The sequence below is a fragment of the Bartonella vinsonii subsp. berkhoffii ATCC 51672 genome (assembly GCF_902825225.1).
Taxonomy (GTDB): Bacteria; Pseudomonadota; Alphaproteobacteria; order Rhizobiales; family Rhizobiaceae; genus Bartonella; species Bartonella berkhoffii.
Map to the genome: position 1 here is coordinate 57,672 of NZ_CADEAK010000006.1, position 53,300 is coordinate 110,971.

The 53,300-nt window shown below is 37.1% G+C and carries 47 protein-coding genes, 1 tRNA gene and 1 pseudogene (1 of these 49 only partly in view); 30 read left to right on the forward strand and 19 right to left on the reverse strand.

The annotated features are described in order from the left end of the window. The 6 genes from J7R10_RS04395 to J7R10_RS04420 form a co-directional block, all read left to right on the forward strand. Window positions 1-32, forward strand: partial view of a S49 family peptidase gene (locus tag J7R10_RS04395; protein WP_010704840.1) — the end only. 820 nt of this gene lie to the left of the window's left edge; 32 of the gene's 852 nt are visible here — the last part of the coding sequence; the start codon falls outside the window, past its left edge; it ends in the stop codon at window positions 30-32. A gap of 254 nt (window positions 33-286) precedes the next feature. After that, window positions 287-1,195: a 4-(cytidine 5'-diphospho)-2-C-methyl-D-erythritol kinase gene (locus J7R10_RS04400; RefSeq protein WP_010704842.1), complete on the forward strand. Its 909-nt coding sequence runs from the start codon at window positions 287-289 to the stop codon at window positions 1,193-1,195. A gap of 298 nt (window positions 1,196-1,493) precedes the next feature. Next, window positions 1,494-2,135, forward strand: coding sequence for a ribonuclease HII (locus J7R10_RS04405; RefSeq protein ID WP_026501316.1), 642 nt, complete (start codon window positions 1,494-1,496; stop codon window positions 2,133-2,135). Further along, on the forward strand, window positions 2,132-3,094 hold the full coding sequence (locus J7R10_RS04410; protein ID WP_010704844.1) for an L-threonylcarbamoyladenylate synthase: 963 nt from the start codon (window positions 2,132-2,134) through the stop codon (window positions 3,092-3,094). Before J7R10_RS04405 ends, J7R10_RS04410 begins: the two co-directional genes overlap by 4 nt. A 2-nt stretch (window positions 3,095-3,096) precedes the next feature. Beyond that, a complete protein-coding gene (locus J7R10_RS04415; protein ID WP_010704845.1) occupies window positions 3,097-4,506 on the forward strand; it encodes an FAD-binding oxidoreductase in 1,410 nt (469 codons plus the stop codon). Between the two features lie 148 nt (window positions 4,507-4,654). Beyond that, window positions 4,655-5,182 carry a DUF6101 family protein gene (locus J7R10_RS04420; protein WP_010704846.1) on the forward strand — a complete coding sequence of 176 codons (528 nt, stop codon included), beginning with the start codon at window positions 4,655-4,657 and terminating at the stop codon, window positions 5,180-5,182. A gap of 615 nt (window positions 5,183-5,797) precedes the next feature. Here the strand turns inward: J7R10_RS04420 and purD are convergent. Then, window positions 5,798-7,072, reverse strand: coding sequence for a phosphoribosylamine--glycine ligase (gene purD / locus J7R10_RS04425; RefSeq protein WP_010704847.1), 1,275 nt, complete (start codon window positions 7,070-7,072; stop codon window positions 5,798-5,800). Between the two features lie 91 nt (window positions 7,073-7,163). Here purD and ubiA point away from each other — a divergent pair, with 91 nt between their 5' ends. Further along, window positions 7,164-8,168, forward strand: coding sequence for a 4-hydroxybenzoate octaprenyltransferase (gene ubiA, locus J7R10_RS04430; RefSeq protein WP_010704848.1), 1,005 nt, complete (start codon window positions 7,164-7,166; stop codon window positions 8,166-8,168). 284 nt (window positions 8,169-8,452) lie between these two features. Here ubiA and pdxH read toward each other — a convergent pair whose 3' ends face one another. Next, window positions 8,453-9,076 carry a pyridoxamine 5'-phosphate oxidase gene (pdxH, locus tag J7R10_RS04435; RefSeq protein ID WP_010704849.1) on the reverse strand — a complete coding sequence of 208 codons (624 nt, stop codon included), beginning with the start codon at window positions 9,074-9,076 and terminating at the stop codon, window positions 8,453-8,455. Between the two features lie 318 nt (window positions 9,077-9,394). Here pdxH and J7R10_RS04440 point away from each other — a divergent pair, with 318 nt between their 5' ends. From J7R10_RS04440 to J7R10_RS04475, 8 genes are all read left to right on the forward strand, one after another. Continuing rightward, window positions 9,395-10,297: a DnaJ C-terminal domain-containing protein gene (locus J7R10_RS04440; protein ID WP_010704850.1), complete on the forward strand. Its 903-nt coding sequence runs from the start codon at window positions 9,395-9,397 to the stop codon at window positions 10,295-10,297. A 128-nt stretch (window positions 10,298-10,425) separates the two neighbouring features. Further along, window positions 10,426-11,244 carry an enoyl-ACP reductase FabI gene (fabI, locus tag J7R10_RS04445; RefSeq protein WP_010704851.1) on the forward strand — a complete coding sequence of 273 codons (819 nt, stop codon included), beginning with the start codon at window positions 10,426-10,428 and terminating at the stop codon, window positions 11,242-11,244. Between the two features lie 144 nt (window positions 11,245-11,388). Further along, window positions 11,389-12,489, forward strand: a complete 1,101-nt coding sequence (gene aroC, locus J7R10_RS04450) for a chorismate synthase (protein ID WP_010704852.1) — start codon at window positions 11,389-11,391, stop codon at window positions 12,487-12,489. 3 nt (window positions 12,490-12,492) lie between these two features. Further along, window positions 12,493-13,599, forward strand: coding sequence for a 3,4-dihydroxy-2-butanone-4-phosphate synthase (gene ribB / locus J7R10_RS04455; RefSeq protein WP_010704853.1), 1,107 nt, complete (start codon window positions 12,493-12,495; stop codon window positions 13,597-13,599). Between the two features lie 7 nt (window positions 13,600-13,606). Next, window positions 13,607-13,861 (forward strand): exodeoxyribonuclease VII small subunit, encoded by a 255-nt coding sequence (locus J7R10_RS04460; protein ID WP_010704854.1) that lies wholly within the window; start codon window positions 13,607-13,609, stop codon window positions 13,859-13,861. 237 nt (window positions 13,862-14,098) lie between these two features. Further along, entirely contained in the window at window positions 14,099-16,015 is a 1,917-nt protein-coding gene (gene dxs, locus J7R10_RS04465; protein WP_010704855.1) for a 1-deoxy-D-xylulose-5-phosphate synthase, read from the forward strand. A gap of 7 nt (window positions 16,016-16,022) precedes the next feature. After that, on the forward strand, window positions 16,023-16,769 hold the full coding sequence (locus tag J7R10_RS04470; RefSeq protein ID WP_010704856.1) for a TlyA family RNA methyltransferase: 747 nt from the start codon (window positions 16,023-16,025) through the stop codon (window positions 16,767-16,769). Beyond that, window positions 16,766-18,019, forward strand: a complete 1,254-nt coding sequence (locus J7R10_RS04475; RefSeq protein ID WP_010704857.1) for a class I SAM-dependent RNA methyltransferase — start codon at window positions 16,766-16,768, stop codon at window positions 18,017-18,019. The genes J7R10_RS04470 and J7R10_RS04475 overlap by 4 nt, the downstream gene beginning before the upstream one ends. Before the next feature lie 62 nt (window positions 18,020-18,081). On the opposite strand, the gene tldD is transcribed toward J7R10_RS04475, so the two are convergent. Continuing rightward, window positions 18,082-19,500: a metalloprotease TldD gene (gene tldD / locus J7R10_RS04480; protein WP_010704858.1), complete on the reverse strand. Its 1,419-nt coding sequence runs from the start codon at window positions 19,498-19,500 to the stop codon at window positions 18,082-18,084. A 105-nt stretch (window positions 19,501-19,605) separates the two neighbouring features. Next, a complete protein-coding gene (locus J7R10_RS04485) occupies window positions 19,606-20,145 on the reverse strand; it encodes an invasion associated locus B family protein (RefSeq protein ID WP_010704859.1) in 540 nt (179 codons plus the stop codon). A gap of 347 nt (window positions 20,146-20,492) precedes the next feature. Here J7R10_RS04485 and cyoE point away from each other — a divergent pair, with 347 nt between their 5' ends. The 4 genes from cyoE (at window position 20,493) to rnhA (ending at window position 24,091) form a co-directional block, all read left to right on the forward strand. Next, window positions 20,493-21,428, forward strand: coding sequence for a heme o synthase (cyoE, locus tag J7R10_RS04490; RefSeq protein WP_010704860.1), 936 nt, complete (start codon window positions 20,493-20,495; stop codon window positions 21,426-21,428). 187 nt (window positions 21,429-21,615) lie between these two features. Next, window positions 21,616-22,665 (forward strand): 4-hydroxy-3-methylbut-2-enyl diphosphate reductase, encoded by a 1,050-nt coding sequence (gene ispH / locus J7R10_RS04495; protein ID WP_010704861.1) that lies wholly within the window; start codon window positions 21,616-21,618, stop codon window positions 22,663-22,665. Continuing rightward, on the forward strand, window positions 22,665-23,624 hold the full coding sequence (locus tag J7R10_RS04500; RefSeq protein WP_010704862.1) for a homoserine kinase: 960 nt from the start codon (window positions 22,665-22,667) through the stop codon (window positions 23,622-23,624). Before ispH ends, J7R10_RS04500 begins: the two co-directional genes overlap by 1 nt. A 5-nt stretch (window positions 23,625-23,629) precedes the next feature. After that, window positions 23,630-24,091, forward strand: a complete 462-nt coding sequence (gene rnhA, locus J7R10_RS04505; protein ID WP_010704863.1) for a ribonuclease HI — start codon at window positions 23,630-23,632, stop codon at window positions 24,089-24,091. A 33-nt stretch (window positions 24,092-24,124) separates the two neighbouring features. On the opposite strand, the gene J7R10_RS04510 is transcribed toward rnhA, so the two are convergent. After that, window positions 24,125-25,003 (reverse strand): protein-disulfide reductase DsbD domain-containing protein, encoded by an 879-nt coding sequence (locus J7R10_RS04510; RefSeq protein ID WP_010704864.1) that lies wholly within the window; start codon window positions 25,001-25,003, stop codon window positions 24,125-24,127. Between the two features lie 71 nt (window positions 25,004-25,074). On the opposite strand from J7R10_RS04510, the gene J7R10_RS04515 reads away from it, so the two are divergent. Next, window positions 25,075-25,659: a YqgE/AlgH family protein gene (locus tag J7R10_RS04515; RefSeq protein ID WP_010704865.1), complete on the forward strand. Its 585-nt coding sequence runs from the start codon at window positions 25,075-25,077 to the stop codon at window positions 25,657-25,659. Window positions 25,660-25,688: 29 nt separating this feature from the next. Here the strand turns inward: J7R10_RS04515 and J7R10_RS04520 are convergent, their stop codons facing one another. The 7 genes from J7R10_RS04520 to J7R10_RS04550 form a co-directional block, all read right to left on the reverse strand. Beyond that, window positions 25,689-28,580 carry an EAL domain-containing protein gene (locus J7R10_RS04520; RefSeq protein WP_010704866.1) on the reverse strand — a complete coding sequence of 964 codons (2,892 nt, stop codon included), beginning with the start codon at window positions 28,578-28,580 and terminating at the stop codon, window positions 25,689-25,691. Window positions 28,581-29,025: 445 nt separating this feature from the next. After that, window positions 29,026-30,300 carry a M16 family metallopeptidase gene (locus J7R10_RS04525; RefSeq protein ID WP_010704867.1) on the reverse strand — a complete coding sequence of 425 codons (1,275 nt, stop codon included), beginning with the start codon at window positions 30,298-30,300 and terminating at the stop codon, window positions 29,026-29,028. Window positions 30,301-30,380: 80 nt separating this feature from the next. After that, window positions 30,381-31,778 carry a threonine synthase gene (thrC, locus tag J7R10_RS04530; RefSeq protein ID WP_010704868.1) on the reverse strand — a complete coding sequence of 466 codons (1,398 nt, stop codon included), beginning with the start codon at window positions 31,776-31,778 and terminating at the stop codon, window positions 30,381-30,383. A gap of 607 nt (window positions 31,779-32,385) precedes the next feature. Beyond that, window positions 32,386-32,763, reverse strand: a complete 378-nt coding sequence (locus tag J7R10_RS04535) for a hypothetical protein (protein WP_010704869.1) — start codon at window positions 32,761-32,763, stop codon at window positions 32,386-32,388. A 240-nt stretch (window positions 32,764-33,003) separates the two neighbouring features. Beyond that, window positions 33,004-33,351, reverse strand: coding sequence for a hypothetical protein (locus tag J7R10_RS04540; RefSeq protein ID WP_010704870.1), 348 nt, complete (start codon window positions 33,349-33,351; stop codon window positions 33,004-33,006). A 173-nt stretch (window positions 33,352-33,524) separates the two neighbouring features. Further along, window positions 33,525-33,881 (reverse strand): hypothetical protein, encoded by a 357-nt coding sequence (locus J7R10_RS04545; protein ID WP_010704871.1) that lies wholly within the window; start codon window positions 33,879-33,881, stop codon window positions 33,525-33,527. 965 nt (window positions 33,882-34,846) lie between these two features. After that, window positions 34,847-35,548: an HAD family hydrolase gene (locus J7R10_RS04550; protein WP_010704872.1), complete on the reverse strand. Its 702-nt coding sequence runs from the start codon at window positions 35,546-35,548 to the stop codon at window positions 34,847-34,849. Window positions 35,549-35,880: 332 nt separating this feature from the next. On the opposite strand from J7R10_RS04550, the gene J7R10_RS04555 reads away from it, so the two are divergent. Beyond that, the gene (locus J7R10_RS04555) at window positions 35,881-37,017 is read left to right on the forward strand and encodes a site-specific DNA-methyltransferase (RefSeq protein ID WP_010704873.1); all 1,137 of its coding nucleotides are present in this window, start codon (window positions 35,881-35,883) and stop codon (window positions 37,015-37,017) included. Window positions 37,018-37,267: 250 nt separating this feature from the next. Here J7R10_RS04555 and mutY read toward each other — a convergent pair whose 3' ends face one another. Beyond that, complete coding sequence (mutY, locus tag J7R10_RS04560; RefSeq protein ID WP_026501318.1) at window positions 37,268-38,326, reverse strand: A/G-specific adenine glycosylase; 1,059 nt, start codon at window positions 38,324-38,326, stop codon at window positions 37,268-37,270. 210 nt (window positions 38,327-38,536) lie between these two features. Between mutY and J7R10_RS04565 the strand changes: the two genes are divergently transcribed. From J7R10_RS04565 to ppdK, 3 genes are all read left to right on the forward strand, one after another. After that, complete coding sequence (locus J7R10_RS04565; RefSeq protein WP_010704875.1) at window positions 38,537-39,037, forward strand: DUF721 domain-containing protein; 501 nt, start codon at window positions 38,537-38,539, stop codon at window positions 39,035-39,037. 83 nt (window positions 39,038-39,120) lie between these two features. Then, window positions 39,121-39,777 carry a DsbA family protein gene (locus tag J7R10_RS04570; RefSeq protein WP_010704876.1) on the forward strand — a complete coding sequence of 219 codons (657 nt, stop codon included), beginning with the start codon at window positions 39,121-39,123 and terminating at the stop codon, window positions 39,775-39,777. Between the two features lie 169 nt (window positions 39,778-39,946). Further along, window positions 39,947-42,613, forward strand: coding sequence for a pyruvate, phosphate dikinase (ppdK, locus tag J7R10_RS04575; RefSeq protein WP_010704877.1), 2,667 nt, complete (start codon window positions 39,947-39,949; stop codon window positions 42,611-42,613). 415 nt (window positions 42,614-43,028) lie between these two features. Here the strand turns inward: ppdK and J7R10_RS04580 are convergent, their stop codons facing one another. Beyond that, on the reverse strand, window positions 43,029-43,871 hold the full coding sequence (locus J7R10_RS04580; RefSeq protein WP_010704878.1) for a peptidoglycan-binding domain-containing protein: 843 nt from the start codon (window positions 43,869-43,871) through the stop codon (window positions 43,029-43,031). Window positions 43,872-44,837: 966 nt separating this feature from the next. Between J7R10_RS04580 and J7R10_RS04585 the strand changes: the two genes are divergently transcribed. Both J7R10_RS04585 and J7R10_RS04590 read left to right on the forward strand, forming a co-directional pair. Then, window positions 44,838-45,215, forward strand: a complete 378-nt coding sequence (locus J7R10_RS04585; RefSeq protein WP_010704879.1) for a DUF5330 domain-containing protein — start codon at window positions 44,838-44,840, stop codon at window positions 45,213-45,215. A gap of 110 nt (window positions 45,216-45,325) precedes the next feature. After that, entirely contained in the window at window positions 45,326-45,739 is a 414-nt protein-coding gene (locus tag J7R10_RS04590; protein WP_010704880.1) for a SufE family protein, read from the forward strand. Between the two features lie 88 nt (window positions 45,740-45,827). Here J7R10_RS04590 and J7R10_RS04595 read toward each other — a convergent pair whose 3' ends face one another. After that, window positions 45,828-46,265, reverse strand: coding sequence for a Ros/MucR family transcriptional regulator (locus J7R10_RS04595; RefSeq protein WP_010704881.1), 438 nt, complete (start codon window positions 46,263-46,265; stop codon window positions 45,828-45,830). A gap of 858 nt (window positions 46,266-47,123) precedes the next feature. Between J7R10_RS04595 and J7R10_RS04600 the strand changes: the two genes are divergently transcribed. Next, window positions 47,124-49,217, forward strand: coding sequence for a S9 family peptidase (locus J7R10_RS04600; RefSeq protein WP_010704882.1), 2,094 nt, complete (start codon window positions 47,124-47,126; stop codon window positions 49,215-49,217). A gap of 80 nt (window positions 49,218-49,297) precedes the next feature. Here J7R10_RS04600 and J7R10_RS04605 read toward each other — a convergent pair whose 3' ends face one another. Further along, on the reverse strand, window positions 49,298-49,900 hold the full coding sequence (locus tag J7R10_RS04605) for a superoxide dismutase (protein ID WP_010704883.1): 603 nt from the start codon (window positions 49,898-49,900) through the stop codon (window positions 49,298-49,300). Window positions 49,901-50,802: 902 nt separating this feature from the next. On the opposite strand from J7R10_RS04605, the gene J7R10_RS04610 reads away from it, so the two are divergent. The 3 genes from J7R10_RS04610 to J7R10_RS04620 all read left to right on the forward strand — a co-directional run bounded on the left by J7R10_RS04610 (window position 50,803) and on the right by J7R10_RS04620 (window position 51,675). Beyond that, window positions 50,803-50,877, forward strand: a tRNA-Gln gene (locus tag J7R10_RS04610). Window positions 50,878-51,075: 198 nt separating this feature from the next. Beyond that, entirely contained in the window at window positions 51,076-51,357 is a 282-nt protein-coding gene (locus J7R10_RS04615) for a type II toxin-antitoxin system RelE/ParE family toxin (protein WP_010704884.1), read from the forward strand. Window positions 51,358-51,375: 18 nt separating this feature from the next. Continuing rightward, on the forward strand, window positions 51,376-51,675 hold the full coding sequence (locus tag J7R10_RS04620) for a HigA family addiction module antitoxin (protein WP_010704885.1): 300 nt from the start codon (window positions 51,376-51,378) through the stop codon (window positions 51,673-51,675). Between the two features lie 56 nt (window positions 51,676-51,731). Here J7R10_RS04620 and J7R10_RS04625 read toward each other — a convergent pair whose 3' ends face one another. From J7R10_RS04625 to J7R10_RS09900, 3 genes and pseudogenes are all read right to left on the reverse strand, one after another. Beyond that, a complete protein-coding gene (locus J7R10_RS04625) occupies window positions 51,732-52,772 on the reverse strand; it encodes a tyrosine-type recombinase/integrase (protein ID WP_010704886.1) in 1,041 nt (346 codons plus the stop codon). A 2-nt stretch (window positions 52,773-52,774) separates the two neighbouring features. Next, window positions 52,775-53,023 (reverse strand): hypothetical protein, encoded by a 249-nt coding sequence (locus tag J7R10_RS04630; RefSeq protein ID WP_010704887.1) that lies wholly within the window; start codon window positions 53,021-53,023, stop codon window positions 52,775-52,777. A gap of 151 nt (window positions 53,024-53,174) precedes the next feature. Further along, a pseudogene (locus J7R10_RS09900) lies at window positions 53,175-53,300 on the reverse strand (phage regulatory protein/antirepressor Ant); the annotation flags it as partial.

Sequence of the window (53,300 nt, forward strand, 5' to 3'; positions counted from 1 at the left end):
AGCGAGCACTTTGGCAACGTTATGGTTTGTGATGAGAAGTATCATTCGATAATGCTCAAAAAGTTAATCATTTTGCTTCAAAAGTGATTATGAGAAAGAGAAAGTATCAAATGATGCGAATGATTGCATTCAGTTTATTATGTATAACAGCTTTTTACATTTATCGTTTGTTAAAAAAACGAGTACAGAAGATGTTACAGGGTGGTTATTGTGGAGAATCTAAGCCAAATAGAAGGGAAAGGGGTACATTGGTAAAAGATCCCTGTACAGGTGAATATTACGTAAGATGATATCGGATGTGCAAGCTTCATTTAAAAGGCATTCTTCTATATTCACGCCTATTAAGTTGAATTTAGCTTTGCACGTTGTTGGGCAGCGCGCGGATGATTATCATTTAATAGAAAGTTTGGTTTATTTTAGTCTCAGTGGGGATCGTCTAGACTATGCGTCTTATGAAAGGGATCACTTTGTTTTAAAAGGTCCATTTGCCAATAAGCTTGTTTCTCTTTCAGATAATTTGGTTATTCGCGCACGTGATTTTATGTGCAAGACATTTCCCAAAAGTGCTCAACCGGCTTTTTTTCAACTTGTTAAGACGTTGCCTGTTGCTTCCGGTATTGGTGGTGGCTCAGGTAATGCTGCCGGTGTTATAAGCATATTGCGTCAACAGTGGAATCTTGATTGTTCTTGTGAAGACTTAGCAGAAATGAGCTTAGTTCTTGGTGCTGATGTACCAATGTGTCTTTTTGCATTGGAATATCAGCAGCCACTTTTTGTGCAAGGAATTGGCCAAGATATTATACGATTAAAAGAGACTTGCCCTCTTGCAATGGTGTTAGTGAATCATGGTCAACAGATTGAAACAAAAGCTGTTTTTAAGGCTTTGGAGGAGCATGATTATCCTTCCTTAAAGATTAATCCAGAATCTCTTAAAACAGTTTATTCATTGGTTGAGGCTTTACAAGAAACGCGTAATGATCTTTTTGTTCCTGCATTAAAAATTGCACCTCAATTAACACAAGTGTTATCTCTCTTAGATGAGAGTGGCTCTCTTTTTTCTCGTATGTCAGGGACGGGAGCAACTTGCTTTGGTATTTTTAAAGATCAGAAAGCAGCTCAAAAGGCAGCTCTCTTTATCAAATCGACACACCCAAGTTGGTTTGTAAAACCTATCGTGACTTTAGGAAAAATGTGAGAAATAAATTAAAGGTAAAAGATTTTTTTTGGGGGTAAAGATTCATCATGTGCAATAGAGAGATTACGAAAGGGCATAATTTTTTATTTTCCAGATCAAATTGTTACATGCTAAGATGATGTTTTAGGAGAAGTATCAGATAGCAGTGCGCAAGACTACGTAATTGAATTCTTTTTTTCTGATGCTTGTACAAGAGTTTATGAAGATGTTTGCTGATCTATTTTTATTGTAGAGCTTTTAGAAAAGAGGCTGTACGCAAAAATGGATATCTGCTCCATTATATTTGTGTTTATCAAAAATGTTTAATTTACCACTTCAGCCAAATTTTTCCTATGAACTGGATTTGCAGAGACAGGGTTTTTTTTATATAGCGGGTGTTGATGAAGTAGGACGTGGACCTCTCGCGGGGCCTGTTGTAACAGCAGCGGTCGTTTTGGATAAAGATCATATTCCTGAAGGGCTGAATGATTCAAAAAAGCTTTCTATTTTACAACGTGAAAAATTGTATGATGAAATTTTGCGAAATGCATTAGCGGTTTCATTTGCGAGTCTTTGTGCTCATACAATTGATCAGTCTAATATTAGAAAAGCGACTTTGGAAGCGATGCGTCGCTGTATTATAGGGCTAGCAATTCCAGTTCACTATGCACTGGTTGATGGACGTGATATTCCCTCTGAATTACCATGTCCAGCAGCTGCTTTGATTAAAGGTGATCAACGTTCGGTTTCAATTGCAGCGGCATCTATTATTGCCAAAGTAACACGGGATAGGATGATGGAATGTGCAGGACAGGTTTATAAAGATTATGGTCTAGAGAAGCACGTAGGTTATGCGACGTTAGCACATCGCGTAGCTCTTCATAAATATGGACCAGTTTTAGGATTACACCGATATAGTTTTTCACCAATCAAAGAAAACTATAGGAATGATGTGTCATGACAATTTTGCCTTTCAATAGTGTTTCAATAAAGGAAGCAGTTGCACTTCTTGAACAGGGAAGGCTAGTAGCGCTGCCGACAGAAACTGTCTACGGATTGGCGGGTGATGCAACCAATGGGAGGGCAGTCTCTTCTATTTTTTCTACAAAGAAGCGGCCACAATTTAATCCTCTGATTGCTCATGTAAGCGGCATCGAAATGGCGGAACACTACGTTGATATTGATGTTCTTTCACGTCGATTGATGGAGGTATTTTGGCCAGGCCCTTTGACATTTGTTTTACCTTTAAAAGTACATCATGATATTCATCCTTTAACCACTTCTGGTTTGAATACATTGGCTGTTCGTTTTCCAGATGGTTGTTTTGCGGAAATTGTACAAATTTTTGGTCGTCCTCTCGCTGCTCCGAGTGCGAATCAGTCTGGACGTCTTAGCCCGACTTCTGCTGAAGCTGTTTTAGAATCTTTAGGAAGATCTGTTCCTTTGATACTTGACGGAGGACCTTCTAAAATAGGACTTGAATCGACGATTATTAAGGTATGTGGTGAAAGACTTTATCTTTTACGTCCTGGAGGACTTGCGGCTGAAGAGATTGAAAAAATTGCGGGAAAATCGCTAAAACGAATAGATCAACGGGCTGCAATTGAGGCACCAGGGATGTTGAAATCGCATTATGCACCCAATGCCGCAATTCGTTTGAATGCACAAAAGGTGGAAAGCGGTGAAGCCCTTTTAGCATTTGGTCCCAAACGTATTATGGGTGTTGAAAATGCTGTTTCTATTTTAAATCTGAGTGAAAGTGGACAGTTGGAAGAAGCAGCCTCTCATTTATTTCAATATATAAAGCAATTGGATTCATGCAAAGTGAAATCTATTGCGGTAGAGTCTATTCCATCATATGGGTTGGGTGAGGCTATTAATGATCGTCTCATGCGTGCTGCGGCTCCAAGGGAGAAATGAAAATGGAGCAGGAAGTAATTGAAAGATTTAGAAGTATTGTTGGTGCGGCGCACGCGATAACAGATCAGGCGTTAATTGCACCTTATTTGCTTGAAGAACGCGGACTTTTTCACGGAAAAACGCCATTGCTTTTACGTCCGTCTTCTAATGCAGAGATATCGTCAATTATGCAGTTAGCCAGTCAAACACGCACACCAATTGTGCCGCAGGGAGGAAATACAGGTCTTGTGGGTGGTCAACAACCAGATGAGAGTGGGAAGGGCGTTCTTTTATCCATGGAAAGATTGAACAAGATAAGATGTATAAATCTTGAAGGTCATTTTGCTGTGGTAGAGGCTGGTGTTATTTTACAGGATTTACAGAAAAAAGCAGATGAATTAGGTCGTTTTTTTCCCCTCTCTTTGGCTTCAGAAGGTTCTTGCCAGATAGGGGGAAACCTTTCATCGAATGCTGGAGGGACAGCTGTTTTAGCTTATGGCAATATGCGTGAACTTTGTCTTGGCTTGGAAGTCGTTTTACCTGATGGCCGTATTTTGGATGATTTGCGTTTTGTAAAAAAAGACAATAGCGGTTATGATTTGAAAAATCTTTTTATTGGTGCAGAAGGTACTTTAGGCGTTATAACAGCGGCAGTTTTAAAGCTTTTTCCAAGACCAAAAGGAAAAGCAGTTGCTTTGGTGGGATTAAGTAATCCAGCGAAAGCTCTCGAGTTTTTATCTCTTGCTCAATGTTATGGAGGGGAGATGTTGACAGGCTTTGAGCTTATGGGACAACTGAGTTTGCAAATGGCTTTAAACTATAAGATGTGTGAGAGGTCTCCTCTTGAACATGAACATGAATGGTATGTATTGGTCAATATTTCATCATTACAAGGTGAGGGTGAGGCGCTATCAGTACTCAATATCATTTTAGAAGAATCTTTTAAAAATGGTGTGATAGAGGATGCAGTGATTGCGCAATCATTAAAGCAGCAAGATTTTTTGTGGCAATTGCGTGAAAGTATATCCTCTGCACAAAAGTTAGCAGGAGGGTCTATTAAGCACGATATTGCGGTGCCTCTTGCTGCTATTCCTGATTTTATCACTGAGGCAGCACGTATTGTTGAAGAGATTGCGCCGGGTGCGCGGGTGGTTTGTTTTGGGCACATGGGTGATGGAAATTTGCATTATAATGTGACCCAACCTGTGGGAGCTGATACTACAGTGTTTTTGCAGTTATGGTCACGAATGAATCATCATATTCATAATTTAGTGATGCACTATCAGGGTACTTTTTCTGCTGAGCATGGAATTGGTCAATTAAAGCGTGAAGAGCTTCGCACTTTCAAATCACCTGTTGCTTTAGATATTATGCAAGGGATTAAGAAAATGCTTGACCCTTTAGGGATTATGAATCCCAGAAAAATATTATAATTCAAAGAGAGATGAATTTTATCACGTGTTTTTGTTTAGATTTTAATAACCAAAAAAGAAACCAGTTGTTTTTTATTCAATCTTTTAATAATCCAATGGGAAAAAGCTGTTAAAGGGGGTATAGATTAAATAAATTGGGACACTATCTATGGCTAATCAATGCTTTAATCAGGCAAAAGCGGTGCTTGAATTTCGGTTAGATCCGTGCCATTTGCCACAAACAACGACATATTTCTCTTCAAAAACGGGCAATCAAATCGTTTGTTCGTTAAGTGAGCGCGGTGTTTTCTTTAAAACAGATATTCCCTCAAGCTTGTCACATTTAATACCATCTTATCACTTCAAAGGCATTGCAGCACGTACTGTAAAAACGCGTTCAGGAGAGAAAGCCGTTGCATTAGAGTTGTTTCATAAAGATAAGGAATCTTGCATTCCGCTTCTCGTTTCTAGAGATTTAAATAATGTTCTTCTGGATTGGCGATTATGGGCGGATATTTATGATCTTCCTATGCTGATGATTAATGAAGATCATCGCATTATGGTTGTTAAAGATCGTTCTGATTTACGTCGTTTTTTAGGGACAACACTGCATTCTAAACAAAAGCGCTTTTTACTTCGTTATAGCAATCCATTGGGTTTACGTTTGGTGATTGGGAATCGCGTTGCTCTACAGTAGTATTGATGTGCATTCAGTTTTTACTATTGTGCTGTCCTATGCGTTTATTTATGCTACATTCTGCATTTTATTGACTATAAATTAAAATTTTTGACAACTTAGGTTTGCAATAGGTGTTGATTGTATGAGACTTCTTCCCTGTGTGGTTAATAATACAAAACGCCTTTTTTAAAGCATTTAAGTCATGGTTTTAAGTAAAGCGGGAACATGCTTCTTGACAGTGAATGCTTCGTTTTTGCGTTTATCATGAAAGTATTAATAAGTGAGAACAGAAAATCTATGTTTTTTTCTATCCAAGGAAAATGACAGTATATAATACTTGTTTTCAAACTTTTGCAAGCAAAAGATGCGTTGTAAAAACTGGTAAGCAACTGAATTTTAAATCAATATAACAACAAGATAACTATGTGATTGGACTCATAACTTTATAAGCAGTTTTTTTGTTTTTCCTACTTTGTAATGGATATGAATAGCATATGTATATGTTTTATTTTTCAAGTAAAATTCAATATTTTAAAATGGCGAGAAATATAAAACAGTAAACAAATTTACGTATTATATTATCACGATATTATCACGGCCGAATTTAAATGATAAAAAAACTTCTCAAAAGATTTAACTTTCTCGTGCAACGGCTCGCCATCCGATATCACGGCGGACAAATCCTTCTGGCCAATCAATACAATCAACAGCTTCATAGGCACGTTTTTGAGCTTGCGTAACGGTTTCTCCTGTTGCCGTTATATTTAAAACGCGCCCACCATGAGCAATGAGTTGCCCATTGTGTAATGCTGTGCCAGCTTGAAAAACTTTCACATCAGGGTGAGTATTTACTTTATCAAGATTACGGATAACAGTACCTTTTTGAGGAGTATCTGGATAACCCTTGGCAGCCATAACAACAGTTAAAGCAGTTTTTTCAGACCATTGAAGGGGGGTATGTTCAAGCTTTCCTTGAGCTGCGGCAAGAAGAAGCGGAAGAATATCCTCTTTGAGACGCATCATTAAAACTTGACATTCAGGATCACCGAAACGTACGTTAAATTCAATGAGTTCAGGTCCTTTTTTCGTTATCATCAATCCAACAAAGAGGATACCTTTAAAGGGAGCTCCCATTGCATTCATGCTATAGAGAGTTGGTTCGACAATTTCTTTGAGAGTACGCTGAACCATTTCCTGTGTCATGATAGGGGCTGGTGAATAAGCTCCCATGCCACCAGTATTGGCTCCTGTATCACCGTTACCCACACGTTTATGATCTTGTGCAGATCCAAAGGGAAGAGCAGTTTTACCATCACAAAGACAAAAGAAGCTTACTTCTTCACCTTCAAGAAAAGATTCTACAACAATTTTTTTTTCTCCATTACCAAAGGCATTTTTGAAGCAAGAATCAACAGCGTTAAATGCTTCTTCCATAGTTGTTGCAACAACAACACCTTTACCAGCAGCTAAGGCATCGTCTTTAATAACAATAGGAATACCTTGTTGACGAATATAAGCTTTGGCTTTTACAGCATCATTAAAACATTGGTAGGATGCCGTAGGAATGTTATTCTTATGGCATAGATCCTTTGTAAAAGCTTTTGAACCTTCTAGCTGAGCAGCTTTTTGAGTCGGTCCAAAGACACATATATGAGCGTTATTAAGAGAGTCTGTTATACCAGAAACGAGAGGAGCTTCTGGTCCAACAACGACCAAGTCAATAAAATGGGTTTTACAAAAGTTAATAACGAGAGAGTGGTCATTAATGTTCAAATCAATATTTTCACCCAGTTCCATTGTTGCAGGATTTCCAGGAGCACAATATAATTTTGTTAGCAGTGGTGATGCTGCTATTTTCCATGCCAAAGCGTGTTCTCGTCCACCTGAGCCGATAAGAAGGATGTTCATTGTTTGCTCCTATCATAGAAGATGATTAAATACATTTTCTTGTCATAAGAATGAAATACCTGTATCGCAAGACTAAAGGTAAAACTATTTGATGAAAAGAAATAAAAATATTGCACATATTCAATCTCCTGAGAAACAGGGGCGTGTTATGGATGCATCCTCCAAACAATGGGTTTATTATTTTCTACCGTCTTCTTTGTGGTTTTATGCTCAATTGGCGCGTTGGGATAGACCTATTGGGTGGCAGTTGTTGATGTGGCCTTGTTTTTGGTCAACAACAATGGCTTTTGTCTCTTATGAAATGCATAAATTGCCTTTTTTAACCATGCTCTTTCATTGGTTGTGGTATCTTTTTCTTTTTTTCCTAGGATCTATAGCTATGCGGGGTGCAGGGTGTACGTGGAACGATCTTATAGATCATAAAATTGATTCTCAGGTAGAAAGAACACGCTCTCGACCATTGCCAACAGGGCATGTGAGTCGGTTTCAAGCAAAAGTTTTTATATTGGCGCAATGTTTGGTTGGTTTAGGTGTTTTATCGCAATTTAATAGATACAGTTTTTTTCTAGGGATCTCATCACTGATAGCAGTTGCGGTATACCCTTTTATGAAACGTATAACATATTGGCCGCAGTTTTTTTTAGGTATTGCATTTAATTGGGGGGCATTAATGGGGTGGGCAGTTGTGTGTGGAAGTTTGAGTTGGGCACCCATTTCACTTTATGTAGGATCTATTTTATGGACGATAGGATATGATACAATTTATGCACATCAAGATAAGGAGGATGATGCTACTGTTGGTGTAGGTTCCACGGCACTTCTTTTTGGTAAAGGTACTAAGCGTGCTTTGGTATTTTTGTATAGTGGTTTTGTAGTTTTCGTCAGCCTAGCATTTTATTTAGCACAGGTTCCTCTCTTTAGCTTTTTAGGAGTTATTGTTGCAAGTATTCATATGTTTATTCAAATTAAAACGCTTGATGTAGATGACAATTCACAATGCTTAAAGCTTTTCAAATCGAATTCGTTTATTGGTTTTGTGGTTTTCGTTGGTTTAGTATGCGGTGGTATATGGATGATCATTTACCCAGCCGTTTAACAATAAGCTAAAAGAAGAATCATATGTATATGATTTTGGAAGTGGAGGGAATGAAAGTTTAAAGATGTTTTTAGTGATTAAAAATCTCTTGTTCTTTGCAATTTTTATAGACAATTTGCACTCTACGTAATTTTTTGTTTTTGTTCTCAGAACGCTTTTCCGTGTAAATGGTGGTCTTGTCAAATTTTACTTATTTCTTAAGGGAACTAAAAACAGACTTTAATGAGGATACCAAAATTACCCACTTTCATTCAAATTTTGTTCTGTTTTTAAAGTTTGAAGAATTAGGGATAAAGTTTTTGTTTTTGCCAATCGTCATGTTCGACAGAATCGCGTGTAAAAAGCAGGCGTTCATGTAAACGAAAGGGGCGATCACGCCAGAATTCGATAGAAAGGGGTTTAACACGAAATCCGGACCAATAAGGTGGGCGTGGAATATTTCCTACCGCATAACGCGTAGTATATTGAGCAATTGCTTTTTCTAAGACAAAACGGTTTTCTAATGGTCGAGATTGTTTAGATGCCCATGCACCAATTCGGCTACCCCGTGGTCGTGATTGGAAATATGCATCTGCTTCTTGAGGACTGACTTTTTCAACAATTCCCCGAATTCTAACCTGACGACGCAGCGATTTCCAATGAAAACATAAGGATGCTTTCATTGATTTTAAAATTTCTTGTCCTTTGCAACTTTCATAGTTGGTATAAAAGACGAATCCTTGAAGACTGTAATCTTTGAGAAGAACCATACGAACATTAGGCAAGCCCGTTTCATCAACTGTTGCGAGTGCCATAGCATTGGGATCATTTATTTCACGCACTGTTGCTTCTTCAAGCCATTTTGTAAAAAGTGCAAAAGGTTTTTGCATTTGCATAAAACCATCGTCTGTTTGTACTTTATCGTTCATAATAACTCCAAATGTCAGTGCGTATGAGTGATGCGCTCTTTAATTTACTGTGTTGCCAAGAAATAAAATGCTGTTTTTTCTTCTTAAAAAAAACAGTACTGCCATGTACTCTTATGGTATCTTAATCATTCTTGTTTTTAGTATAAATGCAATAAGTTATAAAATAAAATATCTCTTTTATCTGGTATTTTGGTTTCTTTATAGACATATAAAGAGAGAAAAAATCATTCTTGAGAGTAGTTTGATAAAGCTGTGAGAGAGATTAACAACATACCAGTTTTGATATTTTCAAAACGAAAAAATTGAAAAGAGGGCAATATGCGTGATCCGTACGCAATTCTGGGTGTGGCACGTACCGCAAAACCGCAAGAGATTAAATCGGCATTCAGAAAATTAGCAAAGAAATATCATCCAGACCACAATAAGGATGATGTGAAGGCTAAAGAAAAGTTTTCTGAAATTAATCAAGCTTATGAAATTATAGGTGATAAAGACAAAAAAGCCCAATTTGACCGCGGTGAGATTGATATGGAAGGAAAACCGCTTTATCAAGCTTATGGTGCTGGTGAAAACTTTGGCAATAGTAATAATCCTTTTTCAAGAGGGGAGAAAGGGTTTGATTTTGGTTCTTCGGGTGGTGCAGGTTTTGATGCAAGCGATATTTTTCGTGATTTGTTTGGTAGAGGAGGGAGCTTTTCAAATTCTAGACAATATACGCATTCTCAACAAGGTGCTCATGTTCGTGCCAATCTTGCCATAACATTAGAGCAGATGGTTGGAGCAGAAAAGGTGGAAGCTGTTTTTCCTAATGGAAAAAAGTTAAAAATTAAATTACCAGATTATGTTGAAGATGGACAAACTATTCGTTTAAAAGGTCAAGGAGAAGAGGCGCTTTTCGGGCAAGCAGGGGATGCGTTGATAACCATTCAGATTCAAAAACATCCTCGTTTTCGGGTTGAAGGAAGAGCGCTTCATCTTGATTTACCTGTTCCCCTTCAACATGCTGTTTTGGGAGCAAAAGAAGAAGTAGAGACTTTGGAAGGGCGTGTAGTTTTAACTCTTCCCGCTTGGTCAAGTTCTGATCGTGTTTTACGGTTGAAAGGAAAAGGGCTTCGTTTAAAAAACGGCACAAGAGACGATCTTTATGTGCATGTTCGTATCATGTTGCCAGAAGGTGGAGATGCTGCGTTAGAACAATTCTTGCAAATGCGAAAAGGTTAATTTTTGAATGAGATATAAAGCGTAGTTTTTGTTTTGATTTTAAACCAATTGCTTGAAGAAAAAGTTGACCTATGCCATAGGCAGATAAATAATATTCATTTTTAAGTAACAACAATGGGGCAATGCTAATGGCTAGAGGTAATGGTTTATTATACGGCAAGCGTGGTTTAATTTTGGGGTTGGCCAATAATCGCTCTATCGCTTGGGGAATAGCTAAAGCGGCATATAGCGCGGGGGCAGAACTTGCCTTTACCTATCAAGGTGAGGCGATGAAAAAGCGTGTTGAGCCTTTAGCTGAAGAAGTAAAGGGGTTTGTTTGTGGTCATTGCGATGTTTCTGACAGTGAATCGATTGATGCAGTCTTTAAAGTAATAGAGAAGAAATGGGGCAAACTCGATTTTCTAGTTCATGCTATCGGTTTTTCTGATAAAGATGAATTAAGCGGTCGTTATATTGATATTAGCGAATCAAATTTTATGATGACTATGAATATTTCCGTTTATTCCTTAACGGCTTTAGCCAAACGTGCAGAAAAATTAATGTCGGATGGCGGTTCGATTTTAACACTGAGCTATTATGGTGCAGAAAAGGTTGTTCCCAATTATAATGTGATGGGAATTGCAAAAGCGGCTCTTGAAGCCAGCGTGAAATATCTAGCAGTAGATTTAGGTCCACAGCATATTCGTGTTAATGCTATATCTGCTGGTCCAATTAAAACATTAGCTGCTTCTGGTATTGGTGATTTCCGTTATATTTTAAAATGGAATGAATATAACGCTCCATTACGTCGTACGGTGACAATTGAAGAAGTAGGTGATTCTGCTCTTTATTTTCTTTCAGATTTGTCTCGTTCTGTTACGGGTGAAGTGCATCATGTAGATTCAGGTTATAATGTCATAGGTATGAAAGCTGTTGATGCGCCAGACATTTCCGTCGTTAAAGAATAAAGTTTTGTTTATAAAGTTTGACTCAACAGCGGTGATTTGACCGAATTTAAAACGGCCAAGGGTATTTTTGAAGAGAGGTTGTTTTGTACAACGTAACAGAGGCTGTGGTTGCGTATATTTTGGCGGAGAAACGGGTCATTTTTTATGTCGCATAATACATTTGGTCATTTGTTTCGTGTAACGACATGGGGTGAAAGTCATGGCACTGCTCTTGGGTGTGTTATCGATGGTTGTCCTCCGGGAATTATTTTTACGCTTGCAGAGATCCAAACTTATCTTGATAAGCGCCGACCAGGACAAAGCAAATATACAACGCAGCGGCGGGAACCAGACCAAGTAGAAGTTCTTTCAGGCGTTGTTGTTCAGGATGATGGAACAACATTGATGACAACAGGGACTCCAATTTCCTTGTTGATTCAAAATACGGATCAGCGCTCGAAAGACTATGGCTCGATTGCCCATCAATATCGTCCTGGTCATGCAGATTATACTTATGATGTTAAATATGGCATCCGTGATTTTCGAGGTGGTGGGCGTGCTTCAGCGCGTGAAACGGCAGCACGTGTTGCGGCAGGTGCGATCGCACGTAAAATTGTTCCTGATTTGATTGTACGGGGAGCTGTTATAGCCATTGGTCCTCATACGATTAATCGTGAACGTTGGAATTGGTCAGAGATTAATAATAATCCTTTTTTTACACCTGATGCAGAGATGGTACAGGTTTTTAGTGATTATATAGATAAAGTGCGTAAAGAGGGATCATCTGTTGGAGCTGTTGTTGAGATTATTGCAGAAAATATTCCAGCAGGTTTAGGAGCACCTATTTATGCAAAACTTGATCAAGATATTGCTTCATTACTTATGTCGATTAATGCAGTAAAAGGTGTTGAAATAGGTGATGGTTTTGCAGCAGCGCGCCTGACAGGAGAAGAAAATGCAGATGAAATGCAGATGGGCAGTGACGGAAAGCCACTCTTTTTATCCAATCATGCAGGCGGTATTTTGGGTGGAATATCGAGTGGGCAGCCGATAATTGCACGTTTTGCTGTGAAGCCTACTTCATCAATTCTAACACCTCGTCGTTCAATTGATGTTGATGGTCATGATGTAAAAGTTATAACGAAGGGACGTCATGACCCCTGTGTTGGCATTCGTGCAGTTCCTGTTGGTGAAGCGATGGTTGCTTGTGCTATTGCTGACCATTATTTAAGACATCGCGGTCAGGTTGGGAGCTTTGAGAGGTAAATAATGGCATATGATGAGGACAAAATTGTTTCTGCACTTCAAGCTTTTGAACGTGGTGAAATTGTTGTGGTTACCGATGATGATGACCGTGAAAATGAAGGTGATTTAACGGTTGCTGCTACCCATTGTACAGAAGAAAAAATGGCATTTATCATTCGTCATACAACAGGTATTATTTGCGCTCCTCTGCCAAAAGAAGAAGCGCAACGGTTTAATCTTGTTCCTATGGTGCCAGATAATAATTCAGCGCATCGTACCCAGTTTACCGTTACTATTGATTTTAAACATGGAATAACAACGGGGATTTCGGCACATGACCGTACATTAGCAGTGCGTAATCTTGCGAATTCAAATGCTGGTCCGAATGATTTTGTTCGTCCAGGACATATTTTTCCTTTGATTGCGCATGAAGGAGGAGTTCTTATGCGTTCAGGACACACGGAGGCAGCTGTTGATTTATGTAAATTGGTTGGTTTGCCGCCAGTTGGTGTTATCGGTGAGTTGGTCAATGATGATGGAAGCGTTAAACATGGAGATGAGATTACAAAATTTGCACAAGATCATCGTTTGCATATCATAACGGTTGCAGATTTAATTGCTTATCGCCAGCGTAAGGAAATGTTGATCAGGCATGTTGGAGAAATGCATATTGAGACATCAGTAGGTCCCGCTATTGTTCAAAGTTATCAACTTCCTTGGGAAACAGTTCAGCATGTTGCAATTGTTTTTGGAGATATCCGTGATGGTATAGATATTCCTGTGCGTTTGTACCGTGAAAGCGTTATAAATGATGTTTTTTGTCAATCTTCAGATATTATGGCTATCATGCAACGTATGATGGAACGAGAAAAGCGTGGAGTGTTTGTTTATTTGCGTGAAGGATCTGTTGGTGTACAATCAGCTATAGGCATTCAGGAGCTGGTAAAAGAAGGTTCAGAAAGCCACATGCAGGCAATTAAACGCGAAGAAGAATGGCGCCAAATTGGTTTAGGATCACAAATTTTAAAACATTTGGGGATTCGTTCTGTTATTCTGTATGCTTCTAGAGAGCGCCATTATGTAGGTTTAGAAGGTTTTGGAATTCGTATATCTAGAACAGACATCTTGTGAGGATCGCATGAAACAAGAGATAAATAAGGGGGATATTACGGCTTTAAGTTTTGAAGAAGCACTGAAGCAACTTGAAGTGATTGTTGAGAATTTGGAACGCGGGGATATTCCTTTAGAACAATCAATAGATATTTATGAACGTGGTGAATCTCTCAAAAAACACTGCGAAAAACTTTTAAAAGTCGCTGAAGTTAAAGTTGAGAAAATTCAGCTTTCAGAGGGAGGATCTCCAGAAGGAGTAGAGTCTCTTGATTCTGAATAATAGTTAAGTAATTTGGGGATATTTATTGCAAGAGAGGTGAGCAGTGACTTAGTTTAAAGGGAAGGAATTTATCAGTTTCTTTTTTATGAAATAAGTGAGGAAATGGGGAAAAACCATAAATCATCACCAGTAGAGAACATTTTCCAGTAACAATATGCTAAATTATATATAGAGGAGGGGAGGAGGTATATTCTTACTATTTCACTCTCTTGATGCGATAATATTAAGGAGCTTTTTTTGTCTCAGGTCTTAACGCCATTGCTTGATCGTATTTGTGTACCGCATGATTTGCGGGCATTGCCTGAGTCTGATTTGGTAAAATTAGCTGATGAGTTGCGGACGGAAACAATTGATGCGGTTTCCGTAACAGGTGGTCATCTTGGTGCAGGACTTGGTGTTATTGAGCTCACAGTTGCATTGCATTATGTTTTTAATACACCTGAGGATAGGATTATTTGGGATGTTGGTCATCAAGCTTATCCGCATAAGATTTTAACAGGGCGTAGAGATAGAATTCGCACATTGCGCCAAGAGGGAGGGTTATCAGGTTTTACGAAGCGTTCAGAAAGTGTGTATGATCCATTTGGCGCTGGTCATTCTTCTACTTCTATTTCAGCTGGACTTGGTATGGCGGTAGTGAGTGCTTTAAAAGCAGAGGAAAAGCGGAATATCATTACTGTGATTGGTGATGGAGCTATGTCTGCTGGTATGGCTTATGAAGCGATGAATAATGCTGGTGCTTTGAATGCGCGTTTGATTGTTGTTCTTAATGATAATGATATGTCTATTGCACCACCTACAGGTGCTATGAGCGCGCATCTTGCACGATTGGTCTCTCGTCCTGCTTACCGTAGTTTGCGTGAACGGATCAAAGTACTAGGCGAAAAATTGCCCAAGTTCTTTTTAGATAAAGCACGTCTTTCAGAAGAATTTGCACGTGGTTTTTTGGTTGGGGGAACTTTATTTGAAGAGCTTGGTTTTTATTATGTTGGACCAATTGATGGACACAATTTAAAACATTTATTGCCTGTTTTGAAAAATGTTCGTGAATATCCTCATGGGCCAGTTTTAGTACATGTGGTGACGCATAAAGGAAAAGGCTATGCACCGGCAGAAGCGTCATCTGATAAATATCACGGTGTTAATCGTTTTGATATTGTAACAGGGAAACAGGTTAAAGCGCAAAGCAATGTTCTTTCTTATACTAAGGTGTTTTCTAAGGCTTTAATAGAAGAAGCTACGCATGATGATAAGATTGTGAGTATAACAGCAGCAATGCCGACGGGAACAGGACTTGATGCTTTTGCTGAAAAATTTCCTGAAAGAATGTTTGATGTTGGTATAGCTGAACAGCATGCGGTTACTTTTGCTGCTGGCATTGCTTGTGAGGGGTATAAGCCTTTTGTCGCGATTTATTCTACTTTTTTACAGCGCGCTTATGATCAGATTATCCATGATGTATCGATTCAAAAATTACCTGTGCGTTTTGCGATTGATCGAGCAGGCTTTGTGGGGGCAGATGGCGCAACGCATGCTGGTAGTTTTGATATTGTTTTTTTGACCACTCTTCCTGAATTTGTTGTGATGGCGCCGTCTGATGAAATCGAGTTGATGCATATGGTGCGTACTGCTGCAGCTTATGATCAAGGTCCACTTTCTTTTCGTTATCCGCGTGGTGAAGGTGTTGGCATGGATTTACCGCAGCGCGGTGAGTTGTTAGAGATTGGAAAAGGGCGTGTTCTGCGTGAAGGCAATAGGATAGCTTTAGTATGTTTTGGAACACGGATGTCAGAAGTGTTAAGAGCTGCTGATGCGTTGGTTGCGGAAGGTTTGTCGACAACGGTTGCAGATGCACGGTTTGCAAAGCCTTTGGATAAGGATTTGATGCGTTGTTTGGCACGTGAGCATGAAATATTAGTGACAATTGAAGAAGGTGCAATAGGCGGATTTGGAGCGCACTTATTACAATTTTTAGCGCAAGAAGGGCTTTTAGAGTATGGTTTAAAAGTCCGCACATTAAAACTTCCTGATGAATATTTAAACCATGGTTCACCAGAGAAAGTTCTTTCTCGTGTAGGACTTGATGCTGTTGGTATTGTTAACACGGTTTTTACTGCTTTAGGACGTAAGATTCGGACAGTGCAGAAATTTTGAGTATGAGATGGCTGTTAGGAAAAGGCTTGATGTTCTTTTAGTTGAAAAAAACTTTTTTATAACACGCTCACGAGCGCGTGATGCTATTATGCGCCAAACCGTTAAAGTTGATGGTACAGTAATTTTAAAAGCTGGGCAAATCATTTCTGATGATGCAGAGATTGTCGTTTGTGATCCAGCACAGAGTTATGTTTCACGTGCAGCGTTAAAATTGATTTGTGCACTTGATGCTTTTCCAATTATAACAGATCAAGTGATCGCCATTGATATTGGTGCATCAACAGGTGGTTTTACACAAGTTCTCTTAGAACGTGGAGCGGTTCATGTTATTGCGGTTGATGTTGGTCACCATCAATTGGATGCACGTTTATTGAACAATAGTGCAATAACCTTATTAGAAGGTTTAAATGTCAGAGATTTGAAACAAGAACATTTAGGCGGACGAGAAATTGATCTCATTGTTTCAGATGTCAGCTTTATTTCTCTTAAACTTGCATTACCTCCTGTTTTGTCTTTAGCCAAGAAGGGAGCTCAAGCTATGTTATTAGTAAAGCCTCAATTTGAAGTTGGTCGAAAAGCTCTTGGCAAGGGCGGAGTACTAAAAAATCCATTAATGGCGAAAGAAAGTGCTGAAAGACTTTTTGATTGGTTAAACATGCAAGGAGGGTGGAGTGCAAAAGGTTTGCTTCCTTCACCTATTGCAGGTGGTGATGGTAATTTAGAATATTTGTTGTTTGGAGAAAAACAAGATTGAATGGCAATGTCATAATAGACCATATGGGAATGAATGGTCATGGTATCGTCAAAACATTACATGGTTTGGTTTATGTTCCTTTTACTTTACCAGGAGAGTGTGCTGAAATCACCGTTCATGGAAAATATGCTACACTCAAAGCATTAAAGGGAAAATCACCAGAACGCATTGATGCTCTTTGTCGGCATTTTGGAGAATGTGGGGGGTGTGCACTCCAGCATTGGCATCCTGAGGTTTATCGCGAATGGAAACGACAATTGGTTTTTGATGCGCTTAAAGAGTATAGGCTTGATGTTGTTGTTTCTCCTTTAATCGAATGTAAGCCCTATAGCCGGCGGCGGATGACACTAACAGCATCCATGACACCACAAGGTTTGAGAGTCGGTTTTAATCGTCACTTCTCTCATGAGATTGTAGTTCTTGAGGAATGTCCAGTAAGCCGACCAGAGCTTATATCTAAGCTAGATGATATCAGGATCCTTTGTGCTTGTTTAAGCAATTATGCTAAACGATTTCATATCACAATCACACTTGTTGAAAATGGTTTTGATGTTGCTTTAAGTGGTTGTGCTGTACACAATGAGTCAATTCGTCAGAAAATGGTACATATAGCTCTTTCGTGTGGGATTACGCGTTTGTCTGTTGAAGGTGAAGTTTTGATTGAACAAGAAAAACCATTAATATACTTCGGAGATGTCTGTGTTGAATTTCCGGCTGGAGGCTTTCTCCAAGCAACTTTTGAAGCAGAAAATATGATGGGCGATATTATTTTAACTCATTTAAAAAAAGCAAAAAATGCTCTTGATTTATTTTCTGGGGTAGGAACATTTACATTGCGCATGGCTAAAAAAATGAACGTCCATGCAGTAGAAAACGACGAGCGAGCATTAGCAAATTTAGATTCCGCAGCACGTTTTGCAACGGGTTTAAAAACAGTAACTTGTGAAAAACGTGATCTTTTCCGCCGTCCACTTTCTGTGAAGGAACTTGAATGTTTTGAGTGTGTTGTTTTTGATCCTCCACGCGCTGGTGCAGAACAACAAGTCCGTGAATTGGCAAAAACAACAATATCTCGTGTCGTGGCGATTTCATGCAATCCTATTACATTTGCGCGTGATTTATCTCTTCTTGTAGCAGGTGATTATACAATAGAAAAAATCATACCAATTGATCAATTTTTATGGTCACCCCATGTTGAAATTGTTGCTCTTTTGAGCAAACGCAAAGCAAAGGCAAGTTGGAAGCTTTAGTCTCAATTAAAGAGTCTTTTTGAATCTTATTAAAAATGTTAAATGAGTTGATTGGGTATATTTTATGAAAGTGCTGTTCCACCAATTGTCATATTATTGATTCGCAAATGAGGTTGCCCAACGCCAACAGGAACGTTTTGTCCAGCTTTTCCGCACATGCCAATACCATTATCAAGTTTGCTATCATTGCCAATCATGGTAATATGTTTCATGGCATCTGGTCCGTTTCCGATAAGGGTTGCACCTTTAATAGGTGCTACAATTTTACCATTTTCTACTCTGTAAGCTTCAGTGCATTCAAAGACGAATTTTCCAGAAGTGATATCGACTTGTCCTCCACCAAATGAAACAGCGTAGATACCATTTTTTAATGAAGATAGAATTTCTTCAGGTGTTTTATCACCTCCTAGCATCATAGTATTGGTCATCCGCGGTATTGGCGCATGTGCATAAGATTCACGCCGTCCATTACCGGTTGGATGAACACCCATAAGACGGGCATTTAGTCTGTCTTGCATAAAACCGATAAGTTTTCCGTCTTCAATAAGAACGTTATATCCTGATGGGGTTCCTTCATCATCGACAGTGAGTGAGCCACGACACTGAGGAATTGTACCATCATCAACAACTGTCACACCTTTTGCAGCAACTTGTTGACCCAAAAGTCCAGCAAAAGCAGAGGTTTTTTTGCGGTTAAAGTCACTTTCCAAACCATGGCCTACGGCTTCATGAAGCATAACACCGGGCCATCCATTAGCGAGGACGACATCAAATGTTCCTGCTGGTGCTGCTTCTGCTTCTAAGTTTATGAGAGCCATACGTAAGGCTTCATCAGCAGCCTTTTTCCAGTTTTCTTCATGAATAAACTGGCTAAATGCTTGGCGTCCACCACATCCGTAGAAGCCATTTTCACGCCGATTGCCTTCAGCAGCAACTACAGATATAGAGAGTCGTACAAGAGGACGAATATCACGAATCAAATGACCATCTGCACGTAAAATTTCAATATGCTGGAGAGAACCGGAAAGAGAAACAGTCACTTGGTGCAACTTATCATTCTTTGCACGTAAATAGGCATCAATTTTTTGCAAAAGCGCACTTTTGTCTTCAAATGATGGAGTGTCAAGAGGATTAAGGGGTTGATAGAGTCTTTTGTTTGTCTGTTGAGGTGCTACACTATAAGGTCCTGTATGATTATTATAGGTAACAGCTTTAGCCGCTTCACTGGCACGTTTGAGTGCAGCAGCGGTTAATTCACTAGAATGCGCATATCCAGTAGCTTCTCCAGCAACAACGCGCAGACCAAATCCCATATCTTGATGAAATGAGCCATTTTTAAGCTGTCCATTATCAAATAAAAGCGTTTCACTTTCGGTATACTCAAGGTAAAGTTCACCATCATCAGCATGATGAAGTGTTTCTTGTACAAGTGATTGCACTTTAGATGAATCAATATCAAAATGGTCGATCAATGATTTCATAGTGATTATCCTATTTTCATGGAGAATTGGAAAACTTCCAGTTATCTTTTTTTAAAGCGGTAGAGTGCGTTATGAGACTTGAATTCTTAAATACGCATAAAGTTGTTAAGTTGGGAGATTTGCATAAGCATCACTAAGCCCTTTGAGGTCAATGATTCCTCCAACGGCTTGTTCAGGAGTTGTAAAAATAAAGTAGGTTACCATTTTCCCCTTAAAAAAGAGCTGTAATATGTCTTTTTTAAGGACAGCTTCAGCAACACAATTGTCACCAAGGCATCGGCGATATTCTAGTCTTCCCATATTTTTATCGTCAATTTTGAGACCAACACCAGGACGTAATTCCACGCGGATTGGAACAAAAACACGCATCAAAGCTCCTTGATCTTTAGGGAGTTTATAAAATGTAACGCGCAGAGTAATGTCATGACGATTTTGTGTGTGTACGTTTTGGACAACTTCACATTGCATGTTAGGTGTACCTGGTGGGAGAGAACAAACTTTTGTCCATGCACCATAGGTTTGTGGGGCGGGGACACTTTGTACATGAGAGGTTTGTACAAGGGCATGATGAGCAGAAACATTAGTGAGTGCACAAAGAAGAACACCAACAAAGAAAGTTTTTTTTAGCAATTTATGAAGTCCCACAGAAAACCCTAACCGTAGCTCTGTATAAAAAATGAATTCTCAAGATAGAATTGTAACATAAAACTATTGTCTCCCCAAATATATTAATCCATATGCACAAGATAAAATATATCATATAAGAGAAGGTTTTTAGCGTTGCTTTATGATGTTTGGTAGATGTATAGAGTATGCTTGTTATTTAAGAAATAATGTGTATTGAAAAAATGTCTTTTTGTTGCAAAGATCTTCGTCTGTTTTTAGAAGAGATATCATTTTCAAAAACATTGTGCTCTTAATTTGTTATTCGCATATGCTAATAAGCAGTGTTTGTTTGTAGATGACAGAAATAGAAAAGGTCTTTGAGTGGAATGTTGGTTTCAGAGGGATTATCAGCTGCAAGTGATAAATCAATCCCGCCAAAATCTGGTATTGGTGATTATATCACGCTCTTAAAACCACGGGTTATGTCCCTTGTTGTATTCACAGCTTTGGTTGGACTTGTGGTGTCACCAGCTCCTATTAATCCATTTTATGGTTTTTTGGCAATTTTTTGTATTGCTCTAGGGGGTGGTGGTGCAGGAGCACTTAATATGTGGTATGATGCTGATATTGATGCAGTGATGGAACGTACCAAAAATCGTCCCATTCCCACTGGTAAGATAAGCTCTCAGAAGGCGTTTATTTTTGGTATGGTTCTTTCTGTGCTTTCTGTGTTTCTTATGGGGAGCTTCATTAATTGGTTTGCAGCATTTTTTCTTGCCTTTACAATTTTCTTTTATGTCGTTATCTATACGATTTGGCTAAAGCGCATAACGCCACAGAACATTGTTATTGGTGGTGCATCTGGAGCCTTCCCACCAATGATTGGATGGGCTGTGACAACAGGTACAGTGAGTATTGAGAGTTTTTTATTATTTTTAATCATTTTTATGTGGACGCCACCACATTTTTGGTCTCTTTCTTTATTTTCATCTCTTGACTATGATGCAGCGGGCATTCCTATGATGCCTAATGTACGAGGCGAACATTCAACAAAAAAACAGATCTTATTTTATACTGTTCTTATGTCCATATGTGCTGTTGGGCCTTATGTTACTGGTTTTGCAGGAGTTTTTTATGGTATTTTTTCATCAATCTTAAGCGTTATTTTTATTTATTTTGCTTATCGTTTGTGGAAAGCTGACACACATAATACAACTTTTGTAATGGCAAAAAAAACGTTTTTCTTTTCGTTATTTTATTTGGCAGCTCTCTTTGGCACTCTTTTAATGGAAAATTTGATATTCTATCATCTTCTAGCATAGAGAAATGAGTGAGCGAACTTTAAAAAAAGCTTTGCCTAACGAAAATACGATGAAAAAGTGCTATATATTAGATGCTTTTACGAGGAAGGGTAGTATCTTACAGTGTTTTTCTTGACACCGTTTGTGTCATGCATAACAAGAGTTCGTTTAAAATTGTAGGAAAAGTTATAGATATTAAGGATGGTTTATGTCTCTACGTCCTCCTTTAACAATACGTCTTTGTGGTCCACGTGGATTTTGTGCAGGGGTTGATCGTGCTATTCAGATTGTTCTTCTTGCATTAAAAAAATATGGTGCTCCAGTGTATGTTCGTCATGAAATTGTACACAACCGCTATGTCGTTGAAGGATTGCAAAAACGGGGCGCTGTTTTTGTTGAAGAACTTGATGAGATTCCAGAAAAACACCACAACCAACCTGTCGTATTTTCTGCCCACGGTGTTCCAAAGTCTGTACCAGAAGAAGCCCGTCGCTATAATTTGTTTTATCTAAATGCAACATGTCCGTTAGTTTCTAAAGTTCATAAGCAAGTGATACGACATAAACGGCATGGTCGTCATGTTATATTAATTGGTCATTCTGGTCATCCCGAGGTAATAGGAACAATGGGGCAGCTTGAAAAAGGGGATGTGACATTAATTGAAACGATTGAGGATGCTTTATATTATCAACCTCATAATCCAGATAAATTAGGATTTGTGACGCAAACAACACTTTCTGTTGAAGATACTGCAGAGATTCTTGATGTGTTACAACAGCGTTTTCCTGCATTAGAAGCTCCGGCTGCTGAATCGATTTGTTATGCCACTACGAATCGACAAGCTGCTGTTAAGGCAGCGGCGTTGGGGAGCGATTTATTTTTAATTGTTGGAGCACCAAATTCTTCTAATTCACGACGTTTGGTAGAAGTTGCTGAAAGGTTTGGTGCTCAGCGGGCTGTTTTAGTTCAGAGGGTTGATGAAATTGATTTTGATCGTCTGGGAGCTCTTTCTGTTGTAAGTCTTTCAGCAGGAGCTTCTGCTCCTGAAATTATTATTGAAGAAATTGTTTCAGCTTTTCGTGAACGTTATGATGTTACAATAGAATTGGCTGAAATAGTGGTGGAAACGGAAATATTTTTGGTGAGTCGCGAATTACGTGATGTCACTTTAACGCCTCAAGATACGGCTTTTGTCAATGGTCGAGCTGAGATGCTGAAAAATGAAAATCAGGCTATGCCTCTAACGAAAGCAAAATAATGGCAGTTTATACAGATATTCATCCAAATGATTTGAAGGCATTTTTAACACGTTATTCGATAGGTTCACTTTTATCCTATCAAGGCATAGCGGAGGGGATCGAGAATTCTAATTTTATGTTGTATACAACAGAAGGGAGATTTGTTTTAACGCTTTATGAAAAACGTATTTCAAAAGATGATTTGCCCTTTTTTTGCGATCTTATGCAGCATTTAAGGGAGCGTGGAATTCCTTGCCCACAACCCGTCATACAAAATGATGGGACAACGATTGGTGAATTAGCAGGACGTCCTGCTGCTATTATTACTTTTCTGGAAGGAATGTGGATTCGTCAACCCAATATATGTCATTGTGGTGAAGTGGGATCGACTTTAGCACAATTGCATTTAGCAGGACAGGATTTTACACTGAGTCGTAAAAATACTCTTTCTGTTATGGGCTGGAAATTATTGTGGGAACATTGTCAAATGAGCAAAGATGCATTGTTAAAAGAGTTTGAACAAAAAATTAGTACGGAATTGTCTTTTTTACAGGAAAATTGGCCGTCAAATTTACCAACAGGTGTTATTCACGCTGATTTATTTAATGATAATGTGTTTTTTTTGGATCATCGTCTTTCTGGTATTATAGATTTCTATTTTGCTTGTAATGATTTTTGGGCTTATGATTTAGCTATCTGTTTGAATGCTTGGTGTTTTGAGCAAGATTACTCCTATAATCTTACCAAAGCACGCAAATTATTGGAAAATTATCAAAAAATAAGGCCATTGATGCCTTTAGAAATAAAGGCAATTATTTTATTGGCGCGTGGTGCTTCTTTACGTTTTTTACTCACACGTCTTTATGATTGGTTCAATACACCGCCAGAGAGCTTTGTCGTTAAGAAAGATCCATGGGAATATTGGCATAAGCTTTGTTTTTTCAGCAATGTAGATTCATTGAGTGAAGTGGGTTTTTGAGTTCTATGTTAAAACAATCCAAAGTCGTTGAAATTTATACAGATGGGGCTTGCTCTGGTAATCCTGGAGTAGGAGGATGGGGAGCAATTTTACGCTGGAATGGTCATGAACGTGAACTTTATGGTGGAAAAGAGCATACGACCAACAATCAAATGGAATTAATGGCAGCAATTCATGCATTAAAAGCGCTTAAAGAACCTTGTTTAGTCGATCTTTATACGGATTCAGTTTATGTACGCAATGGTATTTCTCTGTGGCTTGAAGGTTGGAAGAAAAATAATTGGCGTACGGCGTCAAAAAATCCTGTGAAAAATATGGAATTATGGCAGGCTCTTGACGATGTCTGTGCTCGCCATACTATTAGATGGCATTGGGTCAAAGGGCATGCAGGGCATCCAGAGAATGAGCGGGCAGACGCTCTTGCGCGGAAAGCAATTACTGAATATCGTGAAAACGGATGTTTTTAGAAAAAGCCCTTTTATTCAAGTCTTTCTCTTTTATCACGGAGTAGCAAGAGGGAGTGATTGTGGAGAGAGTGTAAATGTTCCACTTAAAGCATGACTTTTAAAAGAAACTGTATAAAAGACTGTATGGTTTCCTTCATCTGTTATGAAATAGATTGGAGCGCTAAAGAGTGTATAGTTTGCGTTCTCAGTTACTTTTTTTGCTGGTCCAATTTGCAGTTCTCCTCCATCTAAAAAGAGAGCGCGAGGGGTAATTTTATGTTTATTTTGTATTTTAATGAAGAGAGTGTTTTCCTTTTTTTCAGCATTTATTTGAAATGCATCATGCGTTGTACGAGGTAAAGTATCTTGAGCTTTCTTTAACAAAGATAAAGGAAGACGTTTGTTTTTTTGAACCGATGGAGAAAAATTAAAGGGAACAGTAAAGGGAAGACAGATTGTGTGACATAATCCAAGTGTTAAAGTGCCACTTAAATTTTTGCTTGAACCAGAAAGACTGAAGGGCAATACGACTTTATCTTTATAGCCTAATGACCAGTCATTTTCTGTTTCATAGAGCTCTGGTGTGGGATAAAAGATTTCATAAGAAACCTGTTGGTTGAAGGTAAAAAATGGTGCCATACCGGAATTACCAGGATTACGCCAGTAGGTTTTCCATTTTGGTTTGAGAACAATTTCAATAATACCCTCTCTTATTCCAGAAAGAGACGGTTCGGTAAGAGCTAATCTGATATGTCCACCATCTGATTCATACCAAGATGTTGCCAAAAGAGATGCGTTTTGTTTTGTGTGTGCTCTGACAGAGAAGTTAAGTAATTCTAAAATTATGAATATTAAGCTAAAAGTAACTAAAAATTTTTTATAAAGGGAAATTGCGATATCTTGTAACCTTATAAACATTGGAATTTTTTTCATTGGAGCTTTATCTTCCTATTGTACTCACTAAAGTGACTTTTAGCATATAAATTATGGAGAATAACAGATTGATGAAGCAGTGTAATGGCTTTTTGGGGGGACAGTTACTCATAGCAATGCCAGGGATGAATGACAAACGTTTTGTTCGTTCTGTTGTCTATGTTTGTGCGCATTCCGATGCAGGTGCTATGGGGATTATTCTCAATCAATTGCACCATATTGATTTTCCAGAGCTTTTGCTTCATCTTGGGGTGATCAAAACTGGTCAAAAAAAAGAACTTTCTGAACCGATAAAAAAGTTTCCAGTGCGTTATGGTGGGCCTGTTGATCCCTCACGAGGTTTTGTGTTGCATTCTGATGATTATGCGTGTAAAGAAACTGTTTCTATTGCAGATAAGGTCTGTTTCACAGCAACGATTGATATATTAAAAGCAATTAGTTGTGAACAAGGCCCACAGCATGCATTGATAGCATTAGGTTATGCTGGATGGAAAGCCGGACAACTCGAGGCAGAAATTTCTACGAATGGTTGGTTAATTAGCTCTACATCGCCTAGTTTTCTTTTTGAAAGCGATTTAAGTCGCAAATACGATGAAAGCTTAATCCGCATGGGAATCAATCCAACCTATCTCGCTTCTGAAATGGGGCATGCCTAGAGTCTAACTATTTGATTGTACACAATGTCCTATTCACTATATTTTGTTGTATAAGGGAAATGGTTCTGAATGAGAATGATTAATTCTTCGATGGCAATTGGTTTAGTCACAAGAGTGCTTTGAACATATTTGCATCCTTTTTGTCGTAGAAAGATAGCTTCTTTTTCATTTTCAACGCCTTCTGCGATAATTTGCAAATTAAGGTCAATTGCCATATGGATAATGGACTTGAGGACAAGCTTTTTCTTGAGAGAGTCGATTGAAATAAGCGAGCGATCCAATTTAACCATGTCGAATGGATAACGCACGAGATAAGCAAGTGACGAATACCCTGTTCCAAAATTATCGAGTGCAAGATTGATTCCAAGAGCTTTAATTTGTTCAAGAAAGTGTGCTGATTGTTCAGGATTTTGTCTTAAGACAAACTCGGATATTTCTATCATCAAGCCTCCTTTGTTGAGGGGGTTGCGAAGTAAAGCCGAGCGCAATTGATTGATAAAGCGCGGATGAATCATTTCTGTACTTGGCAAATTCATTGAAATAAAGAAAGATTGTTGAGAAAATTTTTCTTGTATATTTGTAAGATCAATAACAGCATGATCGATAATAAATTGCGCCAAATCCATGACGATTTTTTCATTTTCTACGATCTTAATAAAATCAGAGACATTTAAATTTCCGTATCTTGGATGATGCCATTCTATAATTGTTTCACAACCAATAATGTGTCCATCTGATAAATTAAGGATGGGATGGTAGAGGATTTTTATTTCATGACGTTTTATGGCAGTGTGAATATCTTTTCCCATAGTGTTATGTTCAATGCCTAACGTGCGAAAACTGGGGCTAAAAGGTTCAATATGGTTCCCACCCTTTTGTTTTGCACGGATCATCGCGAGTTCACTGTCATTTAAAATATCTTTAGCAGTTGCTCTATTTTCATTCCATGTGACCAATCCAATTGATGTTGAAAGCGTTATTTTTTTTTCTGTGAGTGAAATAGGTGCTGAGATCGTTTTATGCAAATGATCCGCAAATGCCGCAATTTTCTGTGGCTCCGTTTCACTGAGTAAAATGATTGCAAAACGATCCGCGGAAAGGCGTGATAAGGTATCTTGAAAGTTAATAAGCCGGCTCAAACGGCGTGCTATGATGAGCAGTACAGTATCACCAACAGCTATGCCTAATTTGCGATTAATTTGACGAAAATTATCAAAGTCAATCATAAAGACAGTTGGTCTAATTTTGATATTTGCTTTAGCTAAAGAAGTATAGTTTTGTAATCTATCGAAGAAAATTTGTTGGTTAGGAAGACCTGTTAAGCTGTCGTGAATGGCATCATACAATAAGCGTTCTTCGGATTTTTTGTGATTGGTAATATTGACAATGGTGCCAATGACACGCGTAATTTTTCCATCTTTTTGCATAGCAGGCCGTGCGCGAAGAGAAAACCAATGATAATAGCCACCACCGGAAGACAGTCGAAAAATTTGATCGATACGTCCCTTTTTATTTTTAAGAATGATATCCAATATGGCCTGAAAGCGCTCACGATCATCATGGTGCAAGGCTGAAATCCAATTGCTCATAGGACCGTTAAGTATATGGCTTTCAATACCAAAAAGAGTTGTCATATTGGGGTGTACAACAATGCGGTCACGCTCGACATTCCAGTCCCAAATAATATTTCCAGCACCCTTTGCTGCGAGCACTTGTTGTTCAAGGTCAGAAAATATTCCTTCATGGAAAGCATCATTGGAAAAAGTTTGTTGCATGACAGTAAAGCTGATAAGAAGGATAATGAGTACCAATCCCCCTGCTAATGCGGGTTGGATAATATCATTGTTTAAATATCCTGCTATGCAGGTATAAGCTCCAACACACCAGAAGCTAATGAGCAACCATGTTGGGATAAGCATAATGGCACGGTCATAGCTACGGATAGAAAAATAGCTGATTAAAATTATACCAAGTACAGCGGTGAGGCCAAAAGACATACGGGCAATGCCAGCTGCTCTGGTTGGATCATAAATAGCAAATGTCCCTAGACCACAAAGAGCAATGGTCCATATAATTGCACCATAACTGAAGTGATAATGCCAACGATTAAGACAGAGATAGGTAAAAAGGAAAATGAAGAGTGTAGCAGCAAGTGCTACCTCTGTAGCAGCACGCCAGATCGGTTGCGTTGTTAGGGTAATTGCAAAGAATTTATTTAAAAAGTTAAAGTCGATGCCAATATAAAAGAGTACTGCCCAAGCGATAGCTGCTGTTGCAGGAAAGAGTCCCGTTCCCCGAACGACAAAGAGAACAGTTAACAGGAGTGCTAAAAGACCTGATATACCAAGAAGAATACCATGATAAAGCGTATAAGAATTGATTGCATCTTTATAGGCTTCAGGTTGCCATAAATAGATTTGTGATAGATTTGCAGAGTTGAGCTCGGCAACAAATGTAATGACAGCACCAGGGTTCAGTGTAATACGAAAAATATCAGAGTTTGCACTAGGCTGGCGATCGAGAGAAAAACCTTCACTTGGAGTAATGGATTGAATTCGTGCTGATCCAAGGTCTGGCCAAAGAAATCCTGAATGCGCCATCCGATAATGAGGTGCCACGATAAAACGGTCAATTTGTTCATCTGTTGGATTTGCAAGAGAAAATACTGCCCAGTTTCCAGAAAAATTTTCACTTTTTGCTTGGACCTCAATGCGCCATACAATACCATCTGGTCCTGGTGCTGTGCTTGTTTGAAAGATAGAGTTATTGGTATGGTGAATTTCAATTGCCTTGGAAAGGTCAAGAGCGGCATCTTGAGAAGAAATTTTAACAGGCTCGATTGCCTGTGCTGACGTAAGGTGGATAAAAGAACTAACGATTATAATGAAAATGATGTTAATGATTTTACGCAAACTCTTCACAATGTCCCACTCTCAATATTTTAGGATGTTTCAGTTTTATTTAGATTTTCGAGAAAAAACGTCCACCTTTTATCATTTGTTCTACACAACAAACGATTATTATTTTTTTGAAAAGTTATACGATTTTATACAAAAATAAGTTAACCCCTCATTTGCTTCAGTGAAGCTTGAAGCTAATAGAATCCTATATTTTTGTAGGGCAAGATTACACCATGCATTTTCAGATTTCATAGATATACCCTTGCTTATCAAATACTCTATCACATGAAGTAGGAGTTGGGTAGTTGTGTACAGCGCTTTGATAAATATTTCCCAAACTTATTTAGTGAGAAGAACTTTTTTAGTAAATTTTATTATAAAATCTGTGCAAGTTATGATGTGACTGCTTTATAAAAAATGATATCTCCAACATGCACGAAAACATTTTGGGAAGTCTTTTTTAATCTTATTTCATTTTGTATGAAAGAATTGATGTTAAATCATCAAAATTCATGAGCGATCCAACAGAACCGACGGCGGCTAGTGTTGGAGTAGAATTGTTAAAAAGACGATGGGCTAAATCAGTTAATCTTGCAGGAGTAATGAGATCTAAGCGTTCCATTGTTTCAGATATTGGAATTGGACGACCATACAGAAGCATTTGACGAGCAATGAGATGTGCTTGACTAGATGGATTTTCCTGTGATATTGTAAGATTAGCGCGATATTGCGCTTGTGCACGTTGAAGTTCATGAGTGTGAATATTTTTGCTTGCCTTAGAAAGCTCATCAAGAATCACGGGAAGCAGTTCTTTTAGTCTTTTTTCTCCAGTGGCCGCATGAACTCCAAAAAGCCCAGTATCTGAAAACCCCCAATGAAAAGCATAAACAGAATAGCATAATCCACGTTTTTCTCTCACTTCTTGAAAGAGCCGTGATGACATACCACCGCCAAGAATAATGGAAAGAATTTGAGCAGCATAAAAGTCACGTGCATGATAAGCACGTCCTTCAAAACCAAGAATAACTTGTGTATCCATTAAATCGCGATATTCGCGAAAATCACCACCAACATAATTTGCAAGATTGGTGAGGGGTGCTGTTGCATGGGGACGAAAAGTGCTAAGGCGGCTTTCAACCTCTTGCAGAAAATTTTCATGTTGTACAGCTCCTGCTGCGACTACGATCATATGGTCTGCACTATATTGTTGCTTCATGAAATTGTGGAGATCAGCAGATGTAAATGATTGAATTGTTTTTGAGGTACCTAAAATAGAGCGTCCAAGCGATTGGTGACGAAAAGCTGTTTCAGTAAAGTGATCAAAAACAATATCATCAGGAACATCACGAACGGCACCAATTTCCTGAACAACCACTTGTTTTTCTCGTTCTAATTCATTTTCATCAAATTTTGAATACATCAAAATATCTGCTAAAATATCGATGGCAAGTGGCATATCGTTTTTGAGTACGCGTGCAAAATAAGCAGTTGTTTCAGTACTGGTCGTAGCATTAATTTCACCGCCAACATCTTCGATATCAGCAGCAATTTGAAAGGCCGTACGGTTTTCTGTTCCTTTGAAAGCCATATGTTCGAGAAGATGGGCTATGCCGTGTTGTGAGCAGCTTTCATTGCGAGAGCCAACCTTCACCCATATTCCGAGAGCGACACTCTCAATTTGTTGCATTGTATGCGTGGCGATAGTCAAACCATTACTAAGACGACTGATGTCTACACCCATGTGTTTATGACTCCATTAACAAGCCAAATACCTTATTAAAGGCATTGGAATATTGTTGATTTGACTCAATGCAGCTAACTTCAATAAGATGCACGTGATTTTAAAGAAATGTAATCTTTTACTATTTTTTCATTATTAGCAAGACTTATAAAATGTTCTTCGCGTTCCATTAAATTGTCTAGACAAGATGGACAGGGGACATTAAGTCCACAAGCACTTTTTATGGTGTCAGAAAATTTTGCAGGATGCGCAGTGGCAAGGACGATCATTGGAATATGTGGCTGCTTGTTTTCGCGCGCTACTTTAAGGGCAACAGCTGTATGTGGATCAGCAAGATAACCACTTTCTTTATAAACATGGTCAATCATTTGTGCTGTTTCAATTATACTACTTTTTCCAGCAGAAAAGAGAGAACAAATATTCTTAAGCTGTTTTTCATCAAGATGAAAATATCCTGATTTTCTCAAATTTTCCATCGCATTGCAAATCCATACTGGGTCACGTTCGCCACTTTCGAAGAGCAAACGTTCAAAATTAGAAGAGATTTGAATATCCATGGACGGTGACGTTGTGTGGGTTATCGGCCGTGTTTCATAAATACCGTTGGTTAATGTGCGTACGAGAATGTCATTATCATTCGTTGCAATGATCAGCTGTGCAATAGGTAATCCCATACGGGCTGCAACATACCCTGCAAAAATATCACCAAAATTTCCAGTAGGAACAGTAAATGAGACAGATCTATCAGGGGCACCGAGGGAGAGTGCAGATGAAAAATAGTAAACAATTTGCGCCATGATACGCGCCCAGTTTATAGAGTTAACACCTGAAAGCGCTCTTTTTTGTCGAAAATTATGGTCATTAAACATTGCTTTAATGAGAGCTTGGCAATCATCAAAATTTCCGTCAATGGCGATAGCATGAACATTACTGCTTTGATTGGTAGTCATTTGTCGTTGTTGAACAGGTGATACACGTCCTTGAGGGAATAAAATAAAAATATCTGAATGTTTTCTTCCAGCGAAGGCTTGTATAGCAGCACCACCAGTATCACCTGATGTAGCGGCAATGATTGTTGCTCGTTTGTTTTTTTGAGTGAGAACATAATCCATCAATCTAGCAAGAAACTGCATTGCAACATCTTTAAATGCCAAAGTAGGACCGTGAAAAAGTTCAAGGATAAATTCATTTTCTCCAGTTTGTTGTAACGGACAGATTGCAGGATGATGGAACGTGGCATAAGATTCAGCAATCATATTTTCAAAAGAGGTGTATTCGATTTCGTTATTCACAAAGGGCCAAAGAACTGTTTTAGCGATTGTCGTATAGGATTGTCCACGGAGTGCTCGTAATGTATTGGGTGATAATTGAGGGAATTTTTCTGGAAGATAAAGGCCACCATCATGCGCTAGAACCGTCATGATAGTTTCAGTAAAGCCTAACGTGGGGGCTTCACCTCTTGTGCTGATATATTTCATAAATTTTTTCTTTCATTTATTTTCAGTAAACTGATTAAATTCTATATTTCATGTTTTTAACAAGATTGAAATTATTATGAAATTATTAAATGTATGAAAGTTTATTTGCTTATGCTTGTAAATAATGAAAAATCAATGGCAGAAGAATAAATAATCTTAGCATTTTTAGATATTTTAATATAAAATATTGAATAATAAGAAAATTTTATTTTCTAAAAGCTTAAATCTTTTATTCATCCTTTTATAATTTATTTTGCTTTCTAAATACTTTGATCATTATACAAGATAATATTTCTTGAAGAGAGTTCAGCGCGTGCTTACTTTTTTCTTCAACCTTGTATAATCAAAACGCATATGACAATGAACCTCTGCAAAATGGCAATTATGTTCATGTTGGGGAATTTATGAGATAATTTCATGGTATTTCACGCGTAAGTTGTACATCGAAAGAGTGATTTGTTCAGTTTAAATTATCCGTTTTTATGCTAAGAGGTATTCTATTTTTGCTGCGCAGTATTATGCGTAATGAGAAAATTTATCCATAGAAAGCAAAAAAAAGCCTGCCTCAATTTTTTGAGGCAGGTTGGAAATTAAAAATGTTTTGGAATTATTTGGTTTTTTTAGTTATTTGAAGTTTACCTATTGCCCATCCGATTATTCCAGTAATTATGCCCAGAAAAGATCCAGTAAAGAATCCAAAACCTAAAGCCCCTAATGAAGTAAAGAACCCTAATGTAATAGGCTCAAAGACTTTTACAATTTTTTCTCCAGTGATAGTTTCATTTTCTGATCCATAATTTAAACTTGGAAGATAGAGAGCAACTGTATTGATTATTTTCTTCTTGTTTTTCTCTAAGACGGAAACAGAAATTTCCTCTTTTTGAGAGCAGTTTTTAAAATGATTTGCATGAACATTCACAATTTGTGAAAGAGAAAAAGCAATCGCTATTAAAACACTTAATACATGATTTTTAAATTTTACCATAATTTTACCTCAATTTTTTTATTTCAAGAAGAAAATGCATAGATAAGCTCGTCAATGCACAGAAGGACAGATACATCTAAAGCTGCTTTTACTCATGTCCGTATAGTTCACTCTGTATTTTATTTATAAAAATAAACACAATAAAATAAATCCAGAGTGCATCTGTAATTTGTATTTTGCATTGCAAATTTTATTCTACGAATTTCCAGTATTTGAATGGAAAATTGTCGAGTATCACCCTTATATTGAAGCTCTTATGATTCTAATTAACCATCCTAAGAATAGCCCCACAGCAGTTGATGCATATCCAATCGCTATTCCGAGACCGAACACCCCTATCGAGACAGGTTCAAGGACCTTTTCAACTTTTCCTTTAACAGCAGCCTCATTTTTTGCTCCATCATTTAAATTGAGAACATAGAGAGCAGCCATATGGGTTACCTTCTTTTTTGCCTGTTCTATGATAGAAGAATTTTCTTGTTGTGTGTTATTGCTCAAATGATTTGCATGAACATTTACGACTTGTGAAAGAATAAAAACAATCGCTATAAACATATTTAATATATAATTTTTAAAAATTTTTGTCATAAATTTACCTCAAATACTTTCTACCTTTTAATCATAGAAGACAAATATATCTGTATATAACTGAATAGAGGGAATAACACGTATTGTGTATATTAATAGTTACTTCATTATGTTATTAAGGAATTATTAAAAACATAATGAAGTTATCTATTATGTTCTTATAATAAATGGTTTTATTTGAACATTAATACTATTTCCTTTATCCATCCTATTATTGAGCTTACGATATTTAATCCATATCCAATAAACATAAACCCCAATCCTACTGTCATAGGATCAAGCACTTTTTCAACTTTTCCTTCGATGTTCGCTTCATTTATCGTTCCATAACTTATAGTTGGAACATAGCTGATAGTCGTCTTAACTGCTGTAGATGTTGCAGTTGTTACTTGTTCCAATACGCAATCAGTAACATCGTCGTTTTGAGAACTATTTTTCAAGTAATTTGCATGAGCACTTGCAATTTGTGAAATAAAAAAAGAAGCTACTATAAACATATTTAACATATAATTTTTAAATAATTTGACCATATTTTTTTACCTCAAATATTCTGTATTTTTTTCTTAATATGTAAGAGATAAGTGCATCTATAGATAATTAATAAATACAAATTGTACCTATAGATTGCAAAATCTGCATAAAAATACTTCATTATGAATTCATAGTCAAGAATAAAATATTTTCACTATGTATTTTTGTAATATATATAATATATTAAGTGGATTATATTTTATTTAATAAACTTATGTTCAAAAATTTACTAACGGTATTTATGTATAGAAAATGGTATAATTTAGTAAAATGCTTATTTTTTAATGATTTTGTAAGAGAGAGGCGAGCCATCAGGAGAAAAAAGCTTTCTGTACCGTTTTTGTGGTTTATATTTTAAGTTATTTTTGTGTCATAAGCTCGAGTACATAATGCGTCTTATGAGGAGAATTTAGTATTGAAACATAAATAACATAGCGGACAATAAAAAATCTTAGATTATCAGATATAAAAGAGATTTTATAATTTTTGTTTCAAAATATTGAGGAGATAAAATAATGGATGCTTTGTTTATTATTAAATATAGTATAAAAAACAGAGCTGAAAAATATGATATTGTAATATAATGTTTAACAATATTTTCTTTAATAAAATACTGTATTTATTTGTAGAATTTTATACAGAATGATATTTATTATAGCTCTGTACACTCTAAAGGCATCTTTGATTTCTGTAATTATATTAAAGAAAATAATATAGTTTATTCCTAATTGTATGAATTTTATATTTTGTTATGATACCAAGTAAGTGCAATAGTTTTTTTTAATAAGTAAATCCAATTGAGAAGAGATCAAGATTTCATAGATTATAACAATGCTACATACTTTAATTGTATATAGCCAATACTACTGTGTTTTAGCTTGTGTAGATATGCCTTCCGAGGACAAGCTACCTGAAAAAGTGCTCTTTAAGAGAGTTGAAATTGATAAATTTCTAAGAGTTTTTTTTATGATAAATCGCGCCATACTGCCATTGCTTCTAGGACTTCTAGTAAATGGGCGTGTTTGGTGATAACCGTTTCAGCACCAGCTTCTGCAAGGGCATGAGAGTGACCAAGGTAACTATGTGATCCTCCAGTAAAACCGATAACGCGCATGCCTGCTGCTGATGCTGCATGTACGCCATGAAGAGAATCCTCTATTACAATAGTATTTTGAGGTTCTACATGTAATTGTTGTGCGGCAAAAAGAAAAACATCAGGGGCGGGTTTAGTTTTTTTTGTTCCCACTTCAGGGGCAGAAAATATTTTATCTTTATCATTAAAAAGATCGTAAAGACCAACGGTAGAAAGCATCTCTTTTATATCTACACTCTTTGCATTAGAGCAAATACAGTACGGATAACGCGTTTGAATAATCTCTATTGCTTCTCTTATACCATCAATAGCGTGTAATTCAGTTGCTATTTTTTCTCGAAAAAGATTCGTCATTTGATCTATGAGATAAGCAGAAACTGGTTTTTCTGTTTCCTGTTCAACTTGTTTAAGAATATCGCGAAAAATAAGCCCAGCATAACGTTCACTCAATTCCTCAGGTGATATTTCATATCCTGTTTGTTTAAGTAATTGAGATCCAATTTTGGCTGCGAGATATTCAGAGTCTACTAAAACTCCATCACAATCAAAAATAACGAGATCTATCTGAGGCATGAGATATTCCTTTATATATATATATTATAGCTTGAAAACTTTCATGAAAATGCCATTGAGACGATTTTATTGCATAAGAACATGCTTTGAAAGTGATTCTTATTCATTATGATGAAATAAAGATATGGGAATGGTGCCTTGAAGAGAAGAAAAATAAGGATTTATCAGGATAGATTCTCTTTACTTTTCTTGAAATAGCAAAAACGTGTATCAATTTTGTGGAATTTTAACGATACGTTTACTCTATTTTGTAAATATGGAATTGTAATGCGGGCCTATAAACTATTTTGATTGATTATAGGACAAATTCAGTTCATTTCGTTGGGTTTTTCATGACAGTTATTCAGCTTCAAAAAGATTTTGTTCATACTCTTTCACGGATACCATGGCGCAATAAAATTTTCAAAGGGGATTGTGTTGCAGTATTGGAAAAACTTCCGAAACATTCAGTTGATGTGATTTTTGCTGATCCTCCTTATAATTTGCAGTTAGATGGTGCTTTATATCGTCCAGATCATTCGCTTGTTGATGCGGTTGATGATGCATGGGATCAGTTTGAAAGTTTTGCTGCTTATGATGCTTTTACGCGTGCATGGTTGCTTGCTTGTCGTCGTGTGTTGAAACCCAACGGGACGATTTGGGTTATAGGATCTTACCATAATATTTTTCGGGTGGGGACGGCTTTACAAGATTTAGGTTTTTGGATGCTGAATGATATCATTTGGCGTAAAAATAATCCTATGCCTAATTTTCGAGGGCGTCGCTTTCAAAATGCTCATGAAACGCTTATTTGGGCTGTTCGAGATCAAAAGGATAAAAAATATACATTTAATTATGATGCCTTAAAAGCTGCGAATGAAGATCTACAAATGCGTTCAGATTGGCTTTTCCCTTTGTGTACTGGCGCTGAACGTTTAAAAGATGATGCAGGGCGTAAATTACATCCAACACAAAAGCCACAGGCTTTATTAGCTCGTATTATTATGGCTTCTAGTAAGCCTGGTGACGTCATTCTTGACCCGTTTTTTGGTTCGGGGACGACAGGCGCTGTTGCAAAACTTTTGGGGCGTGATTTTGTGGGGATTGAACGTGAGCAAGACTATATTGATGCAGCATGTGAGAGGATTGCTGCGGTTAAACCTTTAGCTAAACCGGAATTAGCAATTTTGGATAGAAAGAAAGCAGAGCCGCGTGTAGCATTCAACAGTTTGCTTGAAGCAGGTTTGCTTCATCCTGGAGAGGTTCTTTATGACCGCAAGAAGCAAGTATCTGCTATTGTAAGGGCTGATGGTACAGTCATGCATGGTGGTGAAGCTGGTTCTATTCATGCAATGGGACGAAAGGCGCAAGCTTCACAAAGCTGTAATGGTTGGACCTTTTGGTATTATGAAGAAAACGGGCGCTTGAAACCCATAGATGATTTAAGAATGGTCATACGTACGCAGATATTAAAAACTGGTGTTGTATGAAGAACTAAGCTGGCTGCATCACTATTCTGTTAGCCAGTTTTAATGTTGCGCACTTAATATTTAGACGTTTTCTATTCACATATTCCCTCTGCTTGTGATGTGCAAACGAGGTTTTTTTTGATGATTCATCATAAAAAGCGGTTGAAATGAAAGCTACTGTATTCGAGGTTTCTATTCAAGCTATAAAATATGAATTATCATTATAAATCAATTTTTTATGAAAAAAACATTGTGCATTTAACTAAAAAAATTATTTTAACCGAAAAGAATGAGGAATTGCCACAGAAATGGCTTTTTTCATAACCGTAGGAAGAGCTTCTTCGGCAAGATGATGGATATCGCACCACCAGCCATTTTCATCATTCATTTTGTGCGTACTGTTAGTATAGTAAACGTTGAGTTTTAGAGAAAAGTGGGTAAAAACATGTGTAATTTGTCCTTTGAACTGCCAATTGGCGATAAAGGGAGCATTTTGGAGTCCATTGTCGTTGTTTGTTCCAATGTTGTTAGGGATTTGGGTCATTCCACCAAGAAGTTTTTTACCCTGTCGTTTTTCTAAATAAATTTGTTTGTTTTCATTCAGGACAACAAAAGCAACACCAGTTTTTGAAGGGCGTTCTTTTTTAGGAGCTTTGACAGGAAAAGACTCTGTTATTTTCATCTTTGCTGCTTTACACAAACTTTGAAGAGGGCAGAGATAACAAGATGGTTTACGTGGCGTACAAATAGTTGCTCCCAGATCCATCATCGCTTGAGCAAAGTCACCAGGGCGATTTAAAGGGGTAATTTTTTGTGTTTTTTCTCTGATTTCGGCTTTGGCTTTTGGCAATATTGAAGCGATAGCAAATAAGCGGGTTACCACGCGCTCAACATTACTGTCAACGACCGCTACAGGATGGTTAAAAGCAATGGCGGCAATAGCTGCAGCAGTATAATCTCCAATACCTGAAAGAGCTCGCAATGTTTTTACGGATTGTGGAAATTGTCCTCCGTAGTTTTCAACAAGCTGCTGTGCACAGTTTCTAAGATTGCGTGCACGTGAATAATAACCAAGTCCAGCCCATGCTTTCATGATATCTTCTTGGGAGGCTTTTGCTAAAGAAAAGAGATCAGGCCAAAGTTTCAGAAATTTTTGAAAATAAGGTTTCACGGTTTCGACAGTTGTTTGTTGAAGCATGATTTCAGAAAGCCAAACGCGATAGGGATCAGGGCGGATGCCTTGCGTTTGTTCTTCGGGAGTAATACGCCATGGCAAATGCCGGTGCTTTTGATCGTACCAAGAAAGGAGGCGCGAAGAAATTTCATGCATGATTGTTTTGAACCATAGGAAGATAGAAAATGCAAAAGAAAAAGCATTTATTTTACAATTCATATTTTACTTTTTCTTCTTTAATTATAAAAACTTTTGTTAAATGAGAATTGGATTTTGTTGATATTTGATGAGATATATGGGGGAATAGTTTTTGCAATGACAGAAACCGCTATAATTCAGGATATGACTGAATGATGATCTAGAAAAATGAGCAGAAAATTTAAAAAGCGCCATTTTTATTCTCTTTCTGAGACGGTATCCAAAATGCTTGATCCTGTTTTATATAAAAGGACAGGGCTTAATGTAGCATTGATAGAGCATTGGTCACAGATTGTAGGTCATGATATTGATGAACATACAATGCCACTTAAAATTATTTGGAAACGGCGGGCTAATCAAGATGAAATTTTCCAACCAGCAACACTTGTGGTGGCCTGTGAGGGATTTTCTGCTTTAAAATTGATGCATGAGACAGATGAATTGCTCCATAGAATTAATGTTTTTTTTGGTTATATTGCTATTGATCGCATCAAGATTGAACAAAGATCTATATCTGCTTTGAAAAATAATTTGCCAATAAAGGCAGATCCGAATGAAACAGAGAAAAAACGTATAAAAAAAATGCTTAAGGAGATTGAAGATGAAAGTTTACGTCAATCGCTTTATGAACTTGGTTGTTGCATTTTTGCAGAAAAAAATAATAAATAGAGAAAGCTGTTTTATACGTTCTTTTAGTGTATAAAGAAACTGTTGGATTCTTGTCTGTTAATAACAAAAGAAAAGTATTATTTATGATGAACTACCGTTCTTTTTTACCTTTTGCGATAGTTTTTCTCTTCATGGTTTCTGGACCAATCAATACGACTGTTGCTATCGCTAGTGGTACCAAACCAGTTTCAACTGTTGATATGGGTGAACTCCTTCAATCAGGCAAGGTTAAGGATAGATTTGAGGGGAAAGAGAATGCACCAGTAACAATTGTTGAATATGCTTCATTGACATGTATTCATTGTGCACATTTTTATAATGATGTACTTCCACAAATTCGTAAAAAATATATCAAAACGGGAAAAGTAAGACTTATTTTCCGAGATTATGCTTTTGATCCGCGAGCGACGGCAGGCTTTATGTTAGCACGCTGTGCACCAGAAGATCGTTATTTCCCTATGATAGAGGTTTTATTTCAAAAACAGCAGGAGTGGGTTTGGGAGAAAGACGCTCTCACACCATTGAAAAAAATTGGCTTAATGGCTGGTTTTACGGATGAAAGTTTTACTGCTTGCCTGAAAAATCAGTCCATTTTAGATGAAGTGAATGCATCTTTTGAACGTGGTAAAGAGCTTGGTGTCACAGCAACACCTACCTTCTTTATTAATGGTAACAAGTATGAAGGTGTAATGTCAGTGGAATCCTTCTTTTCGGTGATTGATAGTTTTCTTAAAAACTAAATCTTCTTTCCAAGAGATGGGTATTGATTGTGGTCGTTTTTCTTTTGGGAAGATTGATTTTATGCATTTATAAAGCAATATTTTTTAGCCAATTTTGATCGAATATTGTTTTGATAATATTAGCTCGGATCAAATGATGTTTCGATGCTAATATGGGAGGATTTGTACTATGACAAAATGGGTTTACAGTTTTGGGGATGGCCATGCAGAGGGGAGTGCAAGTAAGCGCAATCTTCTTGGTGGTAAGGGGGCTAATTTGGCAGAAATGAGTAATCTTGGTTTGCCTGTCCCTCCAGGATTTACTCTTACAACAGAAGTTTGTAATTTTTATTACGCAAATGGTAAAACATATCCCGAAGAATTACAGGAAGCTGTTAAACAAGCGCTTAAACGCATTGGTGAACGAACAGGGCGCGAGTTTGGACATGAAAAAAGGCCACTTTTACTCTCTGTTCGTTCAGGTGCAAGAGTTTCTATGCCAGGAATGATGGATACAGTACTTAATCTTGGTATGAATGATGAAGCTGTAAAAGCAATTGCTTTACAAGCCAATAATGAACGCTTTGCTTACGACAGTTATCGCCGTTTTATCCAAATGTATTCTAACGTTGTTTTAGGTTTGGATCATACGTCTTTTGAAGAGATTCTTGATGAGGCAAAAGTGCGCAAGGGGTATGCTGTCGATACAGAAATGACAGCAGACGATTGGAAAGATGTTATTGTTTCTTATAAGGCATATGTTCAAGAACAGTTAGATAAACCTTTTCCGCAAGATCCTGAACAACAGTTGTGGGGGGCGATTGGAGCGGTTTTTTCAAGTTGGATGACAGCACGTGCAATTACTTATCGTCGTTTACATAATATTCCTGAAAGTTGGGGAACGGCAGTAAATGTACAGGCAATGGTATTTGGCAATATGGGGGAGGATTCGGCGACAGGTGTTGCTTTTACACGCAATCCCTCAACAGGAAAAAAAGAACTTTACGGTGAGTTTTTAGTGGATGCCCAAGGTGAGGATGTTGTAGCGGGGATTCGCACTCCCCAAAATATCACAGAAAATGCGCGTATTGTTGCGGGTTCAAATAAGCCATCTTTGGAAAAAATTATGCTGGAAGCTTTTTTGAAGCTATGTCAAATTGCGCAGAAGCTTGAACAGCATTATCGAGATATGCAAGATCTCGAATTCACGATTGAAAAAGGAAAATTGTGGATGTTGCAGACTCGTTCGGGAAAGCGGACGGTACGTGCTGCTTTAAAAATGGCAATAGAAATGGTTGAGGAGGGTTTGATAAGCCGTGAAGAGGCGGTAATGCGAATAGATGCCAAATCGCTTGACCAGCTTTTACATCCGACACTAGATCCCAAAGCAGCACGTTTTGTTGTTGCACGTGGTTTACCTGCTTCTCCTGGAGCGGCGACTGGAGAAATTGTTTTCACTTCGGAAGAAGCAGAAACTGCGTCAGCAGAGGGGCGCAAAGTTATTTTGGTGCGTGTAGAAACAAGCCCAGAGGATATTCATGGAATGCATGCTGCGCAAGGGATTTTAACGACGCGCGGTGGGATGACAAGTCATGCTGCTGTTGTAGCACGTGGTATGGGAAAGCCGTGTATTTCTGGTGCTGGCAATGTACGGATTGATTATAACACAAACACAATGTTTGCTTCAGGGCAGAATTTTAAAAAGGGCGATGTCATAACGATTGATGGTGGAAGTGGAGAAGTTTTGAAAGGGAAGGTTGCGATGTTGCAACCTGAGCTTTGTGGCGATTTTGCAAAATTGATGGAGTGGGCTGATGGGATGCGACGTATAAGAGTTCGCGCTAATGCTGAAACGCCCTCTGATGCAAGGATGGGGCGTTCCTTTGGGGCCGAAGGTATTGGGCTTTGCCGTACGGAACATATGTTTTTTTCTGGTGAACGTATTGTTGCCATGCGTGAAATGATTTTAAGTAATGATGAAAGCGGCCGTCGTAAAGCATTGGATAAACTTTTGCCCATGCAGCGTTCAGACTTTAGCGAATTATTTGAAATTATGTGTGGTTTGCCTGTTACTATCCGCTTGCTTGATCCGCCACTCCATGAATTTTTGCCAAAAACGGATGCAGAAATTCTTGAGGTTGCAACGGCTATGGGAGTATCGGTAGATGTGCTTTCTGAACGCGCGCAGCAGTTGCATGAATTTAACCCTATGCTTGGATTACGAGGCTGCCGTTTAGCTATTACATATCCTGAAATTGCACAAATGCAGGCGCGAGCCATCTTTGAAGCAGCGGCAGAAGCCGCTCAAAAATCTGGATCTCCTGTTATGCTTGAAATTATGGTACCGCTTGTTGCGCTGAAATCTGAACTTGATTTTGTCAAAGCGCGTATTGATCAGGTTGCTAATGAAGTGATGAAGGAAAAGGGAAGGAATATTCAGTACATGGTTGGAACCATGATTGAGCTTCCTAGAGCAGCTCTTCGGGCAGATGAAATTGCCGAGACAGCTGAATTTTTTTCATTTGGAACAAATGATCTGACACAAACCACTTTTGGAATTTCACGTGATGATGCGGCTCCTTTTTTAGCAACTTATTTTCAGAAAGGACTTTTAGAACAAGATCCTTTCGTATCAATTGACCGTAATGGAGTAGGCGAGCTTATTTCTATTGCGGCACAGCGTGGTCGTTCACAGCGTGGAAAAATTAAACTGGGCATTTGTGGTGAACACGGGGGCGATCCTGCTTCTATTGCATTATGTGAAGAAAATGATCTGGATTATGTGTCATGTTCTCCTTTTCGGGTGCCAATTGCCCGTTTAGCAGCAGCACAGGCTGCTATTGCAAAAAGAGCATAGAGATTTCAAGACAATTTTCATTATGAGGCAACTATTTTTTCATTTAGTCTATTTAGTAAGAGGCATATTTACTTTTTTGAATTTTTTACTCACACGCTTATTCTTTTTGTAACTTGTAAGAAAACGCTTTTTTAAATTCATGATAAAAGGAGTTGAAACAAGAGAATTTCTCTGTACTCAGAGTTTTTTAACTGGTAAGAACGACGAACTTTCTTTGTAAATCAATGTCTTAATTACAGCAGAATGAATACGTATTTTTCTTCACTAAAAGAAAAAAATTCTAGAATACATTCTAAGCTGTATAGGCGGGAGAAAGAGAGCTATGTCTTTGATGTATTTATAAGAAAAAGCATGAAGTGGAGGAATACATTCTCATCATGTTTTCAGTGTTTACTTTATAAAATAGAACTTGCCTTTAATTTAACAAACCAACTTCTCTCATTTTCATCAAAACGGTGTGATCAATTTTACCCGTTATGGGAAGATCAAACATTTTTTGAAACTGTTTTAAGGCATCTATTGTCTTTTGGTCTTCTATACCCGTAACAATAACCTCTTGATGACCAAAAATACGTAAAGCTTTTTGCACTTGTATAATGTCTGCAGGAGGCTCTAAAACAGTTTCTTTTGAGCGTGGCACAGCTTTTGTTTTTGTTGTTTCATTTGCCATTTCTATTTCACTACGTTTAATTAATACTGTAATTTCATCCGTTTCTGGATTGGGAAAAATATTATGTTGCATCCCGTGAATGGTTTGTTGTTTCCAAAGTGCTATAGCACGACGCATTTTAGGTCCCTCTATTCCATCTAAAGGACCATCATAAAACCCCAATTTTGCCAGTTTCTTTTGCATTTTTAATGTGTTTTCTGACAAAGCATGTGAAGATAAGTTTTTGTGTAGATGGCTTGGAAAATCTACAGAAGGATCACGAGAAATTGTGCTAAGTTTTGCTTCTTTTGCAGATAAAGGAGAGTTTTTTTCTCTATTTTGAGCAAATGTAAATTTCATGTTCATAAAAACATCTTGCTGCATTATCATTTGCGAAAATAAAGCATTAAATGAAACAAATCCAAAACTCATGATGAAAAGAAGCGAGCCAATGAAAAACAGAGCATTTTTTTGTGTATAGAAATAAAGTGTTTTTGCTATCCAAAAAAGAAACCGACAGCTTATAAGAAAAAATATTATAACAATACTACTATAGTGTTTACGCTTTTTTACGGTTTTTGTTCTGCGCGTCTTTCGTTTTTTTGCCATTATTTTTATTTTCAAGAGTAAATGTTTTTATACAGAAACGGATATAAATTATTTCCACTTTCAGTGAGAGGGAGAGAGTTTGATTTTGTTGTTCTTGTCTTTCAAATGATTAAAACCAACAAATTTGTCATGTAATCTATAAGCTGATAAATTAACAATAGTCTTTACCCGGTTTTCTTCGTTTTATATTCTACAGAATTTCTAGTCTGTATAGAAAAACTCTACCTATACAATACCGTTTTTACGCCTGAAACTATATCATCACGTATCATCATCTCAACTGAAAGTGCTACGTCATTTCCTCATTTTTTATTTTTTACGTATATATTTTCTAGTCTTTGCAATCAAATTGAAACAACATTGTATTTATCATGTTGCAGAACTGAGAAAATTATTATATCTTTTTCAAAGATCGTTTATGTACAGAAACCTGTATTTCAATACAATCTTGATGAGCATAATTTTTTCCCATATCACATATATTCTAGCATAAATCTATTTTACTAATATTCGATAAATTTCATAAAACTCAACAGAAGTGATTTTTAAAATATCTGCAAGAAAAGTGGTTGGCGGCTTAATTCTTATCATTTTACATCGTACTTTTTTATAAAGGGTATTATTAGGTATCGAAACCTCACTTATTGTCATGATTTGAGGTATCATGTTGTCTTTGTCTTTCACACTACATGTATGTTTATGATATGTCATGAGAGCGTAATCTCACAGACTTCAACGCTTTTATTTTTTCATTGTGCAAATTTGACGCTCATTTTTTCATGAAAAGCTCATGCGCTTTCGTTTTTATACAGCTGCATCATGTCTTATGACAACATAATGAATGCTGCACATCTGATAAACAAATGCTCAATTTTATAAAGGACTTATCTTATAAATTTTTTATAAAGAAGAAGAGTATAAACTGTTGCTTGTGTTTCATTTACAACTGCGGTGCATTAGTTGCTCATGATGCGTTTTTTGATCAAATTATTCTTTTTTTTGTTTTTTGTTTTTGTCATCATTTCATTTTTTATAGAAAAACCGAGGAATAATCATTCCTTTTCTCAAAAAGATCATGAGACAATAACGAGTGATGTGATTATTGCTTTTAAGGAAGCTTTAAGTGATTTAGGAACATTTTGTGATCGTAATATAGAAGCCTGCAAAGTAGGAAAGTCCTTTTTAAGCTCACTTGGCGAGCGTGCATATTATGGTGCAAGAGCAGCTTACGAATATTTTGGACGCATACTGGATGATAAGAATATGGCGACTTCTCCCAAAATTACGTCTAAAAGGGAGGCACAAGAGTCTACACAAAAACAGAAGTATACGACATTACCTTGAAATATTTTTTGAACGTTCATTATAGGTATTATGCTAATGACAAGAGTCATTATTTATCTGACAAGTAAATACATGTAAGATAATCATAAAAGAAAAACAGGACTGAGATTATGGCAGAAACGATTGAGAATATTATAGAAAACTTTTCTCTTTTGGATAATTGGGAAGATCGTTATCGTTATGTCATTGAACTTGGACATGAATTACCACCTTTTCCAGAAAGCGCTCGCAATGATGATCACAAAGTGCGGGGATGTGTTAGCCAAGTATGGCTTTTATCATCACGTGATAATACTTCGGATAATCCAATACTAACATTTCAAGGTGATTCTGATGCCCATATTGTGCGTGGACTTATTTACATTCTTCTTGCCTTTTATTCAGGAAAAAAAGCCTCTGAAATTCGCAATGCTGATGCGGAAGGTCTTTTTGAAACACTTGGTTTAAAGGAAAATCTTACACCACAACGGTCAAATGGTCTTAAATCGATGATTGAACGAATTCGTAAAGAAAGTTATGTATAAAATCAACATCTTATAAAAAACTCTCCCAAATCTCCTTAAAAAACGTTTTATATATACTGAAGGCGACCAGTTTTTTTAAAAGATGCTATTATTTTGCTTTCTTCCGTTTGCTTTTGCGCCCAAGTCCCATCTCTTTTGCCAAAGCTGAGCGTGCTTTTGCATAATTAGGTGCAACCATAGGATAAGAGCTGTCCAGTTGCCATTTTTCACGATATTCTTCTGGCAACATTCCATAATGTGTCATGAGATGACGCTTTAAAGATTTAAACTTTTTTCCATCTTCAAGGCAGATGAGATAATCTGGAAAGATTGAACGCTTTGGGTTCACTGCTGGCCTTTGCTTTTCAACTTCCACTTCTGTTAATTCTACATTCCCCGCTTTACGAAAAGCGGCATGAACATCAGCAATTAAACTTGGTATTTCGGTCGGTCGGATAGAATTGTTACTCACGTAGGCAGCAACAATATCCGCAACCAATATAATAACTAAATTGCTTTCAGTCTCTAAGACTGGATGATGTTCCATTCTTCTTTCCTTTAATTTAAAATCCAGTAATTTAAAATCGAGATACAGCACATATCCTCATGACATGAGATCCCATGCACATAGGCTTCATATTGTACAAAAATCTTTTTTGTCAATTCAATTATTCTATAAAATTGCTAAAACACAAAAAAATCAAATAAACACCTCTTTTTAGTCATAATATACAACAAGAAGAACCAACTTATTGACCTGTTAGAATATAGTTTTTTATATAAAATCTCATAAATAAAATATATTATAAATGTAAAAAATGATATAATATTAATCCATTTATTTTATAGAGATCATATAAATTAAAATATATCAAATAAGTTAATATTTTATTTTACATGTTTATTATTTATAATTTATTTATAAAATAATATTATTAAATATAAAATTAAATTATTTTTGTTTTTTAAATTTTAAAATACTTTTAATAAATTAAAATGTATTTATAATATTAGCCTATTAAATATATATTATACGATTAGCTATCAATATGGTACAGTATAATATTATTTATAAAAAATAATATCAAAATAACTACATATATTATTAAATTAGATTCTATTGTTTATATCCGAAAGTTAACTCTACTATTTGAAGGAAAATTAAATTTCGCTACAAAATAGCCTTATTTCTTAGCTCGTAATTTTTATAAAAGGGGCGCGTTATACACAAAAGACAATGCCTGTAATATAGATAAACAAAAGTACATGGCGTCATTGTAGAATAGAAACTATCACAGCTATATTTTTGCAAGTAAGCGAAATTTATAGATTTATGCACTTGCATAAACAATACGATTCTAACATATACGAAGTCATGAGTTTTTATTTAACATTAGGATCGTGCATGACACACTTTTCTGTGATTCCTCCAAAAGCATCTAAAATCATACATAAAAAAATATATCATGGTATTTGTCATAATGATCCCTATCATTGGCTACGTGCGTTTAATTGGCAAGATGTTTTTAAAAAACCTCATTGTCTTGACTTAAATATTCGATATCATCTCGACAATGAAAATGCTTATCAGGCTGCTCAAATGGCTGATACAAAGTCACTACAAGATTTGCTTTTTACTGAAATGAAAGGGCGAATCCAAGAGAATGACAGTTCTGTTCCTATAAAACATGGGCCTTTTGCTTATGGATTTTCTTATGTTACCGGAGGCCAACAACCACATTATTTCCGTACATCAAGGAATGGGGGAGAAAAAAACGTTTACCTTAATGGTGATGCTTTGGCTGAAGGAAAAGAATATTTTAATTTTGGTTCAGTTCAAGAATCTCCTGATCATACACATGTTGTTTGGACCTATGATGACAAAGGATCAGAATTTTATAAAGCTAAAATTCGTAATTTGGAAACATTGTCTGACTGTATGGATACCATTACTGACACATCAGGACAAATTGTATGGGATGCTAAATCTGAAGGTTTTTTCTATACGAAGATGGATGAAAATCATCGTCCTTCAGAGCTCTATTATCACCGATTAAACACCAATCAATCACAAGATAAGCTTATTTTTCGTGAAGATAATCCAGGATTTTTCTTACACGTAAGCGGTTCTAAACTTAATGATGTTATTTATATTAATATTCATGATCATGAAACATCAGAGGTTTGGTTGATTCCAGCTGAAGCGCCTCTCACTGTTCCCCAATGTGTACGAAAGCGGCAAAAAGGTATTGAATATTCACTTACAGAAGGTGGTGATGTTTTTTATATTCTAACCAATCTGGATAACGCAAAAGATTTTAAAATTATGGTAACGCCGTATGCATCTCCACAATCGGAAAATTGGTCTGAATTTGTGTCACATCAGCGTGGACATCTGATACTATCCCATGATGCTTATCAAGATTTTCTTATCTGGCTTGAGCATTTTGAAGGGCTGCCTCGTATAAAAATAATGGAGCGTACCACTAAAGAAATTCATTCCATTACTTTTACTGAGGAGGCTTATTCTTTAGGTTTACAAGGTGCTGCAGAATACGATAGTCAAACCATTCGCTTTTCCTATTCCTCTATGACAACACCTGATCAAGTGTTTGATTATGAAGTGAAAAATCGCAAACGGATGCTTTTAAAAACGCAAATCATTCCTTCTGGGCATAATAAAGATGAATATGTAACACGACGTATTACAGCGGTAGCAGATGATGGTGAAAAAATTCCTATTTCGCTTTTTTATCACAAAGCTACCGCTCTTAACGGTAGTGCACCTTGTTTGCTCTACGGTTATGGAGCCTATGGAATTTCTATTCCAGCCAGTTTCAATAGCAATGTACTTTCTTTGGTTAACAGAGGTTTTATTTATGCCATAGCCCATATTCGTGGAGGAAAAGAAAAAGGTGTTGAATGGTATGAGAAGGGAAAACACCTTTTTAAATACAATACATTTACAGATTTTATTGCTTGTGGGCGCTATCTTGTGAATAATAAATTCACTTCTCATGACCGTCTTATTGCCCAAGGTGGTTCAGCAGGAGGAATGTTAATGGGAGTTATTGCTAACATAGCTCCACAGGATTTTGCTGGAATTGTAGCAAATGTGCCTTTTGTTGATGTTTTAAACACTATGTTAGATGTTTCATTGCCCCTAACGCCTTTAGAATGGCCAGAATGGGGAAATCCTCTTGAATCAGAAGAAGACTATAATTTTATCGCTTCCTATTCTCCCTACGATAATGTCAAAGATCAAAAATATCCTCCTATGCTTGTGACGGCAGGATTAACAGATCCTCGTGTAACTTACTGGGAGCCTGCGAAATGGGTAGCAAAATTACGAGACTTGAAAACAGACGATAATGCAATTTTATTGCGCATTAATATGGACTCAGGTCATGCAGGTGCAGCGGGACGTTTTTCAAAGATAGAAGAAATTGCATATATCTATGCATATATTCTAAAAATAGTAGGAAAAAACTGTTGCTAGTTTAAACATCTGTCTTCTTTTAGAAAGGCTCCATCATGCATTAGTTTACGAAGCCTTTCACAAAAAACTATGCAAATCGCTTAAAGTCCACAATCTTCATAAAGCTTTAAAACATAATCCCAATTAATTAAATGGTCTATGAAAGCTTCGATATATTTCGGACGTGCATTGCGGTAATCAATGTAATAGGAATGTTCCCATACATCGATCCCCAGAATAGGTTGAGCATCATGAACTAAAGGATTTTCACCATTAGGTGTTTTCATAATTTCAAGCTTGCCATCTTTAACAGCAACCCATGCCCACCCAGAACCAAATTGGGCAGTAGCAGCAGCAATAAAATTAGTGCGGAATCTATCATAGCCACCCAGATCAGCCTCAACAGCTTTTGCAAGTTTTTCAGGAAGTTTTTGACCACCACCACCTTTTTTCATCCAATGCCAAAAATGGTTATGATTGTAATATTGCGCTGCGTTATTAAACAAACCAATATTTTTCCCAAAGCTTTTTTTAACAATATCTTCAAGGCTTTCATTTTCTAAGCCTAACTCTTTTACAAAATTATTAGTATTGGTCAGATAAGCGAGGTGATGCTTATCATGATGATATTCAAGCGTTTCACGTGACATATAGGGCGAAAGGGCGTCATAATCGTAAGGCAACGCGGCCAATTCAAAAGTCATTTGAAAATCTCCTCGATTCTATTTTGTTAAGCTCACTCCACAAACTTAATGTGCCATTTACTTCATCTAAAAGCAAATGTTGAATATCCGTTTGTATGAATTAATTCGGTGACCATCTTTTCGTAAAGGTCTTTTTAGGAGAGGTACACACGCAATCACTCAAAATACCACTATTTATATCAGTGTCTTTCGGAGGAAATTTTTATACCCATGCACGCACAAAAAATGCAATTATCTTTTTAAGTAAAAGTGGAAGAGAGAGTTATCAATAGCTTATTTTTTTATCTAAATGTTTTTAATTTTGCAAGATTTCACTTACCCTATTCCTAAAATGTGTTGTTACTTTAAGTGTTTGTAATGGAGTACGCGTGGGTATCTTTTGCACAAACCTTAGAAATATTTTATAATTCTCATTACAACTGATAGTTTATACATATTAACTAAAAATGGATTTATCTATGATAAACAATTGTGTTCATCGCGGGTTATTATTCTAATTTATGAATTAAGAGAGAGATGAATTATTGTACACTGAGTAAGCAAGAATGCGATTAATGAAGGTAAAAGACCATTAATATAAAAGTCTCTGTTTTCTGCTCTCATTTAAAGAGCTTAGATTTAAATGCATTAAGAGAAGAGAGTATTCTATGATAATTTTTAAATACATTGGTAATTATAAAATTTGCGTTTTGTGCTGTCATGAGATGAAAGATAGATAAAGAGTCGTTGCTTATGTTAAAAATGTAAACGGGCGCAAGTTTTCTGCTACAGTTTTGCAGAAATATAATACGCGTGAGATTTCAAAATTTTATAATAAAAAAGTAAAAGCTTTGATTTTCAGATATTGCGTACCTTCATAGGAATCGCTATAAGGTGCAAAAGTAGTCTTGATCGTGTTTTTTTGGGGTATAGCCAAGCGGTAAGGCACCGGTTTTTGGTACCGGCATTCCCTGGTTCGAATCCAGGTACCCCAGCCAATACTTAATTAAATCAATAGGTTATATAAAAATTCGGGATTTTTCATTCCGTTGATTCTTTTAACTTATTTTCCACCTATCCCTAACTTTTTATAGCTTATACTCAATCATTTTATCTGGATAACTGGATTTGCTAGCAGGGTACTTGACTATTATTGTTGTTAATCGTATAGTGATAGTATACGATAAGGGGCGGTAATGGCAATTGTGAGCTTCAAACATAAGGGCTTAAAATTATTTTATACAAAAGGTTCTACAAAAGCTATTCAATCAGATCACGTGAAAAAATTACGCGTTATCTTGACGGCTTTAACGAGTGCTACGATGCCTGAAATGTTGAAAGCGCCTGCCTTTAAAATGCATCCTCTTAAAGGTGAACTTACAGGATACTATTCTATATGGGTGAATGGAAATTGGCGTGTTACTTTTCGCTTTATAGGAACAGATGTGGAGCTTGTTGATTATCAAGATTACCATTGATGAAAGGAACTAAAACAAATGATGCATAACCCCGCACATCCGGGCGAAGTTCTAAAAGTAGCTTTCTTAGAAGAAATGGGGATAACAATACAAAAGTTAGCTGATCATCTCCATATGACAAGAGCTTCTCTATCAAGAGTGATTAACGGACATACCTCTATGAGTACCGAACTTGCAGTAAAATTAGAATTAGCTGGTTTTAGTAAAGCAAAATTTTGGCTGGATATGCAAACGAATTATAATTTATGGCAAACAATGCAACAGACACAACCACCTATTTCTCCTCTGGTTTCTGATGCACCTCAAATGCCGCATTAATTTCATTCATAATTTTGACGGGGCTTTGGTTTGTTTTTTAGCAGCCACTCATTGTTCTAACTTTTTTGAAGTTTTTTGATTGCTTCTATTGCAAGTCGTTTTCTGTCGGCTGTTTTGGTATAGAGGGATGCCATGTTATCTTCTGTCCAGCCAAAAAGCGCTTTCATTTGCGAAACTGTCGCACCTGCATTTGCTGCACGTGTTGCTGCTAATTTTCGCAATCCATGGGCTGATTTTTTAATACCTGCTACATTACAAGCTTTACGAAACAGGTTACCAAAACTTTCTTTGGTCAGTTTTTTACCTTCTTTACCGCAAATAAATGTTTCATCTCCAATAGGTCCAATTTTAAGTGTTTCTGCGAGTTCTGGCAAAATCGCGAGAAAAACATCTGTTTTAAATTGGCTCTTTTCTGTTTTTAAATGAATAATATTATCTGTTGTGATATCTTTCCAGCCGATACGAACGGCATCACCACGACGTAAACCTGTATATAAAAGGACGTCAATCCATACACGTTCATGCGTTCCTAATTTCCAGTGATGATAGTATTTCTCAATATCTTCTTCTAACCATGGTGCAAAATCTTCGGAGTTAAAAGATTTTGGTGGTTTTATATTAAAAGCAGGATTTCTATTTAAAAGAACGTTATCAACCGCCCAATTGAAAAGACCATTTAAAGCCGTTAAAAAGTGCCTAGCTGCGGCTGGGGTCTCTCGTCTTCTGTCTACGGCATCAAGGATATGTTGTTTTGTTATACTTTTATAAGCACGGTCGCCAATATGTTTAGAAACATTGTTTAGAATTCTATACTTAACTTTTTTAGTGGATTCTGATTGATTATGCCATTGCATGCTTTGTAAATACTGATGCAGCAACCAATCGAAAGATTCTTCTGTAAGTCTGGTTTGTTTTATTTTCTTGGATGGACCATTTTGCGCTTGTTGAATGGCAATCGTATAGTTGTCAACAAACTCTTGTGTCCCATAGGTTCCTTCAATTCGAAATCGTGGTCCATGACCAATACGCACATACCATATGGTTTTACCATGGCGTGTACGTTCACGAACAAGATGTGGTGGACGACATTTTGGCATGGCTAAAACTTTATATCGTCAACAGGGGGGCAAGATTTATTGGTGCTATATTCTTCTTGTTCATTTTCCAGCGGTGGAAAATCATCAATGCTATAAGTATTATCTGTCGTTTTGGGTGGAATGATTTTATTGATATGAATTAATAATTCTCCTGTAGGTTTGATTTTTATTAATTCACATCCTTGTTTTTTTGCTTCTCTTAAGGCGCGAGCAATAGCTGGTTGCGTGATAGTAAGTGGGCGGTGTCCCATATTGTTTCCCCTTAATTTTAGATGCAATTCACTTGTGGCGTGAATCACGCATTGGTTGAAAGTTGTTATGAGATGGTGGGGATGCTCGGGAGGAGAGAGCACCCCCATAAACTTCAAGCAGCTTTTGTCAAAATCTTTTTCATGTCTTGCTGTCTTTTTGTTCATTCTCATTTTTGAGATAAGTTAAAACTCCTAACATGACTTGTGGACTAGAGTAATCGATTTGCGGTGCTGCTACTTGCTGTTCTAATTGTTGCCACCGGTCAATGATTTTTGC

What these genes read in the sequence shown, in the direction of transcription:
- J7R10_RS04400 (WP_010704842.1), top strand. Translation starts at nt 287, where the DNA reads ATGATATCGGATGTGCAAGCTTCATTTAAAAGGCATTCTTCTATATTC.
- J7R10_RS04405 (WP_026501316.1), top strand. Translation starts at nt 1,494, where the DNA reads ATGTTTAATTTACCACTTCAGCCAAATTTTTCCTATGAACTGGATTTG.
- J7R10_RS04410 (WP_010704844.1), top strand. Translation starts at nt 2,132, where the DNA reads ATGACAATTTTGCCTTTCAATAGTGTTTCAATAAAGGAAGCAGTTGCA.
- J7R10_RS04415 (WP_010704845.1), top strand. Translation starts at nt 3,097, where the DNA reads ATGGAGCAGGAAGTAATTGAAAGATTTAGAAGTATTGTTGGTGCGGCG.
- J7R10_RS04420 (WP_010704846.1), top strand. Translation starts at nt 4,655, where the DNA reads ATGGCTAATCAATGCTTTAATCAGGCAAAAGCGGTGCTTGAATTTCGG.
- purD (WP_010704847.1), bottom strand. Translation starts at nt 7,072, where the DNA reads ATGAACATCCTTCTTATCGGCTCAGGTGGACGAGAACACGCTTTGGCA.
- ubiA (WP_010704848.1), top strand. Translation starts at nt 7,164, where the DNA reads ATGAAAAGAAATAAAAATATTGCACATATTCAATCTCCTGAGAAACAG.
- pdxH (WP_010704849.1), bottom strand. Translation starts at nt 9,076, where the DNA reads ATGAACGATAAAGTACAAACAGACGATGGTTTTATGCAAATGCAAAAA.
- J7R10_RS04440 (WP_010704850.1), top strand. Translation starts at nt 9,395, where the DNA reads ATGCGTGATCCGTACGCAATTCTGGGTGTGGCACGTACCGCAAAACCG.
- fabI (WP_010704851.1), top strand. Translation starts at nt 10,426, where the DNA reads ATGGCTAGAGGTAATGGTTTATTATACGGCAAGCGTGGTTTAATTTTG.
- aroC (WP_010704852.1), top strand. Translation starts at nt 11,389, where the DNA reads ATGTCGCATAATACATTTGGTCATTTGTTTCGTGTAACGACATGGGGT.
- ribB (WP_010704853.1), top strand. Translation starts at nt 12,493, where the DNA reads ATGGCATATGATGAGGACAAAATTGTTTCTGCACTTCAAGCTTTTGAA.
- J7R10_RS04460 (WP_010704854.1), top strand. Translation starts at nt 13,607, where the DNA reads ATGAAACAAGAGATAAATAAGGGGGATATTACGGCTTTAAGTTTTGAA.
- J7R10_RS04470 (WP_010704856.1), top strand. Translation starts at nt 16,023, where the DNA reads ATGGCTGTTAGGAAAAGGCTTGATGTTCTTTTAGTTGAAAAAAACTTT.
- tldD (WP_010704858.1), bottom strand. Translation starts at nt 19,500, where the DNA reads ATGAAATCATTGATCGACCATTTTGATATTGATTCATCTAAAGTGCAA.
- cyoE (WP_010704860.1), top strand. Translation starts at nt 20,493, where the DNA reads ATGTTGGTTTCAGAGGGATTATCAGCTGCAAGTGATAAATCAATCCCG.
- ispH (WP_010704861.1), top strand. Translation starts at nt 21,616, where the DNA reads ATGTCTCTACGTCCTCCTTTAACAATACGTCTTTGTGGTCCACGTGGA.
- J7R10_RS04500 (WP_010704862.1), top strand. Translation starts at nt 22,665, where the DNA reads ATGGCAGTTTATACAGATATTCATCCAAATGATTTGAAGGCATTTTTA.
- rnhA (WP_010704863.1), top strand. Translation starts at nt 23,630, where the DNA reads ATGTTAAAACAATCCAAAGTCGTTGAAATTTATACAGATGGGGCTTGC.
- J7R10_RS04510 (WP_010704864.1), bottom strand. Translation starts at nt 25,003, where the DNA reads ATGAAAAAAATTCCAATGTTTATAAGGTTACAAGATATCGCAATTTCC.
- J7R10_RS04515 (WP_010704865.1), top strand. Translation starts at nt 25,075, where the DNA reads ATGAAGCAGTGTAATGGCTTTTTGGGGGGACAGTTACTCATAGCAATG.
- J7R10_RS04525 (WP_010704867.1), bottom strand. Translation starts at nt 30,300, where the DNA reads ATGGGTGTAGACATCAGTCGTCTTAGTAATGGTTTGACTATCGCCACG.
- thrC (WP_010704868.1), bottom strand. Translation starts at nt 31,778, where the DNA reads ATGAAATATATCAGCACAAGAGGTGAAGCCCCCACGTTAGGCTTTACT.
- J7R10_RS04535 (WP_010704869.1), bottom strand. Translation starts at nt 32,763, where the DNA reads ATGGTAAAATTTAAAAATCATGTATTAAGTGTTTTAATAGCGATTGCT.
- J7R10_RS04540 (WP_010704870.1), bottom strand. Translation starts at nt 33,351, where the DNA reads ATGACAAAAATTTTTAAAAATTATATATTAAATATGTTTATAGCGATT.
- J7R10_RS04545 (WP_010704871.1), bottom strand. Translation starts at nt 33,881, where the DNA reads ATGGTCAAATTATTTAAAAATTATATGTTAAATATGTTTATAGTAGCT.
- J7R10_RS04550 (WP_010704872.1), bottom strand. Translation starts at nt 35,548, where the DNA reads ATGCCTCAGATAGATCTCGTTATTTTTGATTGTGATGGAGTTTTAGTA.
- J7R10_RS04555 (WP_010704873.1), top strand. Translation starts at nt 35,881, where the DNA reads ATGACAGTTATTCAGCTTCAAAAAGATTTTGTTCATACTCTTTCACGG.
- mutY (WP_026501318.1), bottom strand. Translation starts at nt 38,326, where the DNA reads ATGCATGAAATTTCTTCGCGCCTCCTTTCTTGGTACGATCAAAAGCAC.
- J7R10_RS04565 (WP_010704875.1), top strand. Translation starts at nt 38,537, where the DNA reads ATGAGCAGAAAATTTAAAAAGCGCCATTTTTATTCTCTTTCTGAGACG.
- J7R10_RS04570 (WP_010704876.1), top strand. Translation starts at nt 39,121, where the DNA reads ATGATGAACTACCGTTCTTTTTTACCTTTTGCGATAGTTTTTCTCTTC.
- ppdK (WP_010704877.1), top strand. Translation starts at nt 39,947, where the DNA reads ATGACAAAATGGGTTTACAGTTTTGGGGATGGCCATGCAGAGGGGAGT.
- J7R10_RS04580 (WP_010704878.1), bottom strand. Translation starts at nt 43,871, where the DNA reads ATGGCAAAAAAACGAAAGACGCGCAGAACAAAAACCGTAAAAAAGCGT.
- J7R10_RS04585 (WP_010704879.1), top strand. Translation starts at nt 44,838, where the DNA reads ATGATGCGTTTTTTGATCAAATTATTCTTTTTTTTGTTTTTTGTTTTT.
- J7R10_RS04590 (WP_010704880.1), top strand. Translation starts at nt 45,326, where the DNA reads ATGGCAGAAACGATTGAGAATATTATAGAAAACTTTTCTCTTTTGGAT.
- J7R10_RS04595 (WP_010704881.1), bottom strand. Translation starts at nt 46,265, where the DNA reads ATGGAACATCATCCAGTCTTAGAGACTGAAAGCAATTTAGTTATTATA.
- J7R10_RS04600 (WP_010704882.1), top strand. Translation starts at nt 47,124, where the DNA reads ATGACACACTTTTCTGTGATTCCTCCAAAAGCATCTAAAATCATACAT.
- J7R10_RS04605 (WP_010704883.1), bottom strand. Translation starts at nt 49,900, where the DNA reads ATGACTTTTGAATTGGCCGCGTTGCCTTACGATTATGACGCCCTTTCG.
- J7R10_RS04615 (WP_010704884.1), top strand. Translation starts at nt 51,076, where the DNA reads ATGGCAATTGTGAGCTTCAAACATAAGGGCTTAAAATTATTTTATACA.
- J7R10_RS04620 (WP_010704885.1), top strand. Translation starts at nt 51,376, where the DNA reads ATGATGCATAACCCCGCACATCCGGGCGAAGTTCTAAAAGTAGCTTTC.
- J7R10_RS04625 (WP_010704886.1), bottom strand. Translation starts at nt 52,772, where the DNA reads ATGCCAAAATGTCGTCCACCACATCTTGTTCGTGAACGTACACGCCAT.
- J7R10_RS04630 (WP_010704887.1), bottom strand. Translation starts at nt 53,023, where the DNA reads ATGGGACACCGCCCACTTACTATCACGCAACCAGCTATTGCTCGCGCC.